Genomic DNA, 57671 nt, shown 5'->3' on the forward strand with positions numbered 1-57671 from the left:
CAATATTTAAAAATTAAAAAGGAAGAAACGGCTCAATTTTATTGACCGTTTTAGATCAATGTGGCTCAACTTTATTGACTATTTTTGGCTCAATTTAACTTGACGGCGACATGAGCATGAAAGATTAAAAAATTTGAGCTGTATGCTATTTTAATTCATTCGCTAAATACGCTTCAATAAATTCTTCTATTTTTTGTGGGCAATCTTCCCTTTTCTTGACGCAACTACGCTCTTTTGTTGCCTCATTTTCTTCAAGAATTGCGATAACTTCAAAAGAGGTTAAACTTTTATTATCCTTTACAGATAAATTGAGTAATGATAATGGAATATATTTGTCATTCGCATCTTTTTTTATTGCAATACCTAGTATTCGTTCTTTTGTTTTAAGTAAACTATCGTAATGAATACTTGCCATATTATTTCCAATAGAAATTTGAGTCTGTAAGCTATCTAGTCTATCTATTTGATCAATAATTTGTAATTTCTGAAATGTAGTTCCATCTGATTTTACTGAAAGTAAATTGAGATTAAGTCTTTTTTTATTTAAATCGTTAATAAATCCTTTTGCACCATTACTATATTTAACGCCGCAAAGATGCATAAAATGCCGATTACTAAAAGATAGTTCTTGTAATTTAATTTCCTTATTTCCAACCACATACAGATATAATTTCTTTTTACCTATAAAAGATTTTTTCATTGTATTCAATGCGATATGTATTGCTGGAAGTCGTGCATTAAAAGCTTTAATTTCTGCCGGGGTTATTTTATGATATTCTGCTGTAATATGCTTTCCCAAAATATTTCTCCTAAAATAAAAACCGATAGCTAAAAGCTACCGGTTTATTTGCAAGTTTTTCTGTTGCCAGCCAACTATCCGAGACCTGCTCGACTTCATATATCAAGTTTTTCTGTTGCTTGCCAACTATCCGAGACTTGCCCGACTTTATATATCTGGTTTTAACGTTGCTTGCTCAACGAGAAAGTTACACCCTCTATCTATATCTAAAATGATATCATGGATTCACTCTAATGACTACATATTTTGTCTATTTAATTACCATTAAAAGCCAATTTGTGAATACTATGTTCACAGAGCAAGTCATTCCTTATATCTCACACTCTCCTCACATCCCCCATCCCGTTAAACTTAATCCGTTGTTCTTCCGCCTTGGGTAACAACCGACTAATCAACTTCGGGTTATACATCATTTCGAGTTGTTTCTGAGTGTTATTGGTTGTAATAATTGTTGTACGCTTCGCACAGTTACGTTCCGCATCAATTCGTTCATCGGCTACCCTAAATAGTAGTTCCTGCATATCCTTGCGAACGGGTTGGATGTTCTCACTACTCCCGTTAATGATTTTCATCCCCCCTTCGGTTCCAAAATCATCCAGGATTAATACATCAACCGTCTTCATTGCTTCTTCAATCTTACGAATTCGTTCTTTGGCATCTGCATATGAATACTGATTGTTCAGCATGCCTGCTAGTTCAGTTGTACTGACAAACATCACTGAGAATTGTTCTGCCAATTTGTACAACATCGCTAGTGCTAGTGATGTCTTCCCGACCCCACCTTTACCAAGTAATAGTACATTCATTGGTTGTTTAAATATTTGCTGCGTTAACTTGTATGCCTGATTACCAATTTCAGCTGCCAACTGACTGTCTCCTTGGACAGTGACATCCCAATCAGCAAATGTAAAGCGTTTGGCCGCATGCCCACTCCAGACCGACATTCGCCAGGCATCTCGATTACTTCGTCGTAAATAACTTTGGTAGGCCTCTTTAGCGAGCCGTTTACCACGTTCTTCAATGGTTTCCGTCACGTTATCTAGATCAATGCCATGCTGGGCCGCTAGGCGCTGAACGCTTACTTGTAAATTATCAAATCTAATTGCTTTAAGATCACTCATACCACGCCTCCTGCATTTCATTATTAACTGTTTTTAGGTGCTTCGTTGATATAATTGTCAAACTTCGTGCCAAATAATGTCCCAGGCCGTAAATACATTGCCCATTTCTCGTCGTTTAACCAGTGACTAACTTTGGTATCAATCACTTTCAGAAAGTCCTCAACTTGATATCCTTCTTGAATCCGTGCATTGATTAAGCGACGGGTGGTAATTGTCTTTGGATTGTATCGGCGCCCTGTTTTGGCATTCAAGTATCTGATGATTTCTGTGCAAGCATCTTCGACCGTCTCTTTGGGACCATCCCCTTCTCCTTGGTTTGATGATTGTTTAGATTGTTGTTTATTATAATTAGTGTTTGTTTTATTAGTACTTATTAGTTGCGGGTTTTCCGCCGTAGGATTTCCCTGTACAGGTTTTTCCAGTACAGGGTTATCCATGACTGGGAAATCCGGTTGTGGTGAGAATCCACTTATAGCAACGTTTTCAGCTAAATCAAGTTGGATTTGTGGGTCATTTTTGAACATAGGGGTCGTCGCTAATTCCCACAAACTTTCGAGTATTTCACCACTATCTGCTTGTAATTTTGAGCAGCGCAAATAACCCGCCGCCTCCAGTTCCGCAATTCCTTGCATGAACGTATCGTGCCGGGCAATATTTTCCGCAATCACCTCTTGTTCGAGGAACTCCCACTCATCCCCATGCGCATATAGATACAAGAATATCCCGCGAGCATGCCAACTCAATTGTTGATCACACGCGAGCTGGTTATCGATAACTGTGTAATTGTGTTGTTTAATCCGATTAATTTTGACCATAGTATTCACCTCACTTTAATAAATAGTTTTCAACTATACAGTCAAATAAGGTGGAGCAATGTGGGCGTGAGTTTGTGGAGAAAATAAAAAACCTGCCCGATTGCTCAGGCAGGTTAGATTTTAGATATGCGAATTTTTTAATTTAATTATCTGACCTAATTTTACTTTTAAGATATAATTCTTCATCTTCTGTAATTCCAAATAACTTGTTAAGTTCATTATTAACGTCTTTTGAAAAATCTATAAATTTATTTGAATCTGTATAGTCTAAGATATCTGGAACTTTTTTGGCAAGAGATGTTAAGGATTCATCTGTCATTAAAAATGCATATTTTATCAATGGTGCACTCACATACTTTAAAAAGTTTTGTGCTTCTCCTAAAGTTTTAAACGATTTTAAAGCTACCCGAGATCTACCAAATGCAGAATGATTATCAATAATTTCGACTTGATTATCACGTTTCTGTCCACCAGCATTTGCACTAGATACTACAACCTGGTATTCATCTATTAACTCATGATTAACAGGTATTAACGTTTTTTTAGTTAAAAACCAAGTTGCTCTACCAGCCTTTCCTGCTTTATCATTTGTTAATAACTTTACATATTTGTCATTATCAAATTCCTGACCTGTGTATAATCGTATATTTTCTGGATTTTTTTCAGCAAAATCACTTTCCACATGAAATAATTTTTGAGAATATATACTTTCTGAAAGGAATTTTATATTTTCCGAATTAACTATTGCTTCTATCTTTAAAAGAATTGGTTCATCTTTTGGATTTAATACTAATAGTTTTTTACCGGGTGAAGATATATTAACATCAATAGCATTTTCATTTTCAATATATTCGTATTCAAATTCAGTACTATTCTTACTATGATCTTTTAACACTATTGAAAGTCCATCACTAATTCCAACCGAATTAAATAATGACTCTGCGTCTTTGAAAAAAATTAATTTTTTTAAACGAGGATCATTTATTTGATTCAGTCCAAATTGAGCCATCCCTTTTCCAGAACGATGTATCCAACGTCCCCCAGGATAAATAAGACTTGAAAATTCTCCAGTAATTTCATCTGTCAATTCTTGAAAATGTTGGAATATATTTATAACGCGCTTTTGTCCATTTTTAGTTACTTTACCATTTGTTTCTTGCTGATATGGCGGATTTCCAACCACAACATCAAATTTTTTCATATCTAGTGCCTTTCCAATTTCTTCAATAGCGTATTGTTTATCTGACTTTTTAACGAATGTGACGAAATCTTCAATATATGCTACATTTGTAGATATATCGGTATAACCCGCTAATGTACGTTCAGTTATAGTTTTTGCCATGGGTGTCTTTGCAATTATGAATATGTTATCTGCTAGTATTTTTCTCCAGATAGAATTTAATTGTTTAATATCAAATTTACCTGCCGTAACTTCATTCAACTCTGTCGATGCCTGATAATATAAACTTGCTGCAATATACAAAGGATACAGTCCCGTTTTTGAATTGATTTCAAGGAAAGTTTTCTGATCATCCCATACTTCATTGTTAACCCAATTACGTTGACCAATCCCTTCTACCGTTGTAGATTTATACAAGTCATCATAAAATGAAAGGCCACCAATTGTCTTATGCAAATGTAAGTTAACTACTCGCCAAGGTGTTAGTACAGTTTCCTTATCGGGGTTTTTAAATGTTGCAAATATTTCTGCAAGCTCTTGAATTCTATCCAAAGGATCAAGTACATCTAACTCCATTACTCGCCGGCGAATACGTTTACCAGCTTCAATAAACACGTCTGCATCATAGTATTTTGAAAATTCTTTGAATTTCTTTTTAGTAACTCCCTTAGGCATAAATTCATCCCAAGATACATCATCAACAAGATCTATAAACCTTACCATATTAACATCATCTTCAATGTCAACTTTCATTCCATATATCATTAGTGGAATTCGAATACTAATACCTCGAAGTATGCTAATCATAGATTTCTTATTCTTTTTTGCAATTTTCATCTTATTAATTGCTTCTTCTTCTTCCAGTGTTCGATTCTTTTTGGGCTTTTTCTTACCTTCTTCTGCTTTATCATATTCTTCCTCGGTTAAACCTTGGTTATTAACATCGATTACCTTTGGAATTTTTTCTTTATTAGTTGACCCAATAATTGCTTTTAAATCTGCAAATGCCTTTGCGTCTTCTTGAGACAAGTTTAAAAGTAACTCATCGCTATATAAACTATCATCGCTAAATCCAGAATCAATTGCTTTCTGTGCGTAAACTCTCTTTAACTGTCCCAACATACTATCAACAGAAAATGGCTTCATCTTATTTCCACTCATACCAATAATTGGTAAAAAATTCAATAATCGTTTCATGTCTGATTTTTGTTCTGAAGTAACCCGTTTTCCAGGAGCTGTCCGTAATTGACTAGCTTGTGCCATGACTGTTAATGCTCGATCAGGTGCAAAGTCAAAAACATAACAATTTGTTTTTTCACCACTTTGATCACTATATGGAGTTTGTGCCCGAAAAGCGGCTTGTAAATAACTTGTTGGACTTGAAGTATTATTCAAAAATATCACAGCACTCCATTCAGGAATGTTAACCCCTGTAGTTAACTTACGGACAGTCAAGGTTATCGTTTTAGTCTCCCAAGGTTTATCTCCAATAGCGTTCCTAACACGTGCTAAATCAGCCTCATTTTCATCGTTATCATTTTTATCAACTACATTAATAACTTTATATTCTTTACCAAATACAGGATGTTCTTCAAGGACTTTTTTAAATACCCTAGCTGCTTTTATATTCGGCATCAACCACAAGGAATGTCTCAAATTATTTCTAAATTCACCTGTAGAAAATGGATAATTAGTCACTGATTTTTTCGTAATTTCATTTAAAAATGCCGTTACGTCATTTTTGTAGATAAATTCGTCTTTATCATCTACTTTAAAAAATTCTGAAAAATTAAAACTATTGTTATACGCATAGTTACCTTTTTGATTCATTTCAAATGTAAACATATTTACTTTAGGTAGACTACTATATGGATTTTTTTCACCCGAATGCTCAATACTCCAATTCATTTTTGCAGTTTGTTCCATCGGATAATCCCATGTAAATACTTGATCATCTTCATAATCAGCCAATAAATTAAATGGCGTTCCAGTTAATTCTAAGACTTTAGTCGAATCTGAAACAACAGCTTCTTGAACATTTTCAGCAAGTTCAGTTTGAGTTCCTTCATGTGCTTCATCGATAACTACTAAGTCCCAAGTTTGGCCAAAGATTGCATCATTTTTTAGCCCCTGCTTACCACCAACTTGCTCACTACCACGTAAATCTTGCATTGATGCAAAGTATACAAATTTGTCATCTGCTTTAAAATCTGTAATTGCGTGTTGGTCATGTTTTGATCCATATTGATATCCTGATTCTGCCATTTTCATTTTTTGAAAATCTTCAAACCATGAATCAGAAACTATAGGTCTGTGAGTTAAAATTAATACATGCTCATAGCCTTCTTCCTTAATTAATTGTAAGGTTGACAATGTTTTACCAAAACGCATTTTAGCATTCCAAAGCATTTTCTGCTTTTTATTAAATACTTTTTTCGTTTCTTCAATCGCTTGTCTCTGTTCTGGTCTCAATACAATAGTTGATTGATATTCAACTGTAGGTTCCTTTACAGTGGTAATAGCTGCATTACCTTTTCTCACAGCGTCGATTGCCAATTTAATTGTATCTACATCCGTTTGAAACCATTCGTTACCACTTAAATTTTCACTATACTTAATTCCGGATCTTTTCAAAACCGCATGTACATCATAATCATGAAACCATGTTTTTTCGTCATCTTTAATTGCAAGTGTAACCCACTGCGTCTTATGAGGAACTCCAGCGGTATTTGCATACTGTTGAATTCGCTTATTTGCTGCGTCTTGTAAATATTTAGAATTATCTGACCAATCTGCACGTAAAGTTTCAGCTACTGTAGTTTCACCTACTTTTTCCGCTCCTATGTAGGCTGGCCACATATTATCATCATTATTAGCTGTCCAAACGTAGATAATTTTTCTTTCACTTTTCGTTTCGTAGTTTATCAATGAATAATCGCTAGATTTTTGTTTAGGTAATGCAAAAGGTTCAATATTCATTGGTGATTCTGCGTATTTTAAATAAAACCACTTAGCCACATCAAATACTTGTTTTAAAATATTTTCTGCAAGATTTCTATCTACTTCAGATTCAATATCATGCGCTGAAGTATTACCATGTGATTTAATATCATATATATTACTTATTATGGGTTCGGTTACTAATTTTTTAACTTTAGCCATTCTTAATTGCTCATTGAATGTGGTCCTCTCAATTACAGGAATCATCTCCAGATTTAAAATCTCGGAAACTATAGCTTCTGCAATTTGACGTGCTTGTAAAACAACTTGTGTATAATAACCATCTCGAAATAGGTTTTCCATATTCGTTGTGGGTTTAACAAGCATTTCAAATTCAATTTCAGTTTCTAGAAAATTAAAATTACTCTGTATTACATTTTGCATATTATTTCACCATTTCACTAAAATATTCCATTTTTTCAGTGTCCCAATTCATTACTTTAACGCGTTTTCCTGGCTTAACAACCCACTTTACTGGCTCCGGTTCATAGAAGTCCGCAAATAAGTCAATTTCCGCCTCTACTTGCTGTTCTCGTGTTTCGCTCAACGGGATTTCATACTTTAACCCATCCATTTGAAAAACGTTATAACTAATAATCATCGCAATTTTTTCAAACATTTCATAATCTGGCAATGCATCCCATTTATCAATGTAATAGTCTCTGAATGTATACAGGAGATTTTCACGCGCGAGCAATAATGAATCGCCACTCCATTCAAATCCAAAACTTGCCTTATATGCTTGTTCAACAAGTGCGTTCCATGTATCGATGTCATCAACGTCACGATTTATCCGTTGTAGTTTTCGATCTAAGAAGCCAACACGTTCCGCTAATGTAACTAGCTCACCAGTTTCCATATCGTAACGTGTGGCCATATATGGCGCTTCACCACACGTAATTTCCAACCAGGTCCGATTAGTGTAAGTCACTAAGTCATCATCAACGAAACTTTTATCAACCTCATCATTTTGCTTCTTTACGACCCATGTCGGTGTAAATACTTCAGCTTTAGTTTTAGTTCGTTCCTTTTGAATTTCTTGTGACTTCAATGCACGCGGCTTAATCAAATCTCCCATTAAGCCCGTTACCAATTCTGGTTTAATTTCATTAGTCGGTGCATATAAACTCGGACCGTACGTAATATAGTTATCATTTGCCCAAATTATATTATGCTTTTTCTTTTCAGTTGATAGTGTTCTATCAAGTAATAAGATATCTAAAATTTCAGGCATTGTTTCACGAATAGAATCCTCACTTATATCTGAAATTGGATTTTCAATATTCTCTGCATTAGAGTTATCGTTAAACAGTGTCATAGATATATCCTTTCAATAAACTTAAATTAGTTAGCCATTTTTAAACATCAATGACTGCTTACTTAAAATTTTTATACTCTAATAATTATAAATTTTTTACAGCTAGCAAGCAATTAAACCCTGGCAATTCCACAAAAAAACGGCCACCCACTAGTAGCCGTTCATCCCCCGATTCATTTCTTTTTGCGGTTCGTCACAATCAGGGCGCCGAGGACAATGGCAATGACGATGAACATCATTACTTGTAGCTCGAGCGTCTGGCCGACAACCTTGGTAAAGACATAGTTATACGTCACTAGCCCAATCAGGGTCAAGACGGCCAATGCGCCAATTATGTTATTCATCATCCCCACTCCAACTCGTAAATTCATTCTCATAAGTATAGCACTGTCCCCCGCCCTTGCGCTATCACTACCAAAAAAATGATCAGCTACGTCCGGCTGATCATTTTCACGTTGTTCATCTTATTGTTGTCCATTTACACTAAATTCTTCTGGTCGAGCATGGTGTTTATCATCATCAAAGTAATATTGAATTGAAGCTAAGATCCGTTTGGCCGCATCCCCATCCCCATATGGGTTTTGCGCCCCGGCCATTTTATGATATTCAAAATCATTTGATAACAACGTCGTCATCGCGTCTTTAACATGCTCCGGTTCAGTCCCAATTAATTTCAGCGTCCCAGCTTCCACCCCTTCTGGCCGCTCGGTATTATCGCGTAACACCAAGACCGGCTTTTTCAAAAACGGCGCTTCTTCTTGAACGCCACCGGAATCAGTCATAATGAAGTAGCTGGCCTTCATCAATTCATGAAATGACGCCACATCTTGGGGCTCAATTAAATGCACGCGCGGATTATCCCCGAGCAAGGCTTGCATCACGGAGCGCACCTTGGGATTTGGATGGACCGGCACGGTGACTTCCAAGTCTTCAAAGTCTTGCATCACCGCTAAGATGGTTTTTAAGACATTGACCATCGCCGTGCCTTGATTTTCCCGTCGGTGCATCGTCAGTAAGATCATCCGCTTATCGCTGGTATTCGGTGCTATATCGGCCCCCACCGTTTGTTTTAACGCATCGATGGCGGTATTCCCGGTGATAAAAATCTTCGTATCGTCAATATTTTCGAGCAGTAAATTGTGTTTACTTTCACTCGTTGGCGCAAAGTAGATATCAGTCAAGCGATCAGTTAATTGGCGATTCATTTCTTCGGGAAACGGACTATATTTATCCCATGTCCGCAAGCCCGCTTCGACATGCCCAATCGCAATTTGTTGATAAAATGACGCTAAACTGGCCGCAAAGGTCGTCGTCGTATCGCCATGGACAAGCACAATATCTGGTTTTTCCACTGTTAAAACTTTGCCCAGTTCCACTAAAATCTTATTAGTCACCGAAGCTAATGTTTGCTGCGGCTCCATAATGTCCAGGTCATAGTCGGGTTGAATATTAAACAACGCCAAAACTTGATCAAGCATTTCACGGTGTTGACCCGTAACGACAGTCACCGCTTCAAAATCGTCGCGGTTATCATGTAATAATTTAACAATTGGTGCCATTTTAATGGCTTCTGGCCGCGTCCCAAACACGGTCATCACTTTAATTTTTTTCATCTGTTATTTCCCCCAATTTTCCCCTATTTATTCTTCCCGTTGCGTCTTCAACCATTCTTTTTGATTACTTATTTGGCGCCAAAATGCCGTCACGATGCTAAAGAACAAGACCACATATAAATATGAGATTAAAAATGGCAAGCGCAATAGCAGCGTCCATTTGGGCACGGGTTCATCAAAGTGTCGCAAATCAATGACGTAGAGACTCGTAAAAATGAGCCCCCAGACTAAGGAAACGGCAAATAAGATCAGCAGAATGCCGGCCGTCGTTATAAATTTACTGCTGCCAAGCACGCCTACTAAAACGATACCTAAATGGACGCCCAAAACTAAAATCACGATATCAACTAGGATGTTAATCCACGGTTGCAGTAGGAAGTACATAATGCCCAATTTTTGCTTAAACAGTAAATTTTTAGCCGTTACCACCGCTTTGACATATTTTAAACAATCCAAATTCCCTTGCACCCAGCGGCTGCGTTGGCGAATGTAGCGTTTGTATGACGCTAATGATTGTTGATAGACGTAGATATCGGCTAAATATTCAATTTTAATTTGTTTAAGCATGCATTTGATGGTTAATTCATAATCATCTAACAAGGCATTCCCCCAGGGGGCATACCCGATTTGCTCAGCAACGACCGACAATCTAAAGAATTGGCCATTCCCACTTAACCCGACTGTTGAGGTAAACATGCGCATGATTTGTGAGTAATTATTAATCGTAAAAAACTCGGCATCTTGTGAAACTTGTAAAGCATTTTTAAATGTTGGATACATTTTCACGCGCAGTTGGGCAATCGCGGTGCTTGGATCAGAAAAATAATCATTCAAGCGCGTCATCGCATGCTTAGATAAGGCGGCATCGGCATCAATCACGCCGACAATCGTGTTGTCCTCAGCAATGTGCTGGGCTTTAATTTCCGTTTGCAAAAACGTCAGGGCAAAATTCAATGAATCACCCTTGCCTTTTTGGGCATTTGGTAATTTACGTTCCAGCACTTGGATACGCGGATCGGCAACTTTGTGCGCACACTGGATGGTGTGATCTTTGGAAGCATCATCGACCACATAGATCACGCCGTTAAACTTAAATTTGACTAAGTTTTTCAACGTATGCTCAATGACGGCTTCCTCTTCAAAACACGGAATAATAAAGCAGTAAAACAAATCTTTTGAGGCCGTGGTTTTACTAGCAATCATGTGATTGTATTTATCGCGACTTGAAAAAATCCCAAACAGCATACTCAAAAAGATATAGACCAAGAAGATAAAGAAACTGATCTCATAGATTATGCTTAAAATACTAAGCATTAAGCTTTCCCCTTAGTTAACACCATCCAAACAATGACGGCTACCACCGCGGCTAATAAGATAATCCCCCAATATTGTGGGGCAAATAAAGCTCCACTAGCGACAAACCCCGTTTTTGGTAATTGTGATGCGCTCATAATATTCTCCCCCTTTTATATAATATAAATATTCATGAAGCTTATATTTAATATAGCGAACATACAGTAAAAAAATGCTTTCAATTTTTTTAGATTTCAAAAAAATCAAACGCATTTTAAAATAATAATTATGCTTAGATAAAATATATTTTACACATGATACGAAAAATGACCAGCTACGTCAAGCTGATCATTTTTTGATGAATGGAATGAAAAAAGTTATTTTTACTGTTTTGGGAGAGTTTTCAAGCACTGTTACTCGCTTAGGTTTAGCTAATTACCCAGCTTGATCATGACGTTACTCTATACATTTTGAAATGTTTTTTGAATCCAAAATACATACCTCCAATTTACAAACTAATTATTTCTAAATGACAATTGCTATCACTTAACACCACTTATAATACTTTAGTCTCCGCAAAAAAATGTTTTCATTTTTTGCGAATTTTACAAAAATCGCGTACATTTTTCAATTCGCACAAAAAAAGACCTGCATCGTTGCCGATCCAAGTCTTGCTTTTATTTAGTTGGTACTCAAAACCGCCAAAAAACCGAAAGACCCGCAATGATCTTTCGATTTCAAAGTAAGTGGCATATACATGTGCGCCTACTTAATGGCTGAATCTCCCCCCCTAATTAGCAGATTCATTTATAACATAACAATTCGCTACTTCCCCGGTTTAACTAACAACTTTACCGTTAAGTTCCAGAATAAATTCCCCAGTATAACAGCACTTACGCGTCTGTTTACAAGTTCAATTATAAGGGGTCGCGCCAATATTAGCAAGCGTTTTCATTTAATATTTTCTTAATAATTTTAATAAACAGTTTAAATATCCATTAATTTTTGGTGTGTTTCAATTATATTTCATAATAAAAAGCCGCTAGAACAAGGTTCTACGGCTTATCATTATATGATATATGTTATTTATTCTTAACTAATATAATTAATGGGGCCGATGTTTGATCACAAATTCTGGGAACCGTGATGCATACCAGCCGACCGTAATAATCGCAGCCGTCGCTAAAATCAAACTTAAGTTCTGACTCCAGTTAAGGTGACACCAGATTAAGTACACATAGCCAACAAAGAACGGATACGTTAACAAAATCCGCAAAACGGTTGCGACCGCTCCCTTGCCAAATTCAGTGCCATGCTTACTAACCCACCATTCTTGAAGGTACACCGCCAGCCAACCGACTAAAATTGAACCGGCAAAACCTTGAATCAAGTCCATTTCCGTCACCATCGTTAAGTGCAGATAATTAAAGAGCATGACTTTTTCAAAAGTAAAAATCGCCCAAATTGGTAAGACGATAAAAATTCCTAACACGAGTAAGGTAATAAAACTAATGGCCAGATAGCCGGTTTTTTTCGCTTTTTTATTCATGGTAGTCTACTCATCTCCTCTTGTTTGCATGCCGCGCTTAGATTGTCGCGGCAATGTCGCCTTTTTCACTGTACGCTTGAATGCGCAAGTACTCACCCCAGACGCGGGCGCGGCCCACTTCACTCAGGTGCCAGTTATCACGACTAACGGTCACACCATTGTATTCGGCGACAAAACTGTACGGGATTAACTCGACCGTCGCGGGTAAATACTGCTTTAACGTCCGCCAATGGCGACCAACAACGTGCGCTTTGGTGACAAATAACAGCCGTTTAATCGTCGCAAAATCAAAAACTTCGGTCGCAAACACGACATTTTCTAACGAATTTGATGAGCGATTTTCACCCACAAGCGCCGCGGCAGGAATCCCCCCCGCCACTAGCTTTTCGGTAATAATCGCATTTTCGGTCCGCGTACCGACTAATTGGTGGTATTGGGCATCCGCCGTTTTACTTTGGCCACCGGTCACAAAAACTTGTGGGGCTAACCCAGCTTGCCACGCCGCTAAAGTCGTTTCCCAAATGCCAACTTGCGGGGCGCTAAAGACAAAGATTAAGTCACCGGGTTGAATTGCCACGTCCGGGCCAAAGACCATCGCGGTGACCTCGGCCAGTTGGGTGGCATTCAAAGCCGGCATTTCGGGTTCACGGGGAATTAAACTTTTCATAGGCCCTCCTTAGAATTTTAATACACTAATCTTATTCTATTATTTTTTTCAGGATAACGCTATGCCTTTAAGAAAATATCAATTTTCATTCACGGGGGCAAAATCAGTAATATTAAACATCCCCGTGCGTTGCCGTTTAAGTAAACTGGTTAACGCTTGGGCCCCGCGCCGACATGCTTGCGCTCGGGCATTGGGATCATAATGCGGCTTTGTGAGCTGATACGTCGCCACCACTTCAACGGCTAACTTATCTGCCGTTCGGGCCGTGGGTTGCCAACTGGGCCCATCCCCCGCCGCAAAAGTAATTGTGGGGGCACAATCGGCGGGGCGTAATTTAGCGGGGATAATCCGGCGGTGGACCGCCTTGCGCGGCATGGCGATTGGCTGATGGGTCAGGCTACTCGCATCAATCGTCACTGGTTGCTTGGCCGTCGGCAGTGGTGAGTGCCCGTACCATTCCCAGTGCCGCACGGGTGTGGCCGCACATGGTTCATAGAACTGTCGTTTAGTTGTTGGCCGTCGCTTTTGGTAAACATCAGTCCCTTCCAAGTTGCTTTGATGGCGTAAGATGGCGGGCCGATAATTTTCCGGACTTATAATGCCAAAACGCTTAAAGCGCGTCAGCCATAAATGCTGCTGGGTGGGCTGCAATAGTTGGGTTTGCCGCTTAGCATGCCAACGTGCAGCCACCAGCTCATTGGCTAGTTTCATGTTATTTAGACCTCCTGTTAGTAACTGGTCGCGGGCTTGGCAGCTGGTTTTAATGCAAAACTTGTTGCCAAGCGGTTACCAGTTGTTCAGCTTGATATTGTTGGGCCGTCTGTTTGGCTTGCACTTTCAAGTTCATGACGGTCAATGGATTTTCAAAGGTGGTGATAATTTTTTGCGCCAACGCTTGTGGGTTGCATTCATCACTGCAAATCCCGTTAGCACCATCAATTATCAGATTATCTTGGGTATACGCGATGCCATAACACGCCACCGGCACCCCATGAGCGAGACTTGTGAGCATATTAATGCCCAAGCCTTCCGCTAAGGATGTTGAGAGAAAGACGCTCGCATCGGCATAGATGCCATTATCGTCCACACTATATGGCACCAACGTCACGTTATCATCGAGCTGGAGGGCTTGGATTTCCGCTAAAATCTGTGCTTCATACTCACTAGATGCAAAGTACCCCTTTAATACTAATTGAATTGTTGGGTAATGAGTTTTTAACGCCGCCGCGACTTTTAGCAAGCCCAAAATATTTTTATCCGGTGCTAAGCGGCCAACATACAAGATTTTTTGTAGCTCCGTGACGGTATTATCATCGACAACTTGCGTATAAATTGTCGGTACTTGCCGAACGACACACGCTGGGAATTGGGCTTTAATTTGCGCGGCTTGTTGAGCGGTAGCCACTGCCACGAGATTAAATTCGCGGCCCCGTGGTTGCAAGACCGGTTGGTAGCTGCCTTTAACAAAATACGCATTGCCTGTTGCCGCTTGTTGCAGATGACTATCGTGAATGTAAGCAATCGTGCGCTTTGGCGTATCAATCCCGAGCACGCTAGTGGCTAAATGGGGCCGATCGACAATAAACGTACTAGCCAATGCATCATTGAGTTCATTTAAAAAGAAGGTAAATAGTTGGTTTTCACTATCAAACGTATAATTTTGCCCATGATAATTTAATAACTGCCAACTGGTTGCTTGACTCTCACCATTCTCGGGCATCCACGTCACCGCTAGTACTTGGGCACCAGCAGGGTCATAGTACGTTTGACTAGCCACTAAGCCATCGGGGTGATACGTTTCGACCATTGAGCGAAAGCCGCGCCAATCATAGTACGCCGTCATCATCGTGTCGCCTAAATTATTAAAGTATTCAATATCGCCGACACAATCCGCCTTATCAGGCAGCAAATGCACTGTCGCTAAGACCTGCCCATTTTCGGTGATGTGGGCTTCGTTGTTGTCAGTATAACGAACATGGTAAGTGCCCCGCGGAATTGCCGCGAGGGTCCGGACATTTTGCGCAAACGGTTCAAAGTCGGTCACTTTTTGAAAGTAATCATACATATTCAAGTACTCGTCCGGCTGTAACCCCATCCACGCCGCATTGCGCGCCAAATAACGATTGTACTGACGCGTAATAATTTTAGCGGGCATGTTCGCCGCATTAAACGCTTTAGTACGTTGGACTTGCGCAAATTCAATGCCGGAATTAAAGGCATACATATTTTCACCGACTGAATAAATCATGCTTGATGCACCTCCTTTGCATGTGCCAATAAGTTCGCCCAGGCATGCCAAACATTGGCTTCATCAAACGCGGCTGGCGTGGCATAGGCATTATTGCTAAATTGTTGTAAAATCCGTTGGTGCTTGAGTAAATACACGATTTGGTTTGCCATCGCATCAATCGCTCCTGGTTCAATTAAGCAGCCATTTTGGTCATCGGTAATCAACGCCTTGGGACCATAATCAACCGCATAAGCGACCGGCACGACCCCATTAGTCAAGCCTTCGAGCAAGCCAAGGTCAAAGCAGGCTTGGTGGGCGGTAATGCCTAAAATCTGGGCATTTTCCAGTGCTGGTTGTAAATCTTCGACATACCCTTTTAACTGGACGACCTGTTCTAACGCCAAATCAATAATGGCTTGGCGAATTTTGATTTCTTCCGCGTAATTATTAGTGTAATCGGCATAACTATAAATATCGAGCGTCACACTTTGAATTTGATTGTGGACTTGCTTGATGACGTGTAATAAATCACTGAGATTACTGTTTGGACTAATGTTAGCAATCGCGACAATTTTCCCAAATTCACGCTTATTCATTTTAACCGGTGGCTGTTGTTGCCGTTCGGGCGTCACATAGCCGGCTGGAATCGTCGTGGCCGCTTGCACATCCGGAAAGCGCGCGACAATATCCGCCGTTTGCTTGGACGTGGTGGTGACGACATTGGAGAAATGGGCGACATTGAGGAGCGCATATTCGTAATGCTCATTCAACAAAGCCGTCGCTGGTTGACCGGTATCCGTGACGTGCATACTATGAATATCGAGCACGGTGTAGGCTGGTTTACGTAGCCGGGTAAAAGCTTCATCGGCACTCGTGACACTATCGAGAATTAACGTATTAAATTCGGGATATAGTTCATTAATCGCGTTAATAAAATGTTCAAACAGCGCCGTGAGGGTCGCAAATTGATAGATATGACCATCGGGATCCGTCAATAACCACCCAAGCGCTTCAACTTCGGTCGGCCCACTTTGGCGATAAGTCGCATGCAAAACATCGCGGCCTTCCGGGGTATACCAGACTTCGGAGCGTAGTTGGTGATCAATTGTGTACCACTGTGTCATTGATTTGAAGCCCCGTTGATTATAAAAATCAATCGCATATAAGTTACCAGCACTATCAAAGCGTTCCACTGACGTCACGTGTTGGTCGTCTTTTTGGTAGTTAACCCGGGCCACAAGCCGCTCATCATTGCGTTGGACAATGAAGCGGGCTTCGTTTTGCTCATCAACGAAGCGTAAATTTTTAATGCCAAAATCCAGATCGGCCAGAAAAGTTTTGTTCGGTTGGACATCCACCATTTGTTGGTAGTAGTCAAACATATTTAGCAAATGGCGATCACTAACGCCCAGTCCATTCAACTGTTGGTGTAAATTTTGTGACCAATCGCGGGTGACGTATGTGTACGCAATGTTTTGGCGTTCAAACAGTTGCATCCGTTTAATCACCGCTTAATCGATGCCTGATTTTTTGTTCAATAAACTATCATTAATAAAGAAAATCATTTTAATCCCCCCTTTTAACTAGGAATTTTGGTAAAGTATGTGAAATTTTTATCTAATATTTAATCCGTCTAATTACTAATGTGATCCCCCCAGGTTAGCTAGCAATTTGATTGCTTAATACCTTAACCTAATTTAACCGTATGATAAACAAAATTGGATTTCAAGTGATTAGTTGCAAAACCGATTGTATTTTTTAAAATAAATTTTAGCGCTTTCATTTTATTTAATTTAGTTGAATTTTATTACCCTTAACGACGGCAAATTACGCTAAATAGCTAAGAAAAGTGTTTAGTTATTATGTATTACTAATTAATAACTGCATTTTTACCGACTGATTTTTGCTAAGTGGGATCATTGCGTTTTTGTTTAGTAAATCCGCTACTAAACAACGGTAGCTTTAGTTTATGTTTACTAAACACAACCGTCAACCGTTATTTTTTAACGTAGCTAAATTAATTTATAGTTTTTGATAAACTTTTTTAAAAAAATCCGCGTAAACATGCCTATTTATCAATAAATGTAACCTTATTTATCCGGCACTTATTTGCACATCTTTTTGATCTTTTTACGCCCAATTATTATGCGTTATTGTATTTTTTTATTTGCAGCTGTTTGTCATACAGTAAACAAATATTTTGTTTACTATTCAGCTTAATTTGTTTATTAATGACATTTATTGGCTATCGTGTTCAATAAATGTCCGCGCGTATTTTACCTCCTTTGCGCCGATATTGTGAATATTTCACTAATTCAAGCACAAAAAAAGTAGCCCTACGTGGACTACTTTTTTATGCTTATTAATGGTGCGTTGGAGCGGTTTTAGCTGCTCGTTTAACGACGCTTTGATGCGTGGTCCTAGCAACCAGCACCAGAAAAATGGCCGTATATCCGACTAGTGCGGCCGTGCGCCAATGGACATGGTTTAAAACTAGCCGTAAAATAATTAATCCCAATAGAAAACCGGGATACTTGAACTTGTTAAAAGTGGTGCGGGAAAGTTGCAAAGACACGATTTTCTCCCTTTTAGGTAATAGTATGATAACCAATAATTTATTATACGAGCATTACCTCTAAATGCAACAAAAAAACGACCACCAGGTTATCCCGGGGTCGTGGCTAGTTAATATTAACTAATGACTGCTATCATATTGTGACTTATGCGTGGTCGTGACCAGCGTGGTCCGCTTCATCTTCGTCTTCCATTGGTTCAAGTAATTGAATCCCAGCAAGTAAGAATACGTTGACGAGGTAAGTTGCTAAGAGTTCCAAGCTATCTGATAATTGATCAGCTTCTTCATCAAGGTCACCTAAGGCATCCACCACGGCGTTCAATTTACCTAATTGGACTTGCAATTCGGCTTGGAAATCGTGCAAGATATCCATGATAACTTGTGATTCAGCCGCCATATCGTCAGTGCCTTCATCGCTAATCAAAGCCGCCGCCAAGTCACCAGCGCGCTTAGCTAAGCCAGTTACTTGGAAGGTAATTGGTTGAATTGCCAAGATGGCATCTTCTAAATCAGCTTCGAGATCAGATGCTTTATCAACTCCTAATTCTTCAACATATTCTTCAATGTACGCTTGGGCTTGTGTCAAAAGGTTAACACTTTCGTAGGCCATCATTGTTTGATTAACGAAATCAAACTTTTGAGCATCATCCAAGTTGTCGTTGTCATTAATGTTCCCAAATAAAGCTAGATTATCAATGTAGTTATCCATGTTATCGGTCCATTCCTTTGAATTAAGAGTATGTATTTGCATTCAAATACTACCTTAATTCTACCAGTCCTAGGCGGTAATAGCTATTAAAAGTCCTTAAACCCGCATAGATTGACAGCGCTTTCAGATAACGGTATATTGGAGATAAGCACGACTATCTAGCAAGCTTATAATCAGAAATATGAGGAACTTAACATGACAAAAATTATTGCGTTTGGCTCTGATCACGCCGGTTTTGAACTCAAAGAAACTTTGAAGACCTACGTGGCCAGTTTAGGTTACGAAATTAAAGACTACGGCACGCACAATGATGATAGCACCGACTATCCCATTTATGGTAAACGCGTTGGTGAAGCGATTCGCGACCATGAAGCTGACTTAGGTATCGCAATTTGTGGTACGGGGATTGGGATTTCCTTAGCAGCCAATAAAGTCGAAGGCGTGCGTGCCGCCCCTGTTAGTGATGCTTTTTCTGCTGAATATGCCCGCCGCCATAATGACGCTAATATTTTGGCCATGGGCTCACGTGTTGTTGGCCCGGGCCTGGCCGAAGTTCTGGTTAAGACCTTCTTGGATGCGGAATTTGAAGGCGGCCGCCACCAACGCCGCGTTGATGAAATCAAAGCTGAGGATGCCCGGGATGATGCGGAATTTGAGGCCTTGGTACAAAGTGGAAAGAGTGCGAAGAGTGCGAAAAGCCGCGCCTAAGCACCGTAGCATACTAGCAATAACTAATGGCTCGGACTTTGAGTCGTTAAGTTATTGTGTATATGCTTAGGTGCTTGCGGCTTTGAGCACGTTTTAGACCCCACTGCCCAAAAGATACGGTCTTGGTATCTTGGCTATGCGACGGTAGGCGGAACTACTTGGTTGGCTGAGCACGTTTTAGCCCCCACTGCCCACGTAAATGCAGTTTTAGCATATAGTGGTTAGTTGCTTAGGTGCTTGCGGCTTTGAGCACGTTTAGGCTAGAGCGAGAGTTCAGGTGGGAGGCAATGATGACTAACGCTACAAGCCAGTAAATGCGTCCTTAGCATGTCTGGATTGTAAGTTAGACGGAATTGACTGCCTGAACGAACGCGTTTAGACCCCTGCTGCCACCACCAACATAATAACAACCTAAACCCAACGAGTGTGCTCGTTGGGTTTTTTACACTATCATTTGTATACATTTAGCTTTAAATAAATTATAATTCAATTAATAAATCATTTAGGAGGTCCCGTATGTCAGCAGAACAAATCTACACCCAAAGTAATTACCATATCATTGCCATAGTATTATTGTCCATTCTCCTTTGGATTGCGCTAAGTAAGCGATATCAAGACGCCATTCTCCAAACATTTGGTGCGAAACTATACGTCATTTGGGCGGTCTTATATGTCGCTATTATCGCCGTCTTTTTCTTTAGTCCATTTCGGGTTGTCACACCAATGTTTACTTTAGCTTATGGAGTTGCCTACTACTTTAACGTCAAAATATTACGAGCATACTTAAAAGAAGTTAAATAACCATCCAAAACCGCCTTGAAGAAAATTCTTCAAAGTGGTTTTTTAGTGTATTTCTCGATATCGCCCGCCTTCTGTCACACGCTCTTTTTTATTACAAATTTCCGCAAAATAATTAAGCAACTATTAATAGTTCTCAGCCGACAAACATGCTTTAATTAAATTATTAATATCGTTTATTGGGAGAATATATGAACACCACCAACAGCTTCATTTTACGCACCCATATTTTGGGCTCAATCATCCTAGCCATCCCCCCACTTGTCATCGCTAGTGGCTTTTTTGCCCACGCTGATAACATGACCAAGCTGATCACGACGCTTGTTAACATCATCTCCCTTATCTTGCTGGGGTGGATTTGGGGGAGCTATGCCAAAGACCAAGCCAAACTCAAGCACGCCCAAGAGCTTGCGGCCTTAGAAACGCAACTCAATACAGTTACGACCGCCTATACCCATCTCCAAGCACACGTTAACCAGCAAGAACAATAATTAATGTTTACATTATTTTTTATATGCTATACTCAAGTTAAAATTAATGAAAGTTGGTCGTTTTATGTTTGGAAAAGATTTTTATCTATATGGAATTATAGCCATCAGCTTAATCAACGGTTTTTTTAACCGCAATCCCAAATACCAAGCCTTTATGTATGAGAAGCTTGGTAAGCTACGTTACTTAGTTTTAGCTCTTTTCAGTTTGGCAGCTCTTGGCATTTTCGTTTACGTCCAATTATTAGTGGACATCCCCTTGCTGATTGTTGTCCTTGCCCTAATCTGGTATTTTGACATCAAGAAATATCGTGCCTTCACCGCAATGCAGGTTAAATAATACAAAAAAGCGTAGGTTAACCTACGCTTTTTGTCTGCTTATTTAGTAAATTATGAACCTGTACTTACATATTTTGTAAGCATAAAATTCCAAATTTTAGTCGTTATCCAAAAGAATATTACTGAAATCCCACATGCCACGATTAACATAAACGCAAAACTTCTAATGTTATGATTAATCAATAATTTTACTGGTATCGCAGCCACCCAACCAATCGGAATTACAAACGTAAATACAAATTTCATACCACCACCGAAAATGTTAATTGGATATTTTGCGAATTGAAAAAAATTATACACGATTTGTGAAAAATCAGCTATACCTTGGGTAATAAAGGAAAGCGATGATCCAACAATTGAAATGCCTGCAAATATAAGTGATGTAAAAATTGACAGTATAATTAACAATATTACCCATACAATGTTTATCGATTGAGTTACAGCAGTATAACCAATCACTAATAAAGCAAATACTAAATCACCCCAAGCGTCATCATCAAAACCATCCATCATAACTTGATACAATACATTTATCGGTCGTAAAAGAAATGTATCCAATCGACCATAGCGTACCATACTCCCAACGTTCAACGTATTTATAAACAAACACCGCCAGATAGCAAAGCTTAGCGATGCCACACCGTAAAGAAGTAGCATTTCATTAAATGTAAATCCATCTAAACTCGGAATTAAGGTATAAATAAAAAACAGCATTAGTAAATTAAGGATATTTTCAATTATTAACCCTACAATGCCTAAATAAAAATCTTTATCGTAAATTTGCAGCCTTTTAAAATTATACTTAAAGAACGGAATAATTAATTTAAGCTCTTTCATATTACCCTCCTTGTGTTACAAATTGTTTAAATCCTACTCGGGAAATCATCACGTAAAACCAATATAAAATAATTGTCCAAATTATTTGCGGAATTACTAGCAATGAAACATTCGCAACTGTTGGTGTAATAATAACTTCTGCGTACTGACCATATGCGTAAGAAAAAGGTAGTACAGAAACGAACTTTTTCATGGCACTAGGTAGTAAACTAACCGGAAAATATGCCCCTGACAATACCATCAGAACGGCAGATTTAATCGTATTAATTCCCCAGACACTATACGTAAATAGCGTCACACTCGAAAATAGTAGTTCAATGGTAAACCCTAAAACAAATGTCATCGGAAATAATAGTAATAGTAATAATCCACTCATAATACTTAAACTACCGGGAAAGAAAATGAACACTATGCCCATATCTAACGGAAAGATTATAAGTAATTTTGCCAACGAATACCCAAGAGTGTCTAACAATAACCAAAATTCAAATTTAACGGGCAACAATAACTTATATGCTATGTCTCCGCTTTGAATCAGCTGACTATACCGATAGATTATTTCTGGTGTTATTGCTAGAATCATCTGGGCCAAAATTAAATACACAATTTGGCTATTACTTTGGTTAGCACTACTATATTTTAAAATCTGCTGCCACAGAAATACGACTAATAGAATTGAAAACAAATTATTTATCCAATAAATCATAAAATTGTTTTTTTGGCACATAAATGTACGAAAGCCATTCCGGACACTATAAAAAATAAATTTCATCAGAATGCACCTACTGTTCTTGAAGTGACTTAATAAGTCGTTCTAGTTTTTCCGTTTTTATTTCAAGGTTCAAAATCGTATTTTGCCTTGTAACTTCCTGTAAAAACTGTGAAATTTCCGTAACTTGGTTAATTTCAACTTCAAAAATACCATAGTTGATGTGCCGTACAACATAACTTTCACTACTAAGGAATAATTCATCATTATCTATCGTAACAATAACCTTGGCTGGTGTACTACTTCGATCAATTTCACGCATTGATCCATCAAATACCTTTTTACCCTTATTAATAATAATTACGCGATCACAAACATCATAAATATCTTCTAAAATGTGTGATGTAAAAATGATTGTTTTACTAATATCCAAATTTTTAATTGAATCAATCATCTTCTTTTTTATCTCTAAATCAAGACCAATCGTTGGTTCATCTAAAATAATTAACTCGGGATCATGAATCATTATTCCGACAAACTCTGCAATCATTTTTTGTCCTAAACTCAAAGATCGCACGGGCTTATTTAATATTTTTTCTAAATAAAAATATTTTTCAAAGTAATTAATTCGTTCATCAATATTAGCTGTTCCATAAATCGAGCCTAACAATTCATATGAATCAATCACCGGAATGTCCCATTGTAATTGCGTTCTCTGTCCAAATACAACCCCTAACTTTCCTGCGATCTGCTTACGGTTGTGCATTGGATTTTTACCAAATGTTTTCACTGTACCTTCACTTGGATTCAAAATTCCCATAATTATTTTTAATAAAGTTGATTTACCGGCACCATTTAGCCCAACAATCCCGACACGTTCACCCTTCTCAATAACAAATGAAACTTTATCTAGTGAGTTGTACTCAACTTTAGGGTATTTTTTAACAATATCTTCCACCTGTATAATGTGGTTCATGTAAGTTCTCCTGTAATGCTTTAATTATTTTTTTGATTTGGTTGTTTTCTTTAATTGTGGTTTTCATAATATGTTTTCCTTTCTTGTATATTTAACCTCAGTTTATATTATAAATTGAAGTTAAAATTATTATAACAATCTAATAATACTCATTTATTATACAATTATTATATTTAAAATGTAAACGTTTTTAATAAACAATATGATTGTTCCACAAAAATGTGACACAATTAATTTTCAGTTATACAATATATTGAACACACCAAAATCCCCTGAAGAATTTTTCTCCAGGGGATTTTTTAGTGAATTGTTCGCTTACTGCTTAACCATCCTAAATCAACCCCAATTGCTTTAAGAGCTCATCCTTAGTTGCGTCATCGACCAAGTTACTTGCTTTAACGTTAGTATTACGAAAACCTTGAATTATCTTGGCACGTTGCGTTGGTGCGTAATACTGCCCTTCTTCAAATTCAATATCACGTAAATACTTCTTCCGTAAGTTGTTAGTATCACGAATTTTTTCAAAATGGGTATAGCGGTTAAATTCATCCGTCGTTGAAAAGACAATCTTCTCTTGCGGTAACATTTCTAACACCCGCAAATTGTGTGACGTGAAAATTAGTTGCCCAAATGCACCTTGTTCAAAAATAGCAACGAGTTCACCCAACAGATACTCATAAATACCAGAGTCAAGTTCATCAATTAAAACCACCGATTCAGTATTCGTATACGCTTCAATTAAAAATGGTAGAATCGACACAATTTTTATGATCCCTACCGATTCATATCTAAAAGGAATTTTTTTAATTTCTTTAGTATTTGTTTTAGTATCAATGCTTTCCCGAACAGAAATTAATTGGATAATATAATCCATATGTTCACCATCGGCAGCTAACTGCTGATTGACAATTGTATCCAAGGTCAATCCTGGGACAATATTGGGCAAGACTTGATTTACTTGTTGGATACTTTTTTCGATCCGCATGTAAACATCCTTCGAAATTGGAGCATCGTTATTTGGGACTAAGATAACCCCAGCACTATCCATTTCTTCAGTATGGTAAATAAATGATAATGGCAAGCCAAGTGACGTTACCCCGGCGTGAGCATCTGTATAAATGTTAATATCAAACGCAATTCGCCGTAAATTGTCAATGGTCCTATTGAGTTCATCATACTTTACTTGTCCTTGACGGCGGGCTAATAAATTACGCATGTATTCTGAACTAACAATCGCCGCAGCGTTCATACTACTAGCAACCGCATAATCCATGACATCTTCATTTGCATCTTTACCCAAAATTTTCAACGTTAAATCATCCGTTTTGTGCCACGTTAAAAGCGAGCGATAACGCTTGTTATTACCATACGCTTTTACGCGCAACTCTTCGCCCACTAAATTAACTTGCCCGTTTACCAATAATAAGCTAAACGCATAACTCAAGTATTGTTGCCCTTTGGTATCATCAAATTCTAGTGAAATTGTCGCAACTTCATTCGGGCTAAGATATTCAACCCCGTTTAATTTTTGATTACTGATAATTAATTTAAATAATTGGACAGCATTAATTAAGGTTGTTTTCCCGGAGCCATTTTGGCCATAAATGCCAATAACATTTAAGTACTCACCCTTATTAACTAGTGATACTTCACCATGCTTAACATTTTTCAAGTTTTCAATTACTACATTCAATAACTTAGCCATCGCGACACCTCCTTTAAATCCCCCTTAATTATAGCATCTTATGAATTTAAGTCACTTATTTTGTATAAAAAATACAAAAACAACTATCTTATTATCAAAGATAGCTGTTTTAAGTTAGTTTAATGATTTACTGGTCCATCACCAACTAGTTAATTTTAAAATCCGTAATATTACCCATTAGTTCGCCATAATATTCAGGATCTTGTTGGTAAACTAATTGCAAGTATGCCTCTGTGTCCGGGCGTAGTTCCGCTAATTCTGCTTGATCTAATTGATGATTATATTTGAACAAGCGCCGCGTCACGTGGTCAACGGTTACAGGTTTCCCTTTTTCCAGGGCTTTGAAGAGATGCATCATTAAGCGGCCATGTTCGCGCAACGAAACATTAGCGAGTAACGCCCATTCCGTTAACGTCTGGGGGTGATCGCCAATTTGATGGCGGACAATGACTTGCAACGTCATAACATCTTGCCGTAAACTTTCAACTTCTTTTTGCAAACGGTGGACTTTCTTCCCCATGGTATATCTCCTGTTAATTCGCGCCTTGAAGCAACGTTTTGAATTCAGGCAACGGTATCGTTTGAATTGCTGGTTGACCAATGACTGGTAAGACCACCAAATCAATCGTGCTACCCGCGACTTTTTTATCATTTAACAAATTATCATAAAAGGCGACCGTGCCCAAGTATTGTGATGATAACGGTAACCCCAAGGCCGCTAAGCGTTCACGAATGGCGGCTTGAATCTCAATTGGCATCAAGAGTTGGGCTAATTGGAACATCCCAATCCCAACTGCTTCCCCATGCATTAAATCTGGATCCGCTAATTCAATTGCATGGCCAAGCGTATGCCCAAAGTTCAAGAATTTACGTTGGCCAAAGTCCTTGAAATCGCCGGCCACAATATGGGTTTTGTAGTCAATTGATGCTTTAATCAAGGCATCGCGATGGGTCAAAATTTCAGTGGGCGTGCTAATATTAGCCGTCAAGGCGGCAAAATCACCACCCGCTAACAAGCTCATCTTAATGGTTTCGACATAACCTTCCAGCAAATTACGCGTACTTAACGTATCCAAAAATTGACTGTCAATAATCGTCGTCACGGCATGATAGAAGGTGCCGATGACGTTTTTTTGCGTCCCCAGGTTTAACGCCGTTTTACCACCGACACTGGAATCAACTTGAGCTGTAAATGAAGTTGGCACTTGAATAAACGCAATTCCGCGCTTGTATGTGCTAGCAACATAGCCGCCTAAATCACCAATCACCCCACCGCCGAGACTAATCAAGGCATCGTGGCGATCAAAATGTTCATTAGCTAATTTTTGACTAATGGCTTCATAGGTCGTTAACGATTTACTCGTTTCGCCCACGGGCACAGTCATCGTATGCACTGCTTTGCCTGTTGCGGCCAGGGCAACGACCGTTTGTTCAAGGTATAACGCGCCAACTTGCGCATCGGTTAACACTAAGACACGTTGGGCAGGCAATTCCGCTAGCACCGTGGCTAACGTTTGCCGGTAATCAGTTGTGTACATGACAGCTTCCATTTATTCACCTCGCACAATTGCATGAATTTGGCGCGCCTTAGTCACAATTTCCCCCATATGAGCAGGCGTGATTGCTTGTTGCGCATCAACAAAGGCAGCATCCGGATTATCATGAATTTCCAACATGAAACCATCCGCACCGGCCGCCACTCCCGCTAAGGTCAACGGCGTTACTAAGGCGCGTTCACCGGCCGCATGACTGGCATCGAGTAAGACTGGGTAGTGCGTCATTTGCTTCAAGACCGCAATCGCACCGACATCGAGGGTGTTGCGCGTGTATTTATTATCAAACGAGCGAATCCCGCGTTCCATCAAAATAATTTGTGTATTGCCACCAGCAGCAATGTATTCGGCCGCTTGTAAAAATTCATCAAGCGTGGCTGACATCCCCCGCTTTAAAACAACCGGTTTACGTTTGGCCCCGACAGCTTTTAACAACGCAAAGTTTTGCATGTTCCGTGTCCCAATTTGGAAAATATCCGTGTATTGATCCACAATATCGACATCCCGCGGATCAAGGACTTCCGTAACCATGTCCAAGCCGGCCGCATCAGCTGCTTGGCGGTGGGCAATTAAGCCTGCTTCACCGACCCCTTGGAAGCTGTAAGGACTTGTCCGCGGCTTAAACGAACCCCCGCGTAAAACGGTCGCGCCAACCGCATGAACTTCAGTCGCCATTTGTGCGACGTGATCAGCACTTTCAATTGAATCTGGACCGGCCATAATCACTAAGCCACCATCCCCAATCACACTGTGCGGGGTCGTAATCACCGTGTTTTCCGGGTGAAATGCACGCGTTGATTGAACAGCGGCATGGTGGTTAAGGATTACTTGTGCACCTGCGGGTAAGGCAATTGGTAAGCTGTCCACCGTTTTAACCGTTGGTAAAGCTAAATTCTGGGCGTGTTGGAATACTAATAAATCTGGGTTTTGGGCCACTAATTGGTCTTTTAAGGCGGTGGCCGTCGCACTATCTTGGTTGGTAATAATCATAGGTAATTCTCGCTTTCATTAAAAACGCGGGTGTCCTTTATGGAGCACCGTAATTAGAGTTGGTAAATCAATTTGTCCCGGAGCCATTGGAGCCGTGCTTGGTAAGGTCGTATACGTGATGCGCGACCCATAAGCAAAGCCAGCGGTCCGACTACGTGCACCAGCGGCCCCCATCGCAATCCCAATCATCGGAATTGTTTGGCACGCGGCAATCGTATCTAGTAAATAATCAGTATCTTTGGCGCCATGACTCATGACCGCAATTTTAATCATTGCCGGATTGGCTTGGCCCATGAGATTAATGCGTTCCGCTAAGTTACGTGGGGTTTCTTTAAAGTTGTGGTATGACATAATAATCGCGGGCTTTTCAGGTGCTAGAGCTAAACGAACCTTCGTCCAAAGGCGATATTCAACATCTAAAAAGGCCGCCCCGGCTTGCCACCCATCCAGATACAATTGGGTATAACGGGCGACTTCAAACGGATAATCACCGCCTTCATCGGCCGTCCGGTACGTTAAAATCATCGGGAAAGCACTAGCGGCAATAATTAAGCGCATTTCAGCAGCATCTGGTTGATACCCCAAGGCTAAACACGTATCCAATCGCCATTCAATCAGATCGATTTGATAGGCCCGACACGCCTCAATTTGGGCCAAAAGTTCCGCTTGATTGGCCCCACTGATACTCACAGCAATCGCCATCCGCTTTGTTGGTAAATTCATCATGTCCTCCTAATTGCCATTTAGGTTCGTTTTTTACTACTCATTAGTATTTATTTCGTCTTCTTCAAAAAAAATATACAATTTAATACGAATTATAATGCTAAATATTTTTGTTATCGAGCGAACTTTGCTACAATAACTTAGGAGCTTATTAATCCACTAATCCCCCCTGGATTTAGTTGATGTAAGCATCCGCCCCCTTTAAAAGCCAGTGTACGATTGTAACTGGCTTTTTATATTGCCCAATTTTTTGATTGAACTGTCGCCAAACGATATTCAACTAATTGACCAGCGACTATCCCGACTGGCAGCCTTTCATACATGGCGGTGATATCTGGTAACGCCGTTAGATTTTGCCAAAATCGGCGCCATAAGTAATCGCGATCGGGGTTAACTTGCGCCATAATCACAATCCGTTGCGCAGCTTGGACATTGGCGGCAATCATGGTTAACATCAGCTCTTCAACACTGAAATAATTTTGGGCAAGCGCCATCATGGTGGCTTTATCCGCTTGATCTTCATCAGCTTCTAAAATTGGCATCTGCAATAACCGAACCAGTAAGGCATCAAAGACTGGTAACTGGGCATCGACAGCTTCAAAATCAACATCTGTAATTGGGAGCATTTGACTCAACGGCATTTGCTGTAAAAATTGACTCAAACTCGCAAATAATTCTAATACTACATCGGCTTGGTGGGCACGATAAAACGTCGTGGCGGCATTGCCAAACATAAACGGCACATCGATATTATCAACCCCATGTATGTACATATTTTTAATATCCGGCGCAATTGGTAAAAATAATTCCCGCAAGCGGACTTGAACGTGTGGTGGAATCAATAATGCCTTTTGGTCCCCTTGTGCCACTAAATACTCCGTATACGTCGTCAGCCATCCTTGTAGGTGCGCTAATGGGGGCACATGTGGATCAAGGGCGGCAACCATCGTCAAACTATCGGCGAGAATTTTTTGACTAATTTCGGCTTCGAAATCATATTCCATATATAAAGCAATTAAATTTTGAAATAAATACCCATACGGCGTGGCATTAACGACCGAATCAAGCACCGCCATGATGGCACGACTTTGCGCCCGCCCATTGGGTAACTGGGCAATTTCAGCAATCGTTGGGGTTGGTGCCCCGTCGCTGTTAGCTTGCCGCCAAGCAGTTGTCCGCTGAATTCCTAATACGAGTAGGTTAACTTCCATCACCCGGCGGGCCGTTTGCGGCGATGTACTACCAAAATATGGCTGATTTAACATGCTGGTAAGCGTATGTGTGTCCATGTTCCATGACCTCATTTGTCTATGATGGGGGGGCAATTTTTTAAGGCAATTGTACTAATTAAATGATACATTTTTTTAGCATTAATTACCTTATATTTACGCTAAATCCTGCTGAAATATTAATCTTTATATTACAAGTGTGTAATATAAAAAAATCCAAAGGAAAATTAGCTTTTCCTTTGGATTTTTTAATTCGCTGATCACTTAATGGATTTGAACGATAAACCATATCTGGGAGGATATCTTTTTTAGGGGGGCGTGATCAGCAATTTGTGGCAGCAGAGCCTAGACGTGCTCAGCCAACCAAGTAGTTCCGCCTAGTCAGCAGGGCCTAGACGTGCTCCAAGCCCCCAGACAGTTCCGCCTAACTAGCTACCACTAAATGCCAAAACCGCATTTTGCGTTTAGCTGCGTTAGTGCTCAGGATTTACCGGTGCTGTTCGCACTCTTCTTCTTAATATTCAGCTTTCCAAATGCTTGCATCAACGGCAGCTTCAACATCAGCAATGTCAACACGGTTAACCTTGTCATCAATCGCTGCCTTAACAACAGCCATTGCAACATACTTAGAAGCTTGTGGCGCAGTTTCAACAGGTGGTAACAATGAAGCACCCTTTTCTGACAAGTCTTGGATATCAGCGATACCGTGGGCCGCAGCAGAAAGCATTGCATCAGTCACCGTGCTTGCCTTAGAAACCACGATCCCAGCACCCAAACCAGGGTAAAGTAATGAGTTGTTGGCTTGACCGATGTAGTAAGTTGTACCTTCAAATTCAACCGGATCTGAAGGTGAACCAGTAACTACCAAGGCATTACCCTTAGACCATTTGATAATGTCATCAGCTTTACCTTCTTGTAATTCAGTTGGGTTTGAAATTGGCATGATGGCTGGACGTTCAGTGTTGGCGCTCATGATTTCAACAATTTCTTGTGTAAAGGTGTTAGCTTGACCTGAAGTACCAATCAAAACAGATGGCTTAACGGCTTTAACAACATCTGTCAAAGTAGCCATTGGAGTTGAGAATTCGTCAGCTGGACGCGCGTAACGTGTTTGACCTTCCGTCAAGTTTTCTTGACCCTCAATAACTAAACCATAACGGTCAACGATGAAGAAACGTTTCATCGCTTCTGCTTCAGTCATACCTTGACGCATCATTTCGTTACGAATTTGGTCTGAAACCCCGATACCGGCTGTTCCACCACCAAAGACGACATAAGTTTGTTCCGTAACTGGCTTGTTTGAAGCGTTAGCAACGGCGTTCATTGAAGCAGCCATCATCACACCAGTACCTTGGATGTCATCGTTGAAAGTCGTGATTTCATTCTTGTATTTTTCCAAGATCACGCTAGCATTGGCACGACCGAAGTCTTCCCAGTGGAATAATACGTCTGGGAATAAGCCCTTGGCAGTTTCCACGAATTGATCGATGTAATCCCAGTATTCTTGACCAGTCTTACGGTTTTGACGGTTACCCACGTAGTTAGGGTTGTCGAGTAATTCTTGACGGTCAGTACCATTGTCAATTACGATTGGTAACACGTGATCAGGGTGGATACCAGCAGCAACCGTGTAAACGGCTAACTTACCAACTGAAATCATTACCCCTTGGATACCCCAGTCACCGATTCCAAGCACACCTTCACCATCAGTGATAACTAACATATCAACTTGTGGCATGTCCTTGCTGGCTTCTTTTAAGACATCAGCAATCGTTTCAGGGTGGTTAACGTCAAGGAAAACGGCGTCATTTGGACGAACAAAGTCATCTGAGAAACCACGTACGGCATCAGCAATTGTTGGTGTGTAAATTACTGGTAACAATTCTTTGATGTGTGAACCAACGATGGCGTAGTAAAGCACGCGGTTAGTGTTGTAAACAGACATCAAGAACTTGTTTTGTTCGTAACGGGTTGTGTAAGTTTCTAATTGGGCATATGTGGCTGCAACTTGTTCGTCGAGCGTTTGGATAGCTGTTGGCAACAAACCGTTGAGTTTGTAGTCCGCGCGTTCTTGGGCTGAAAAGGCGGTTCCTTTGTTCAATAATGGGTTGTTGAGTAAATCTTTTCCTGTAAGCATATCATTTAGCTCCTTTTGATTTCTATACCCATACTTTAACTGACTTAATGTGGTATAGTCAAAAATTTGCTATCTTATAAATTATTTTTATAGGTCGATTATCCCTAGCCGTATTTTTAACTAATTCCACCGGCAAAACACTTTTATATCAACGTTTTTAACTTTCGTGAACTAAAACGTAAACTTTTTGCTTAACGGCGATAAATTTTAGCGAAGAAATTCATTGAAAAAAAGTTTTATTTTTTTAGCCGTGCTGATTAATTTTGCAAAATAAGACTGCATCGCGGTAACAATCAGCCGTAATTAAGTAATCACTCAAATACGCTTCCTTTTTCCAACTCAACCGTCGGGCCACGCGTTGACTCGCTTCATTGGCAACATCAGTGATTAATTCTAAGCGGTGTAAGTGCATTTCATTAAAGGCGTAATCCATTACTTGACGCAACGCTATTTAAGTTCGTTAACCATGGGAACCACGGTGCTAAATATTGATAGTTTTTTTCAATTAAAGCATACACTTCACGCGCATCTTTGACCTTAACGGACTCCAAACAAACTACTTCTTGCACATTTTGTACTAACATCGGTCATGCCCCACAATCGTATTTGTTAAATTAGTTACATTATACCGGCTATTCTTAAATTTCTATCTATATTATGGTAACAGATATGTAAAGAAGTTTAAAAAAAATACACTAAACGCGGGCATATTTTTTTACAATTAGCGTTTTTTTCACTAATATTAAGGAATACATTATAACTTGAAAGGTGGAATTATTATGCATCGTATCAACAATATTGCTCCACAAAAAAATCAAACTGGAAGCGCATTTTTTATTATCACCCCGTTGATTTTATTAGCCTTGAATTGGCTTTGGGCCCAAATTTTTGCATTTGCCAATCATCAATTTCCCAATACCGCTAATATCCCGAGTACTTCACTTCAAGCCCTTATCGGCTTTGTTTTAAGTCATCTAGCTCAATTTGGTGGAGCCCTAATCATTTATTTGATTACATTTTGGTTCTTTAGTCTCATAGTCCAAATCATCCTTAAGCGACTTAGTAATTCATCAGCTGCCATTACTTTACGCTTACATTTCTTTAGCCCCACAATTTTAGGCTTAGTTTTATTAAATGCGATTGCCTTAGTCCCTATGACGATGCTTAGCTATCGCATCCCCCTAGCCAGTTTAATCAAGTTACCCGATTTTATTTCGCAAGTTTTATTAGAAAAATCAGCAATTGGCCTCGCTGTTACCGGTGGCCTTGTTGTTTATAGCTTAATTTTGATCAAATGTGGCCAAGTTATTCCGAATATCATGGCTGGGCAAAGTTTCCGCCAAGCTTTCAAAAATAGTTGGCAAAATGTCACTTGGTATCAAGTTTTACGTTTTATTGGCGCCGTTATTGCTAATTTAGTGGCGCTAGCTATTTTTGCCGCTATTTTATACGGTGTGCAAAAGCTGGTTGAAATCATCGCTCTACCACTAGCACGCCATAGTGCCAATGTTTTAATGGTTATCTTTACAGCTGGTATTTATGCTTTAACAACTTGGTTTATCTGGCAAATTAATCGCCATATCTTAAATCCTAATCGGCTGGCATTTAACTTGCGTCAGCATTTAGGCTTGGGCAGTCGCTTACTTACTGGGTTAATTCTCTTAGGTTGTGGGATTTTTGTCGTGACATCTGAAAACAGCTGGTTGCCAACTGTTAATCGCCAACCAATTGTCATTTCACACCGTGGAGTTAACGGCGACAATGGCTTACCTAATAGTTTAGAAAGTCTTAAAAACACCATTAAAAGCGCTCATCCAGCTTATATTGAAACTGATGTGCAACTAACCAAAGATAATCAGTTTATTATCTTACATGATACTAATCTCAAGGTCTTAACTGGAGTTAATAATACCCCAGCTGAGTTGACGCTTAACCAAATCACTAAATTAACTATGCATATTGATGGTGAAAAAGCCAAAGTCCCTTCATTACATGAATACCTAGATTACGCCACGACACACCATCAACCATTATTAATTGAGTTAAAAACTTCAATGGTGGCAAATAAGAAGACCCTAACCGCCTTTCTAAAAGAATTTGGCCCTGAATTAGCTAAAAACCACGCCATCTTACACTCACTTAATAAAAACTTAGTTCAAAATGTTAAGGAAAATGATAATAAAATCAAAATCGGTTTTATCTTACCTTATAATACTGATACCTTACCAAAAGGGAAGAATGCTTTTTACACCGTTGAATATAGTACGTTAACGCCGCAATTAGTTCGTGATATTCATGCGCAAAAGAAGCAAGTGTATGCTTGGACAGCCAATGATCGTCCATCAATGTATTGGTTATCCGTCATGAACGTTGATGCGATTATTACCGACTACCCTAGTCGCTTGCAAAGCATTTTAAAAGAGCAACAAAATCATCCGCACTATGGCGTCGCTTTATTACGCTATTTCTTTACCATTCAACATACCTTGTAAGCACATTATTTGAAATTTATTAAATTCATGCTTATAATTTAATAAAGATGTGTTAGCTAAAAGCTCATTTATTTAACGCATCAAATTCAATATTTATAAGGGGGTACTATTATGCATTGGTTATGGGTATTAATTATTGGAGCTATTATCGGGGCCATCGCCGGCGCAATCACTAGCAAAGGCCAATCAATGGGTTGGATTGCTAATATTGTGGCAGGTTTGGTGGGATCAGCAGTTGGTCAAGCCGTGCTTGGTAACTGGGGACCACACTTAGCTGGGATGGCTTTAATCCCATCAATTATTGGGGCGGTAGTTGTCGTCGCGGTGGTTTCATTCTTTGTTGGCCGAAACGCTGACTAACTTATACATTCTTAATGTGGGGGAAGTAAGATGGATTTTTTAAAATCAATTTTTAAGTTTATGATTGCAGCCACACTCCTCGTTGGTGGTCTTTTAGTTGGTGGCACTGTTTTTGCCGCTAAGAAGATTGATAAGGCTGGCGATAAGTTAGAAGAAACAATTCATGGGTAGCATACAGAGTGCGAGCACAGGCGGTAACCAATGAGGACTAACGCTACAAGCCAGTAAATGCGTACTTAGCATGTCTGGATTGTAAGTTAGCCGGAATTGGTTGCCTGTGCGAGCACGTTTTGATAGAGTGTGAAGCCAATCAGGGAGTAGCGAGCACTACTGACACATAGCAAAAGATACGATCTTGGTATTTTAGCTATGTGACGGTAGGCGGAACTACTTGGTTGGCTGAGCACGTCTTGGCTACATGTGCAACGTAAAAGGGAAGTGAACTTCATGGTTCACTTCCCTTTTTTGCTTATTAGTTCAAAATATTGCGCCCTTTTTTAGCACATACCCTACACCAAATTAATGTGATGCAAATCATCAACATCCCGCCAGTGCGCATCAAAACCATGACCTTTTTTAAAGAAAATTGAATTAGCGGTATTATCTAAATCACTTTCCGGATCATACGCCGCGGCTTCAATTAATGCCGCTTGATCTTGACATGGTTGATACCCTTGAAGTGCAGTTGTTAACCGCCCTTCATTTTTAGAAAATGAGGCAAACGTCGTCGGATACTCAAAGAAATTCGCCACTGGCACTGCCCCAATGACCGTGGCGTTGTCATTACTACCACTTATTAAGTTATCGACATGCCCGTGCATTTTCTCTAAATCGGCGCTCACACGGCCAACCAAATGTGCTGGCACAATCGCGGTGACCGTATACCATGGTTCCAGAAGCTGACTACTAGTCTTCATCAAGGCTTGCCGGATGGCCCGATTGGTCGCTTCCCGGAAGTCACCCCCCTTAGTTTCTGGCACATAGGCCTTCCCACTAAGTAAGGTGATCGTCAAATCCGTAATCGGTGCACCAGTTAAGACCCCTAAATGAGCTTTTTCAAAGACGTGCTGCTCAATTCGTTTTTGATAATTAATTGGTAATTGTTCACGTGAACATTCATTTTCAAAAATAATCCCTTGCCCCGGCTGCCCCGGCGTTAAACGGAGGGCCACTTCGGCATAATGCCGTAATGGTTCATAGTGGCCATAGCCAATACTTGCTTGGGTGATTGTTTCTTTGTATAAAATTGTCGGTGCTGAAAAATCAATTTCAAAACCAAAGCGATCAGCAAAGATCACTTTTAAATATTCCATTTGCAGTGTCCCTGTAACGTTAATGTATAACTCTTGCATCGCCGCCTTAAATTGGACATGCAACGTTGGATCTTCTTGGGCTAAGGTTTGCATATTTTTAATCATCACATCATTTTGGGTCGCATCATTTGTCAAGACCCGTACTGCTAGAATTGCTTCTCGTTTTAAATTAACTGGTTGGGGTAATGTATCTGCAGTAATCCCAAGCGTCCCAAAGAAACTCCCTGGCTGGACATCAATGCCCGTTACCGCGATAATATCGCCTGGCTGGGCCTGATTCACAGCTTGGTAAGTTCCACCTTGAAAATTAAATAACTGATTGATTTTTTGCTCATCGCTACCATCCGTCGTAATTTTATCCTTAGGTTCAAATACCCCTTGGATGACTTTGGCATGGACATAGCGATTATTTTTTTGATCATGGGTTATTTTATAGACTTGTGCCAGTGCATATTCAGCTGGTTCAGTCGTTAAAGTAATCACATCTAAGAGGGCTAACAAAGTAGCGACCCCGGTTTGTTGACGAGCTGAACCAAAAATAACTGGCATAATGGTCCGAGCTAGCAAAGCCGTATTTAATTTATCGGTGATGATTTGCGCATCGATAGTGGCCCCGTCAGCCGCCATTAAATAGCTAAACCAAGCTTCATCCAAGACCGCCCAATCTTCTAAAAAGGCCGTTTCATTTGACCAATCAACCAGCCCATCAACAGTTACTGGGCCTGGTACTACTGGCGCGGCTAACTTCTCTACATCCTCACGTAATTGAGCCGGCGTGGTCGTAATCATATCCATCTTATTATAGAAGAAAATCACCGGGACATCATATGCTTGACACAAATTAAAAATGGTCTCCGTATAACCCGTAATCCCATCGGTGGCACTAATTAGTAAGATAGCCACGTCAACAACTTGGAGACTTTTTTCCATTTCAAAGGTCAAATCCATGTGCCCCGGTGTATCAATAATCGTGTACCCTTGACCGTGATGTTCAAAATGGACAGGCTTACTCGAAAAAGTAATCCCCCGTTGACGTTCAATCGGTTCATTATCCATGAAAGTTGTACCTTTATTAACATTCCCGACGGCGGAAATTACTTGCGCTTGATATAGCAAGGCCTCAATTAAGGTTGTTTTCCCCGCATCAACATGGGAAAAAACACCAATCACTTTATTTCGTTGTTGCATTGCCACCTCCGACTTACTGCATTTACTTTGTTTGTAACAAAGTATAAACCTTAAAGTAGGTTTCAAGTCAAGCAACTACTTAAGTTCTAGCCAAACTTCAAAATAATCGCGATATTGGCCATCTTCATTAATCGACATTAAATATTGAAAGATAACCGTCCCAATTTGACTTAAAGTTAACCCACTTTGCGCTAAAAGATCATCAATCTGCGGTGCCTGGGTTTTATTGTGCCAAGTCACCCCGTGTAAGTATTGTTTAGGAACCACATCCCCCGCGCGTAACTCGGTTGTTGTGACAATCGGTGTGAAAATGCCACATGTATAACTATTATCGCCATGCACGGCCAGAATATCCGCCGATTTTGTCGGATCCGCAAGGTATTGTTGGACTGAGGCTTTATTGGTGAAATTAAACGTTTGAATTGGTAATAGTTGTTGGGTAATCACCGTTGGCTTTTGGGCTTTTAGGCTTACCAATTTTTGTAAGGTTTGTTGGCGGGTATTAATGCGGGTGATTACCTGTTGTAGTTCTTGCATTGTCGCTTCAAGATGATCTTTAGTTTGCTTAAACATCGTATCTAGGTCCGCTAATGTCATTGCTTGACGTTGCTTAAGGACGGCCAGTGGGACTTCTAAATCACGTAATAACATGACATTACAAATATCTAACATCGTTTCAAATGAGAATTCACGATAATTATTAGCCCCCCGTTCAAAGCGTAATAACCCCTGCTTGTCCCAATAGCGTAATGTTGATGCTGGGATTCCTAACGCTTTTGATACATCACTAATGGTTGTTATTTTATCCATCTTATCCTCCAAGACATGTACCTTGACATTAAACTAACTTTAATGTTTATACTGCATTTTAACATACTATTACTGCGCTTGAATTGAGCGGATCTATGGAATCAATACCAGATGTGCAACGGCCACTAATTTTCCCCAATACAAAAAGGGAAGTGAACTTCATCGTTCACTTCCCTTTTTAATTACTTATTTCACTTACCAGGTTTAGCTGGCTTGTCTTTAGCTTCTTTCAAGCCTTGGTTCATAACTTGCGCATAGAGGACATCCCCGGCGTGCCGGCCCGCAAAGTGGACCCCATCCGTACCTTGGAAAATCGCTGGATTCGCAGCCGCTGCTTTATCCCAATCAGCAATCGTAATAAAGTTGTATTTTTTAGCCAATTGCCGTTCCAAGACTGCTGATTTGGTTGAATTCCAACTTGCCGTGGCGTGTTGGTTATATGGCGTCATAAAGATCAATTTATGACCAGGTGCCAAATCATTAACGAGCTTGGTTGTTTGGACCGCGTAATCATCAAGCGCATTCGTCCCGATACAAATCACGACGTATTCACGTAAAATATGACTGCGTTGTTGGTTCATCATGACTTGGTAGGCCAAATTCATCGTCCGGTCACCTTCCGCGTCAATGCTACTATTAGCAACATGGGCCCCTAAGTACGTCCGCGTTCCCAACGTCACACTATCCCCAATAATTGAAACACCGGCGGGAATTCCTTTGACCGCCCCATCTTTACCTTTCGGTGCCACAGCCGCTAAAACAGCGTCATGGGTCGTCGTGATTTTATCGACATCTTGATAAATCCCCCCAACCCATAATGATTGTTCTAAACTAGACACTTGTGGCGCGCTCTTAACGACAGCCCCAAGATTAACTGTCAACACAGCGGCCACAATTAAGACCGGCCATTGAAGTTGTTGCCAAGTAAATGTTTGTCCAAAGGCATGGGCTTCTTTACCAGCAATTACGGGTTCTAAAATGTAGTATGAAATTGCTGATAAAATAATTGAAACAATCGTGGTCACAATTGCGGCCATCGTGTTCGGCATCATGTGTGAGAAAATCACATAAAGCGGCCAGTGATACAAGTAAACACTGTAACTAACATCGGCTAAGAAGGTCGCCCACCGTGGTTCATTAATGTTTGGCGTATGGTCATGCAATAACCGGGCCCCATAGATCATCGTTCCGGCAAGAACGGCCGCTAAAACCATCCCCCCTTGGTACGTCACAATACTGTCAAAGTTCATGACGTACCCTAAACTAATTAAGGGCATGAAACTCACCGCCATAATGCCCGCTGCAATTGGGGCATTTACTCGAGCGGTAACTCGTTTGTAAGCCGGAATATGATTTTTAATTCCCGTCATCACCCCGAGCACACACCCGATAAAGAATGGGAAACTGTGCGTCACACTTGAGAAGTAAACTGGTGAAAAGTCTTTTAAGCCGATTGCTCCAAGCGCCATTGTCATAAAACTTCCAATGGCTAAAATGGTGGCCACTGCGGCTAATAGACTCCGAAAGACGGCAACACTAGAGATATCCTGACTATACCGCCGACTAATTTTGGCAATAATGAAAGCGATAATCCCCCAGATAATATAGAAGTGCATTTCAACGGCCAATGACCATGTGTGAACGAATAAATGGGGAATAAATTTGTTTTCGTAACTCCCACTCGTCGCAATTTCAAAGTAATTGGTCGTAAAACTCAATGCCGCGGCAATTTGTTTACCAATTCCAGTCACAAAATCGTGATCGATTAGGTAAGTTAATGGCAACACGACTAAGACCGAAATAAATAGTGGGGGCACAATCCGATAAAATCGGCGTTTGTAAAAGGCCATTAATTTGAAATCATTAGCTTTAACAAATTCATCGACCATTAACGCCGTAATTAGGAAACCTGAAAATGTGAAGAACACATCCACCCCAATGAAGCCCCCGGTGAATTTGGTTTGGAAAAAGTGGTACGTTAATACTAAGATCAGTCCAGTTATGCGGACTAGGCTAAACCATTTAATGCGCATTTTTCAAAGTCCCATCTGCTAATATTTTTTGATCATATGTCTTATTGCCGACATGGAGTTTGACTTGGTCAACCAATTGGCCATTTTGGAAATCACTTTGCATTTGCCAACCTTTTGTGGCCGTAAAAGTCCCTAAGCCTTGAAAACGGCCGTCCGTAAAATTACCGACATATTGACCTTGACTTTGTACCGTTAACTTGCCCTGACCCGCAAATTTATGATTGATAACGGCCCCCGTATACACTAAATTGCCGTGATCGAGTTTCATCGTCGTATTCTGTGATTTAGCCGGTGTTAGACTAATAAAGCCTAGGACGACAATCCCGATGACAGTGCCAATTTCCGTCAGTAAACGTCCCTTTGATTTTTGCATTTACTACCCCTTTCATTCGTGCATTTTGTGTCGTTTCAGCGTGCTAACTTAGCAATATTATTAAAATAATTTCAATTTCGTGATTTAGTAAAATTCACTAAACTAGCATTGTAAACTACATTTTCAAAATAACCTTATCTTATCATAATTTAAGCTCGGCAACAATTTCAATTCCGCTAATATCAGCTTTAAAACACAAAAAACGGGCTGTCAAAATGACAACTCGTCCAATAATTGATTATTTTTGTTTCCGACTACGACCGGCTTGCCGGAAGTTAAAGGCTGCTAAGATGACATCCTTTAAATCACCTGGTGTATCTAATTCCCCATTTTCCAAGGCTTTAGCAACTGCCAAGCCCATCGAATTAGTAAAGGCATACGCGACCGTCCCATTAATGGCACCCCCAGTCACCGTTCCAATTCCGGGAATGAATTTAAATAAATTACCAACCACTGTCCGGGCAACCGTTGTCGTGGCTAAAGAACTCAAGATACCTTTAATCGCCCCTTCCGCAATTGAGCGATCATATAACCGATAGAGTTCAATAATCATCGCTGTTTGCCCAGGAATCAATAACGTGGCATCCGTAAAGGGAATTGGTGACACCGCGATGCCAGCTGCTGCCACGGCCGCGCCACGAATCGTTAACAATGCTTGTTGATTTTTAATGCCGTGTTTATTGTTAACCGGTGCGATTACATTTTTAATTTCTTGCATAATGTTCCCCCTTAATCCTTACTGTTAATTTTAACAAATATCCGAGTGCGACACCAACTGGGAGGCCTCGCGGATTAAGGTTTAATTGATGTACTCATTGATCGTGCGTACCAATTCTTCTGGCTGCTCCACACCCAAAACTAGCCGTGTAAATTCAGCATTCTTTAATTGAATTACCACTGGTTGGCTACTACTTTTAACATTAAAGAACGTTTTTTCACCATCTTTGTGAAATGTACCGGCCCAATAACCTGGTAAAGCGGTTCCCGGTGCCCTTAATCCTTTACTTTCGTGTAAAATACCAGCATCAATTGAGGCCCCGGCTACTTGTGCTAGCGGAAATTCAAGTTTATCTTTTAAAGCAGCTAGTTTGTTAACCCCTTGTGGCATAACAATTAAGGTTTGATTTTCAATTTTAACAACATTTTCCATGATTTATTCTCCTTTAGTAATAATACCGCTGTGTCTCAACAATGCATGGCCAATTTGGGCTTCAATATCAGGTGTTTGATTAGTGGCATACCACGTTTGAATCATTTGGGCCACTTTAGTGCTTTGTGGAGCTACTTCAAGCATAGCAATCAGTAACAAGCCCCACTTCAATTGGGTATCCTCCTCATGTAAACTTAACTCAAACGCGGCGATAAACATCCCTAATTTGCTGCCAAAAGTACTGTATAGACTACCACGTAAGAGCCCGGTTGCCTTAACAATATCATCAAGCGATGTCCCATTATAACCATTCTTAATAAACAACCAGCCAATATCATGTAACACGACTGTTGGATCAAATTTTCTATTTCTTCCCATGCCCATATTGTGATTATTTTTGACCGAATAGTCAAGAATAATTTCTTGAAAATTTTCAAGCTTTGAGAATGTCTTTTTTGGGTAACAATGTTTATTATAGTTCTTAAAAGTAATTCAATTATTAGGTCCTTATATATTGCTCATAACATGCTCACTAGCGGCAAAGGAGGCGCCACAATGAACCAAGTTACGTTTATCATTATTGCAATTATCTTAATCTTACTCGAAGAATTTGTCCTCGCTAATAATCGCTATTTCTGGCTTGGGGCGATTTTGCCTGTTCTCACAATCCTAGGCTTGGTTCTAATTTGGCACAACACCGCCATTCACACATGGTATGATTACGTCATGTTGCCCCTGTGCCTACTTTTCATCATCTATGCGTGGGGCTATGGGCGCAGCTTTTATCATAAACGTAAGAACCGTAAACTTCGGGCCCTGCAAATCCACAACCAATACCAACAAAAAACCGGTCTACGCTAATGCGCAGATCGGTTTTTAATCACTTATTTTTACGGTGCCACCAGAGTCGCACCAAATTGCCGATAATCAAGATCAGCAACAATCCGACCAAGAGGAACCCCCCAGGAACGTGCCGATTTTGATTAGCTAAATACAGCTGTTCAACGGCGGGAATCCGTAACACGAGCCCCGCAATCCCACATAGCATACTAATAAGATAAGTTGAGAAGAATGGCTTTTTTCCTCGAATACTCAAAAACCAAAGTGTCATTATCGTCATCAACACCACAATCACACTGGCACCCGTCACCCCGGCCATCGCAAATTGCCACGGAGTGTGCACCCACATAATAGCCACGGCGGGAACCATAAATACGAGTAACACCACCCCAGGCCATAACCAACGCCCTAATTTGGGGGCCTTAGCATTTGTTTGATAAATCGTGTGGGCAATGTATTTGAACGTTCCTAAAATAACAATTAAAACGTAACCAACAAGGATGAGCAATTGGCCCAAATCAAAGGTGGCCGTTGGGGCAACTAATAATGGTAAGAAAGTAACAAATAACAATACCGTTACGACAATCCCGGCAACTTTTAAAATTTCGCGCGTTGAAATTGGTGTCGCCGCTAATAACTCATCGGCGACTTGCTTAGGTTTTTTACCAAAATATTGGGCCGCATTCGTCCCCTCATCTTGAGCATCGAGGATATCATTAAGAATTTCTAGTAACATCGTTTCAATCTTAAATTCTGAACGTAGTAAACTCGCCAAGCGCATATAAACTAAAAAATCACTATAAAACTGCTCATTTTCAGGATTTAATAACTGCCGTAGTTCATTATTTTTTTCAATTAATTCACTGGTTCTCATCGGTTTGTTCTCCTTTAATTAAAATAAACCTTCCGTTAACATTTACAAGCGCATTAAAATACCAAAAATACCAAAACCAAGGCCCGTTAAATAAATTGGCCAGCTTTCTGATTTATCAATTTTAAAGTACCACATCGTGAGTGTTAGTAAAACCAAACCAATGATGGTAATACTTGGCCAGCCATTAAATATAAACCGCCATGGCGTCTTTAAGTAAAATAATCCCCAAACCGGTAGTCCGACCACCACGAAGGCACTTAATTGTAATAACAATTGCAAAAATTTATTCGTAATTTTTTGTTTAGCTTGATAAAACATTGTCGCTAAGTACTTAATACCTATGATAATTAGGCCAATTATGTAGACCGCTATCAATAAAAATTGGCCAACATCGAGAGTTGCTCTCGGATTAAGCAACGATGGTAAGAAAGCCAATGCTAGTAAATTCCCCACCACTAGGGCAATTAATTTAATAATTTCTCGCCATGACATTGGTTCAACCTTTAATAACTCATCAGCCACTTGCATCGGATTTTTACCAAAATATTGCGCTGCACTGATTCCTTCATCTTGGGCATCGAGGATATCATTAAGAATTTCGAGTAACAGCGTTTCACTTTTAAACTCGTTTTGTTTAAATGATTTTAATCGCATATAAACTAAAAAATCACTGTAAAACTGTTCATTTTCAGGATTTAATAACTGACGTAATTCATTATTTTTTTCAATTAATTCACTAGTTCTCATGGTATTATTCTCCCTTCACAACGCCATCGACAATCCCAACTAATTCGTGCCATTCACTAATAAATTTCGTTTTCTCGGCTAACCCAGCCGCAGTAATATAGTAATATTTGCGATCACGACCACTTGCAGCCGTGTGCATTTCGGTTGATAGCAACCCTTTATTGGTCATACTAGTTAATAATGGATAAATCGTACCTTTGGGAATTGCTAGCAAACCATAGTCATTCATCGCTTTGGTAATCCCATAGCCATAGTTGGGTTCTTTAGCTAAAATGACGAGCATAATTCCTTGGAGCACCCCTTTTAACAATTGACTTGAAACATTTTCTGCCATGTCATCCTCCTGCTATGGTATGTAATACATACTACTACACAAACCAATAGTATGCAATACATACCATTAAGAAAACATTAAGAAAAATTTGACAGCCGCTAGGATTATTGAAATAATTTAATTATTAACTTAAAGGAGATTATATGATGCTTCCAAAAGAATATTGGATTGAAAAACTCGGCTTAATCCCCCATCCTGAAGGTGGTTACTACAAAGAATTACCGGCCGCAAACGTTTGGTTAGCTGAGCAAGACCGCCCATTATACACAAATATTTACTTTTTACTCACCGCTGATAGCCCTTCGCATTTACATGCTTTAACGGCTGATGAAGTTTGGTACTTCCACTATGGCTCATCACTGCAAGTCCATGAAATTTTACCAGATGGTGCCTACCAAAAAACCACGGTGGGCTTAGATTTAGCCGCTGGTGATGTCTTACAGTACACGGTTAATCATGGGCACATTTTTGGCTCATCGGTTGCCGCTGGTGATGATTATGCGCTAGTTAGTTGCATGGTCGCTCCTGGCTTCACGTTTGCTGATTTCAAACTATTTAGCCAAGCTGAATTACACGCGCGCTTCCCACAACATCACGAACTCATTAATGAACTCGCGGTTGAAAAGGTTGACTAACTTATTTGCACACTAAAAAAACCGTCGAGCATGTTGCTCGACGGTTTTAATTTAGCAATATTTGTGTTGGTGAAGCCTAGGCAGTAGAGCCAAGACGTGCTCAAATGACCAGACAATTCCGCCTAAGTCAGCAGAGCCAAGACGTGCTCAAAGCCGCAAGCTGTTCTAGGCAGCTGAGCCAAGACGTGCTCGAATGACCAGACAATTCCGCCTAAGTCAGCTGAGCCTAAACGTGCTCAAAGCCGCAAGCACGGCTTTTCGCACTCTATTTTACCGCTGCCAATACTTCCGCCACCGTCCGGCTCTTACCCAAACGAGGGAAGATCACTTCCGTCACGAATTCGTGGGCGCGTAAGCTTAAGTCCGTCATGGCTTCAGGTACAAAGACCACGTTGTAACCAGCTTGAGCGGCTTCACGGGCTGTGGTATCAACCCCAATTGATGAGGCAATCCCCGTCAAGACAACTGTATCGATACCGCGACGACGCAATTGTGTATCTAAATCAGTGCCGTGGAAAGCTCCCCAGTTGTGCTTGTCAACAATCACAACATCAGCATCTTGGTTATCCTTAACATCAAGGGCCAATTCAGCAAAGCTTTCATCAGTTGGCTTAGCAGCCGCATGTGGTGCATCCGTCAATGGGTTGAAGCCTTCACGACCAGTGTTACGCACCCGAACTAACACAACGGTTGCCCCAGCTGCAGCAAAAGCGTCCGCCAATTCGTTGTTCCGAGCTACTAAAGTTTGACCATCGATTGGTGCGATATTATCATAACCCACGATTCCTTTTTGAACGTCAACAACAACCAACGCTGTTTTTGCTAAATCTAAGTTTAATGCTTGTGTCATAATTAAGTCTCCTTTGAAATTCTGACTTAATTATAACCATGAAACAAAATTCTGCGGTATTATCTAGCTCAAATGTAAGAAATTCATAATAAATAACATTACTTTTTTGAGTAGCCAATTTTAACCATTCGCAACCGTCAACCGCCCCCGCGTTGTCGTTGGTTGTTCAAGTTCTGCTAAAATTGCCACCGCCATCGTACCTGAAGTTGTAACTGATTCACCATTGGCATTAAAAAGCACGTCCTCAGTTCCATAGAGTGGTTTATCACTCGCTGGCCCTGCGGTGAACAATTGGGCGGGAGAGAACCCTACCCAGTTAACGTTATCAACTGATCGTAATAAGTCTAACTCGACCAATTGGGCTTGTGGTACGGCCCGCCATGGTAAAGTACTTTCATCAGCTAAAATTTCGTCAACCACCAAATGATCACCGTGCTTTAAACTACCGGCCCCCAAGATAAAGGCTACTCGTGGCATGTCCTCCCCCCGAAGTTCATGCACTAAGTGTGCCGCTAAATCAATGTGTAAATATGCGGTTGTTGGCGCTGTCGCAAACGCATCAATCACGACATCATACGCCACCAACTGGTCCTTCGTTAACGTAAACGCATCTTGGGCTAGCACTTCAATGCCAGCATTATCATGTGCTAATTGTGCTAACTTGTCTTGATTGCGTCCGTTAGCAACCACAGTATGCCCATGTTCGTGAGCTAATTTAGTAAGTGCGCTTCCGGCCATGCCAGTTGCGCCAATAATCAAAATTTTCATAAGTGTGCCCCCTAATTTAATTAAAATCCCCTTTAGTACACTACAAATATAACGATTCGCTTACTAAATGTCAACGTTCGTGGTAAACGTTTAACAAGTCCTATTATAACCTAAAAAATTTAATAAAGCACAAATAAAGACTCAGTATTTTTAATAATTTAATTTTAAAATTAAAAAGGCTTGGATTAAATAAAAATCCAAGCCTTTTGCCTAAAATTTAAAAAATTAGGCACTCTCTTATGCGTCAAGTTGGTTTTTAAAACCTTCTAATCAATGCGCTCTCTCACAATCGCAGTGACGCTTACCTTTACTTTAGCAGAATTCTTGATGGTTACGGTAATTATTAAGAAAATGCCGCAGAACTTAATAAAAGTAACCGTTTGCAAAAAATAAGTTGCCTACAACGGCGGTTTTAACTAATTATTTTCGTAAACTCACTAAATGACTGCGCATACAGAATAACACCACTAGATTAATTAATAGTAGCACTGCTGTCACCGCAAAAATTTCCTGATAACTAAAAATCCCCGAAATCAGCGCCCCAAGCATTGGTCCCACGACCCCACCGATTGCTTGGGCAGATTGATTAAAACTAAAAATCCGGCCAAAAACCTCACGCGGCACACTAACGGTTAAAGCAGTTTGCACGGCTGGTAACATTGCTGCACTGGCCATCCCCAGTAATAACCGCCATAGCGCTAATGTCCATGGATTAGTCACAAAATACATCGGAATGAAGAACAAGGTTGCCAAGATCAATCCACCAAATAAGATCTTACCGGCCCCAATTGTATCCATTTTATGGCCAATTTTACGGGCCACTAAAATCGCTCCAAACCCTGGCATCGCGGCCACAATCCCACTAACTAATGAGATATCGCCATGCCCGTGCATTAATTCGGCAACAAATAACGAAATAATTGGTCCCACGGACATGAGGGCGGTTTCCACCACCAACGTTGTCAACAAAAGGACCCAAATCAACTTGGTGTCACCCAAACTATGCCAAAAATCAGCCCCGTGCTTAATATTTTTAGCGGGAATTGGCGTAAAGTGTTCATCGGCTTTAAACCACGTCGCGATAAACACAATTGCCATGATCACCCCGGTGACAATAAATGGAATGCGGTAGCCAAAATAATTGGCCAAAACACCGCCAAAGAGTGGTCCTAGCAACGAGCCACTCACACTGGCGGTCATCATGTTAGTCATAACAACCCCGGATTCGCTTTTCTTCGTTTCACCAGCCATCAGCGCCGTGGCGTTATTAATGTAGCCCGAAAATAACCCTTGCACGAGCCGCAGTAAAATCACGAGCCAAACGTTACTAACTAAGCCGGTTAGTAAAATCGTTACCGTCATGACCCCTGAGGCCCGCAGACACATCAACTTCCGCCCTTTACGGTCGGCTAAGCTCCCCCAATACGGCGAAATCACCGCTTGGGCCAAATACGTAATCGCAAAGGCAATCCCCGAATACAAGTTCAATTCAAAGCGATTAAAGTTACCTAAACTGCCAGTGAATAATGATAAAAATGGCATCGTCATTGAAAACCCAAAGCCAGTCATAAAACATCCAAACCACATCGTATAAAATGTTGCACGCCATTGTTTGGAATTATAATCAGGTTCAGCGGCCATATTAATTAAACCTCTTACTTTCTTAATCGATGTAGCTTAAATTAGCATGTCAGCATTAAATAAATTACGGTTAACAATTCTTCTTTATATTATCTTAATATTTTTGTAATAATGCAAGTTTGGGCTTTGGAAATAAAAAAAGATGCCCATATTGGACATCCGCATAATTCACTGACTTACTTTTACTGGTTTACGCCATAACATTTGGGGCATCCCTAAGACGCGGTAAAGATATGGCCAGATGAAATTCGTAACGGCTTCAGCAATAAGCGTTAAGGCTAAACTAAGGCCAAACACCACGATCCCAATCACTAAGGCATACGGAATGGTCGCTTTACCACTCCCCAAAAGATGAATGAAAAATGGGTAGATATACATATCAACAACAAACGACATTAAGTAAATTGGTAACGTATATTTACTCAACCAACTAACCCATTTAGTTGGGCGGTTGGCTAGCGCATTAATTAACATAAATAACGCAAGTGATTGGACCATTACTAGTAATGATGGATAATTACCTTCTGCCCCACCAACAAATGGCGCACGGCGCAGCATATTGATGCCAATGCCAGCCACCGTCGTTAAAATTTCAACACTCAACAACCACTGCCAATTAATTTTAATGGGGAACTTCCGTAAGTAGGCCCCAATTAAATAGTAAACATATGGATATAGTTGGTAAATTACATGATAATTAATCGGGAAATTAATGCCAAACCCCGTTGATAGTGGTGTTGGTAACCCAACGGCCAACATCAAGACGCCAATCAACGCTAATAACCAATATTTATTCGCTTCATTAAAGCGCGCAATGAGCAAATTAATGAACGGAATCAACAAGTATAGCGTAGCATAAATTTTGACATACCAGGCATAGCCAATTAATTGGTACGTCCGAATACCATCCCAAATTTGGTGGACCGCTAAGGTTTGGTGCTTGATGGCGACTAAAATAACATAAGTCAACAAGCTACACATTAAGTATAGTAATAAAACTTTCCCGAGCTTAATGTAGTAATCATAGCTGAACTTCTTATTCAACATCAAATATCCGGTACACATAAAAAATAAGGGCACACTCGTAATAAATAATTCATAATCCGTCGCCATAAATAAAGCGACGAACCGACCAAACGTATTGGCAGGAATGGTATATTGGACATTCAAGCGAAAATGAACAAGTAAAACTGAAAAACACGCGACGACCTTGATGTAATCAATGCCGGCAAAATGCGGCGGTTGGAGCTTATGTAAATTAGGCATATTTCCATTTTCTTTCATTTAATTAATAATTAATTAATTTATTTTACTAGCCATTAATTATAAGTCAATTAGTTATCCTAAAAAAGAACCCGCTCGTAAGCAAGTTCTTTCATTTAATATCGTATTTAATTTTTAAATGCAGATTTACGACTTTAACGCCATTTTGCCAACGGCTTGACTGGCCTTTTGATTGGCTTGGTTACTACTAATCAAAGCTTGGCGTTGGATAAAAATAATTCCTAAATTTACCGCCAATAACAAGGCCGTAGCGACAAAGACAAATGCATAGCCAAGGGCCCCAGAAATCCCGGCGCCTAGTAATGGTCCCACAACGCCACCGATTGATTGAAAACCTTGGTTGTAACTAAAGATGCGCCCAAATGATTCGCGTGGCACATCAAGAGTCAAGATTGTTTGCACCGCGGGCAATAACCCGGCATTGGCCATCCCCAAAACAAAGCGCCAACTAGCTAAGCTCCACGGTGAACTGACAAAAATCATCGGTACAAATGACAGGATTGCTAAAATCAATCCCCCAACCAGAATTTTTTCGGGGCCAATTTTATCCATTTTACGCCCAAGATAGCCAGCAACTAACAACGTCCCGAAACCTGGCATCGCTGCCACAACCCCACTAACTAGCGAAACGTTACCATGGCCGTGCATTAATTGATTAACAAACAACGCAATAATGGGACTAATTGACATTAAAGCTGATTGAACGATCATCGTGGTCGCAAACATCGTAAAGATTAAGTTTGGTTGCTTAATTTCGTGCATTAATTCCTTAAAGGGCTTCATCGCTTGCTTTTCAATGGGCGTAAAGTGTTCTTTAACGTTGACAATCGTCAAAACAAACGCGACGGCCATCAAAATCCCCGTCACAAAAAATGGCACGCGATACCCGAATAAATCGGCTAAGGCACCGCCAAATAAGGGGCCGAGTAAATTACCAGACACATTGGCCGTCATCATTTTGGCCATGACTGATCCCGAATGATGGCGCCCCGTTTCCCCCGCCATCAAAGCTGTGGCATTGTTGATATACCCGGAAAATAACCCTTGCAGCGTCCGTAAAATAATTACCATCCAGACACTGGTGGCTAAGCCGGTCGCAAAAATAGTAAACGCCATCACACCTGATGCCCGTAAACACATCAACTTACGACCTTTTAAATCGGCTAAATTACCCCACAACGGTGAAATAATTGCTTGGGCTAAGAATGTAATTGAGAATGCGATACCCGCATACAAATTCAATTCAAAGCGACTGAATTGGCCTAAAGTACCAATAAATAATGGTAAAAATGGCATCGTCATTGAAAAACCCATCCCGGTGATAAAACACCCGAGCCAACAGGTTATAAAGGTGCGATGCCAACCCTTGGAGTTCTCTGGATCTCCTTGCATGTGAAATTCCTCCTAAATTTTATTAACGGATAACACTATACCCCATTTATGCAATTATAATCATCAATTTATTGATTTTCATTACACTTTCCAACGCGCACTTTTTATGTTATGCTTCCCTTAATATATTTATCGGTTGAAGTGATCTTCAAGAATTAACTAGTCGGGGAGCTAGTTGGTACTTGGCGATCACTTTTTTATTTGGAGGAATTTATGTTCGCAATTTTTTGTTTAGTTATCGCCGCCTTAATTGGTGGTTGGTTAGTCACTAAGGTTAACTTACCGGCCGTAATTGGCCAGATGTTAGCTGGTTTATTATTAGGCCCCAGCCTATTGAATCTTAGCTTGCCCATGGATTGGCTCCATTTAGCCAGTGAATTAGGCGTCTGGTTGCTAATGTATGAAGCGGGCCTCGCAGTTGATGCCGCAGCTTTAAAAGCCAATTTTAGCATTGCTAATCGGGTGGCGTGGCTCGGCGCATTTGTTCCCTTTGGGGTCTTTTGGGCGATTGAATTGTGGTTGCATCAAACATTATTAATCGCTAGCTTTAGTGGCTTAGTCTTTGCGGCCACATCAATTTCAATCACACTCGCGGTGTTAGGCACCCATCACCAACTCGGTTCACGCATCGGAAGTATTATTTTAGGAGCTGCGATTATTGATGATATGATCGCCATTCTTGGTTTAACCGCTGTCACCTTCGTAACCAGTGGCGCTGGGGTCAATTTAACCAACTTCTTACCATTAATTTGGTTTATCCTAGGCTTTATTAGTCGCCGCGTTACCCGTTTAGCCACGATTAATCACCACCTTATTACCGCGGCTACTTGGACAGTCATTCCGCTCTTTTTTGCCGGTATTGGGGCCCAAATTAACGTGGCAACTTTAATACCAATGTTTGGCCCGCTAATAATTTGGACCCTTATTGCGGTGGCCACCAAGATGTTAGGCGCTTATATCGCCAGCAAATGGAGTGGCTTATCAAATTTAACGGCCGCGGCAATTGGTAGTGGAATGGTGGCGCGCGGTGAAATGGCGCTAGTCATCTTAACGGCCGGCTTGGCCAGTCAGTTAATCACCACCAGCCAGTTTACATTTTATACCGCTGTTGTAACCTTAACGACGGTCTTGGCCCCCTTGATTATGGAACCACTATTTAAACGCTTACGTTAAAATAAAAAGGCCGGAAGAAAATTCTTCCAGCCTTTTTACTTTAAGCACTAATTTAAGCTATATTAAATAGTAATAAGATCCCGAGTCCGATAAAAATTACGGGAACTAATTTATCCGTATATTGTGCCAGTACCCATTTAATCGGTGGTATGCGGGCAATTAAAATTGACAGTCCAATCCAGCCAAGTGTTAGCGGGATAAATAAGAGTATCATTACCGCCGCGCGGATTGGCGTTGTATGTTGTAACACCGGAATATAGACGGCTAAGTTATCGCCGCCACCCGCTAACGTTAACCCTAGGATTGCCAGGACATTTTGCCACGACTTGGTTTGAACCGGGATCGTTTGCTCATCCCCAGGTGTGTTACGTAGATTAGTAATGAGCATTTTTAAACCAATTAAGATTGGTAAAATCCCTAACCACCGGGTCAGACTAGGTGCAAATTGGCTTAAACCAATACTAACGAGCCAACTAACTGCCCCAATCACTAGTATACCGGCCACTTGGCCATACATTACCTCGCGTACCCGCAAGCGCCGATTAATAATTTCTTCATTTAATAGTAGTAAAACTACCATGTCATCTAAATTGGTGCTAATAAAAAGCCCTACCGTTACGGCTAGCAACTGGAACATGGCCACCTCTCCATTTATTTAATAATATGTAACCATCGCTGATTAATATACCATAAAAGGTTTGTCCAGAGATATGCTAATGTTGCGCCGCCAAGGACATCGCTTGGATAGTGGTTACGCAAGTACACGCGTGAGGCGGCCACGGTAATGACCCAAACTAAACCAAGAATTTGAAAGACGCGGTATTTAGAGCTATGGGTTTTAAATAATGCTAAAAACATCAAAACACAAATGGCCGCTGTCATTGTATGAATACTAGGAAATGAATACCCCGTATCCAAAACTAATTGATGTAGTGGCCGGTGGCGCCCGACCAAGATTTTAATTACGGTGGCAATAATCACCGCCCCATCAAGCCATAACCCCATATATAAGGCATAGGCCTGTTTTTTAGCGCTAAAAAACAGATAGAGCATTATTAAGTTTAACATCACCAGCCAAATTGCCGGTTCTGACATGTAAGTAATTTCGAGCATCCATGGCGTATTGGGACTTAGTAAAGCCCCATGATCAAGGCTAAAGCCCCAGTTATCAATCCCCGTCGCATGGTGCGTTACTACCAAGAGCATTAACACGATAAAGATGAATGCACTAATGCCAATTTTTATTTTTGTTTTTTGCATAACAACCTCAAATCTAAAAAAGTTCAATAAAAGAACTTTACCAAACATTTACTTGATATTCCATTAAATGAACTTTAAAACCCCGAATTTAGTCAATCTTGAACCTTTTATTAGGCTTTTTGCATTATTTAATAATTTCATAAACTCACCGCGTTAATCCGTCTTTCGCTAGTACTTCGCGTAGCCCTCCCGTATACTTAACAACGTTTGTGAATTCAGTATCAAAGGAGATTGCTTATGTTATTACAAGCTTTGCTCATGCTAATTGTCGGGGTGGTCGCTGGTTTTGCGGGCGCCATTTTGGGCCTTGGGGGCGGAATTATCGTGACCCCGGTGCTAACGTTAGTAATGGGGATGGATATTAAATACGCGATTGGGGCCAGTATTATCGCCGTCATTGCCACGAGTTCTGGGGCCACCATCGCCTTTTTAAAGGATGACGTTTTAAACATCCGTGTCGCTATGTTATTAGAAATTTTTACGACGATTGGCGCTTTAACCGGGGCCATTTTGGCCGGGATATTCAATGCAACGGTCTTATTTCTATTATTTGGTTGTCTCCTAGTCTTCCAATCTTGGAATATGTACCGTAAATTACGCGGCACCGCAAGTGAAGTTCCTTCAACCGCCCATGATCCGCTGGCGGCTAAGTTACGGTTGAATAGTTCTTACTATGATAAGCAGCTCAAACAACAAGTTGATTACCAAGTCGAAAAAATTCCCGGCGGGGCTTTAATTATGTTTGGGGCTGGGTTAGCGTCTGGCTTACTTGGGATTGGTTCGGGATCATTTAAAGTCATGGCCATGGATGGCATGATGAAAATGCCCCTCAAACCATCCAGTTCAACGAGTAATTTGATGATGGGCGTGACCGCTACGGCCAGTGCCACCGTTTATTTCTTTAACGGCTCGATCAATCCCGTAATTGCCGTGCCGATTGCCTTAGGGATTTTAGGTGGTTCAACCGTGGGTTCACGCGTGATGCAACTCCTCCCTGCCCGCGTGTTGCGGATGATTTTCATCCCCGTCTTGTTAATTATTGGTGTGCAATTAATCTTGAAAGGTTTGGGGGTTAACATCTAATGCCACATGAAAACGATACTTTAAAAGCCGAATTAAACCAAATTGAGCGCACTATTGGAAAAGTTTTACGGGTCGGCGTTGGGCTTGCTGGTTTAGTGATGCTAATTGGCCTCGTACTCTTAATTATTACTGGCAAATCAGGCTACCCAGCCGACACTTGGCCAACTAGCTTTAGTAGCATTCTCACGGGGATGACCCAATTGAAACCAGTCGCGATTATGATGTTTGGCCTGTTTTTATTAATTTTGACGCCTGCTTTACGCGTGATCGTGTCAATTTTTGCCTTCATTAAAGAAGCCGATTATATTTATGTCGCCATTACGGTACTCGTATTATTAATCCTAATTTTCGCTATTTTTGTGGGTCATAGTTAATTAATTTTGATTATCAAGCAGATTATTAGGTATATATAGAATAAGTGCTATTATATGTTGTAGGGAAGGTAGTAGTCATCCCAAGCTATGACTTCCTAACTAGTTTTTACCCCAATTTACACTAGTTCATCATACGTCTGTCGAGCATGTAGGCTTTTGCTACATGCTCTTTTTTTTTGAGAGTGCAAACCAAGCCGGTAAGCAGCGAGCACTACTGCCGCATAGCAAAAGATACGGGCTTAGTATCTTAGCTATGTGACGGTAGGCACAGGTGCTTGGTTTGGTTTGCACGTTTTAGCTAGCTAACTAGCAATAACTTGGGTTTTGAGTTAGTAATTTGTTTCGTATATGCTTAGGGCTTGCAACTGGGTGCACGTTTAGCCTCACTTGCCTACTAGCGCAACTAATTAACCGTTTTCATAAATTTAAGTAATTTTGATACAAAACTAATAAATTTCATTAAAAAAATATTAAGGGCAGTTATTTAATCGCTTTTATTGGACTATTACCTCTTAATTATCGAACTATGTAATATAGCTGTAACTTTAATAGCATTTAACAGTAACAATAACGCGGTAAAATATACCTATATTAAAAAGACATTAAACAAAGTCGCAGGTTTTTAATCGATGCGCAAACTAAATTTAAAAAAATTAATATGTCTATCTGGGGAGATCATAATATGCATAATTCCATCAAGAAAACTGTTTTAACTACCATCGCTACTGCCGCTACTTTAGGGGTAACTGTTGTTGCAGCTAACGCCGACACAGTTACTGTTAAGTCAGGCGATTCACTTTCAGCAATTGCTTACCGTAACCACACTACTGTAGCTGACTTAATCAAGTTAAACCACATCACTAACCCTAACTTGATCTTCGTTGGTCAACGTTTGAACACAACTGCAACTAACACACCAGCACCAACGCCTGCTAAGACTAACGTGCCACCAGTTGCCCCAGCGCGTTCATCACAATCAAACAACAACGCTGCTACTACAGTTACTGTTCAATCAGGTGACTACCTTTCATTAATTGCTATGCGTAACCACACAACAGTTACTTCATTAATGCAATTAAACCACCTTTCAAACCCTAACTACATTTATGTAGGCCAAAAGTTGATCGTGCGCGCTGGTTCAAGCAATGTACCTGGTTATGCTGGTGCTTCTTCAAACCAAAACAACACCCCAGCAGGTGCGCCAGCTCCACAACAAACTTCAGCACCAGCTCCACAACAAAGCAACAACCAATCAGTTAGCCAACGTGCAGCCGCTGCTGCTCAATACGCGCTTAACTTCATTGGTACTCCATATGTTTGGGGTGCTGCATCACCATCAGCCTTTGACTGTTCTGGTTTAGTTACTTACGTAATGGCCCACTTTGGTATCAACTTGCCACACCAATCAGGTATGCAAGCTGCTGCTACTGACCGCATCCCAACTTCACAAGCCCAAGCCGGTGACTTGTTGTTCTGGACTTTACCAAATGGTACAGTTTACCACGTTGCTATCTCACTTGGTAACGGTCGCTTCATTAGCGCCCTTGAACCAGGTGTTGGTACACAAATCGGTGGTATGGCTCGTCAAGCAAACTTTGCTGGTCGTATCCGTTAATCAAACAAATAAAAAACCAAGTAATGAAAATTCATTACTTGGTTTTTTTGTGCCCTATTTAGAACTAGCTGCTAATTGACAATCCGCACATTTACCGATCAATTCAAAATGCTCCTGTTCAATGGCAAAGCCTGGTAAGCGTGTCAAAATCGCCGTAATATCAGGTTGTTCAATTTCAATAATCCGACCACATACCTCACAAATGAAGTGGGCATGTTTAGTATTATTGAAGTCACATTGGAATTTTGCCCGGACACCATTATCAAATAAGCGGGTTTCCACAATTTGGAGTTGTTCTAACTCTTTGATATTGCGATAGACCGTTTCATTGCTCATTTTGGCGAATTGTTCCCGCATTTGTTTGGTTAATTCCGCTAATGTTTGATAAAAATCTTTTTTTTCAAATAAAAGTTGTAACAAGGCTAAGCGTTGTTTAGTTGCCTTTAAACCGCCTTTTTTCATGATTTGAACGGCCTGATCCAAATCGATTTCAGTATTTAAATTCATTAAAAATCTCCTAAACGGTAATTTTTACTATTTACAAATAAACATTCTATGGTAAAGTTAAATAGTACTAATTACCATTTACTATATCACATCTTTGGTAATTTTAAAAATGCATATTTTGTTATAAAGAGGAGAAATCAATGTTTCATTCAAAAAAATCATCATGGCAATTATTAGCGGTCGGCGCCCTTGCCGTCACAGCCGCCTTTACCTTAGCAGCATGTAGCTCAAATAAGAGCGCAACTTCAAGCAATAATGCACATGCCATCAAAGTTGTTTCTACCGTTGACTTTTACGGTGAAGTTGCCAAAGCAGTCCTTGGTAACCAAGGTTCCGTTACTTCAATTATTGATAACCCCGATGTTGATCCCCACGATTATGAACCAACAACTAAAGTGGCGCAACAAGTGGCTGGGGCCAATGTGTTATTATCAAACGGGATTGGTTACGACACTTGGATGGATAAATTAGCCCAAAATAACAGTAAAGCAACGAACATTCACGTTGGTGAAGA

The 57671-nt window shown here is 40.3% G+C and carries 60 protein-coding genes (1 of these 60 running past the window's edge); 14 read left to right on the forward strand and 46 right to left on the reverse strand.

Annotated elements, in window-relative coordinates:
• Window positions 1-145 precede the first annotated feature (145 nt).
• From LQZ76_RS00005 to LQZ76_RS00080, 16 genes are all read right to left on the reverse strand, one after another.
• Complete coding sequence (locus tag LQZ76_RS00005) at window positions 146-799, reverse strand: PBECR4 domain-containing protein (protein ID WP_230097721.1); 654 nt, start codon at window positions 797-799, stop codon at window positions 146-148.
• 317 nt (window positions 800-1116) lie between these two features.
• Window positions 1117-1920, reverse strand: a complete 804-nt coding sequence (locus LQZ76_RS00010) for an ATP-binding protein (RefSeq protein WP_230097722.1) — start codon at window positions 1918-1920, stop codon at window positions 1117-1119.
• 23 nt (window positions 1921-1943) lie between these two features.
• Complete coding sequence (locus tag LQZ76_RS00015; protein WP_230097723.1) at window positions 1944-2735, reverse strand: conserved phage C-terminal domain-containing protein; 792 nt, start codon at window positions 2733-2735, stop codon at window positions 1944-1946.
• 142 nt (window positions 2736-2877) lie between these two features.
• A complete protein-coding gene (locus LQZ76_RS00020) occupies window positions 2878-7299 on the reverse strand; it encodes an Eco57I restriction-modification methylase domain-containing protein (protein ID WP_230097724.1) in 4422 nt (1473 codons plus the stop codon).
• A gap of 1 nt (window position 7300) precedes the next feature.
• On the reverse strand, window positions 7301-8233 hold the full coding sequence (locus LQZ76_RS00025; RefSeq protein ID WP_230097725.1) for a restriction endonuclease: 933 nt from the start codon (window positions 8231-8233) through the stop codon (window positions 7301-7303).
• A 173-nt stretch (window positions 8234-8406) separates the two neighbouring features.
• Window positions 8407-8604 carry a hypothetical protein gene (locus LQZ76_RS00030; RefSeq protein ID WP_230097726.1) on the reverse strand — a complete coding sequence of 66 codons (198 nt, stop codon included), beginning with the start codon at window positions 8602-8604 and terminating at the stop codon, window positions 8407-8409.
• Window positions 8605-8697: 93 nt separating this feature from the next.
• Window positions 8698-9846: a non-hydrolyzing UDP-N-acetylglucosamine 2-epimerase gene (wecB, locus tag LQZ76_RS00035; protein WP_230097727.1), complete on the reverse strand. Its 1149-nt coding sequence runs from the start codon at window positions 9844-9846 to the stop codon at window positions 8698-8700.
• Between the two features lie 27 nt (window positions 9847-9873).
• Window positions 9874-11160, reverse strand: coding sequence for a glycosyltransferase family 2 protein (locus LQZ76_RS00040; protein WP_230097728.1), 1287 nt, complete (start codon window positions 11158-11160; stop codon window positions 9874-9876).
• The gene (locus tag LQZ76_RS00045; protein WP_230097729.1) at window positions 11160-11297 is read right to left on the reverse strand and encodes a hypothetical protein; all 138 of its coding nucleotides are present in this window, start codon (window positions 11295-11297) and stop codon (window positions 11160-11162) included. Before LQZ76_RS00045 ends, LQZ76_RS00040 begins: the two co-directional genes overlap by 1 nt.
• Window positions 11298-12244: 947 nt before the next feature.
• Window positions 12245-12688: a hypothetical protein gene (locus tag LQZ76_RS00050; RefSeq protein ID WP_230097730.1), complete on the reverse strand. Its 444-nt coding sequence runs from the start codon at window positions 12686-12688 to the stop codon at window positions 12245-12247.
• Window positions 12689-12725: 37 nt separating this feature from the next.
• Window positions 12726-13355: a YdcF family protein gene (locus tag LQZ76_RS00055; RefSeq protein ID WP_230097731.1), complete on the reverse strand. Its 630-nt coding sequence runs from the start codon at window positions 13353-13355 to the stop codon at window positions 12726-12728.
• A 78-nt stretch (window positions 13356-13433) separates the two neighbouring features.
• A complete protein-coding gene (locus LQZ76_RS00060) occupies window positions 13434-14066 on the reverse strand; it encodes a hypothetical protein (protein WP_230097732.1) in 633 nt (210 codons plus the stop codon).
• A 49-nt stretch (window positions 14067-14115) separates the two neighbouring features.
• Window positions 14116-15603: a glycosyltransferase gene (locus LQZ76_RS00065; protein ID WP_230097733.1), complete on the reverse strand. Its 1488-nt coding sequence runs from the start codon at window positions 15601-15603 to the stop codon at window positions 14116-14118.
• Entirely contained in the window at window positions 15600-17081 is a 1482-nt protein-coding gene (locus LQZ76_RS00070; protein WP_230097734.1) for a glycosyltransferase, read from the reverse strand. Before LQZ76_RS00070 ends, LQZ76_RS00065 begins: the two co-directional genes overlap by 4 nt.
• 866 nt (window positions 17082-17947) lie before the next feature.
• A complete protein-coding gene (locus LQZ76_RS00075) occupies window positions 17948-18160 on the reverse strand; it encodes a hypothetical protein (RefSeq protein WP_230097735.1) in 213 nt (70 codons plus the stop codon).
• Between the two features lie 145 nt (window positions 18161-18305).
• Window positions 18306-18911, reverse strand: coding sequence for a hypothetical protein (locus tag LQZ76_RS00080; protein ID WP_230097736.1), 606 nt, complete (start codon window positions 18909-18911; stop codon window positions 18306-18308).
• 153 nt (window positions 18912-19064) lie between these two features.
• Here LQZ76_RS00080 and rpiB point away from each other — a divergent pair, with 153 nt between their 5' ends.
• From rpiB to LQZ76_RS00100, 4 genes are all read left to right on the forward strand, one after another.
• Window positions 19065-19577 (forward strand): ribose 5-phosphate isomerase B, encoded by a 513-nt coding sequence (gene rpiB / locus LQZ76_RS00085; protein WP_230097737.1) that lies wholly within the window; start codon window positions 19065-19067, stop codon window positions 19575-19577.
• A gap of 516 nt (window positions 19578-20093) precedes the next feature.
• Entirely contained in the window at window positions 20094-20378 is a 285-nt protein-coding gene (locus LQZ76_RS00090; RefSeq protein ID WP_230097738.1) for a hypothetical protein, read from the forward strand.
• Window positions 20379-20566: 188 nt separating this feature from the next.
• Window positions 20567-20866: a hypothetical protein gene (locus LQZ76_RS00095; protein ID WP_230097739.1), complete on the forward strand. Its 300-nt coding sequence runs from the start codon at window positions 20567-20569 to the stop codon at window positions 20864-20866.
• A 46-nt stretch (window positions 20867-20912) separates the two neighbouring features.
• Window positions 20913-21203 (forward strand): hypothetical protein, encoded by a 291-nt coding sequence (locus LQZ76_RS00100; protein ID WP_230097740.1) that lies wholly within the window; start codon window positions 20913-20915, stop codon window positions 21201-21203.
• Window positions 21204-21253: 50 nt separating this feature from the next.
• Here LQZ76_RS00100 and LQZ76_RS00105 read toward each other — a convergent pair whose 3' ends face one another.
• The 12 genes from LQZ76_RS00105 to LQZ76_RS00160 all read right to left on the reverse strand — a co-directional run bounded on the left by LQZ76_RS00105 (window position 21254) and on the right by LQZ76_RS00160 (window position 32645).
• Complete coding sequence (locus tag LQZ76_RS00105; protein WP_230097741.1) at window positions 21254-22039, reverse strand: ABC transporter permease; 786 nt, start codon at window positions 22037-22039, stop codon at window positions 21254-21256.
• A gap of 1 nt (window position 22040) precedes the next feature.
• Entirely contained in the window at window positions 22041-22745 is a 705-nt protein-coding gene (locus LQZ76_RS00110; RefSeq protein WP_230097742.1) for an ABC-2 family transporter protein, read from the reverse strand.
• Window positions 22746-22821: 76 nt separating this feature from the next.
• Window positions 22822-23724 carry an ATP-binding cassette domain-containing protein gene (locus LQZ76_RS00115; RefSeq protein ID WP_230097743.1) on the reverse strand — a complete coding sequence of 301 codons (903 nt, stop codon included), beginning with the start codon at window positions 23722-23724 and terminating at the stop codon, window positions 22822-22824.
• Window positions 23725-24055: 331 nt separating this feature from the next.
• On the reverse strand, window positions 24056-25429 hold the full coding sequence (locus LQZ76_RS00120; protein ID WP_230097744.1) for an AAA family ATPase: 1374 nt from the start codon (window positions 25427-25429) through the stop codon (window positions 24056-24058).
• 145 nt (window positions 25430-25574) lie between these two features.
• Window positions 25575-25949: a hypothetical protein gene (locus LQZ76_RS00125; protein ID WP_230097745.1), complete on the reverse strand. Its 375-nt coding sequence runs from the start codon at window positions 25947-25949 to the stop codon at window positions 25575-25577.
• A 13-nt stretch (window positions 25950-25962) separates the two neighbouring features.
• On the reverse strand, window positions 25963-26979 hold the full coding sequence (locus tag LQZ76_RS00130) for a 3-dehydroquinate synthase (protein ID WP_230097746.1): 1017 nt from the start codon (window positions 26977-26979) through the stop codon (window positions 25963-25965).
• Window positions 26980-27972, reverse strand: a complete 993-nt coding sequence (gene aroF / locus LQZ76_RS00135) for a 3-deoxy-7-phosphoheptulonate synthase (RefSeq protein ID WP_230097747.1) — start codon at window positions 27970-27972, stop codon at window positions 26980-26982.
• A gap of 18 nt (window positions 27973-27990) precedes the next feature.
• Complete coding sequence (locus LQZ76_RS00140; protein ID WP_230097748.1) at window positions 27991-28695, reverse strand: type I 3-dehydroquinate dehydratase; 705 nt, start codon at window positions 28693-28695, stop codon at window positions 27991-27993.
• A gap of 233 nt (window positions 28696-28928) precedes the next feature.
• Window positions 28929-29984 carry a hypothetical protein gene (locus LQZ76_RS00145; RefSeq protein ID WP_230097749.1) on the reverse strand — a complete coding sequence of 352 codons (1056 nt, stop codon included), beginning with the start codon at window positions 29982-29984 and terminating at the stop codon, window positions 28929-28931.
• A 454-nt stretch (window positions 29985-30438) separates the two neighbouring features.
• Window positions 30439-32127, reverse strand: coding sequence for an NAD-dependent malic enzyme (locus LQZ76_RS00150; protein WP_290368157.1), 1689 nt, complete (start codon window positions 32125-32127; stop codon window positions 30439-30441).
• Between the two features lie 178 nt (window positions 32128-32305).
• Window positions 32306-32494 (reverse strand): GNAT family N-acetyltransferase, encoded by a 189-nt coding sequence (locus LQZ76_RS00155; RefSeq protein WP_230097751.1) that lies wholly within the window; start codon window positions 32492-32494, stop codon window positions 32306-32308.
• The gene (locus tag LQZ76_RS00160) at window positions 32478-32645 is read right to left on the reverse strand and encodes a hypothetical protein (protein WP_230097752.1); all 168 of its coding nucleotides are present in this window, start codon (window positions 32643-32645) and stop codon (window positions 32478-32480) included. The genes LQZ76_RS00155 and LQZ76_RS00160 overlap by 17 nt, the downstream gene beginning before the upstream one ends.
• 195 nt (window positions 32646-32840) lie before the next feature.
• Between LQZ76_RS00160 and LQZ76_RS00165 the strand changes: the two genes are divergently transcribed.
• The 3 genes from LQZ76_RS00165 to LQZ76_RS00175 all read left to right on the forward strand — a co-directional run bounded on the left by LQZ76_RS00165 (window position 32841) and on the right by LQZ76_RS00175 (window position 35084).
• Entirely contained in the window at window positions 32841-34553 is a 1713-nt protein-coding gene (locus tag LQZ76_RS00165; protein WP_230097753.1) for a glycerophosphodiester phosphodiesterase, read from the forward strand.
• A gap of 111 nt (window positions 34554-34664) precedes the next feature.
• Window positions 34665-34913, forward strand: coding sequence for a GlsB/YeaQ/YmgE family stress response membrane protein (locus LQZ76_RS00170; RefSeq protein WP_168721164.1), 249 nt, complete (start codon window positions 34665-34667; stop codon window positions 34911-34913).
• 30 nt (window positions 34914-34943) lie between these two features.
• Window positions 34944-35084 (forward strand): hypothetical protein, encoded by a 141-nt coding sequence (locus LQZ76_RS00175; protein WP_230097754.1) that lies wholly within the window; start codon window positions 34944-34946, stop codon window positions 35082-35084.
• Between the two features lie 338 nt (window positions 35085-35422).
• Here the strand turns inward: LQZ76_RS00175 and LQZ76_RS00180 are convergent, their stop codons facing one another.
• From LQZ76_RS00180 to LQZ76_RS00210, 7 genes are all read right to left on the reverse strand, one after another.
• Window positions 35423-37414 (reverse strand): elongation factor G, encoded by a 1992-nt coding sequence (locus LQZ76_RS00180; protein WP_230097755.1) that lies wholly within the window; start codon window positions 37412-37414, stop codon window positions 35423-35425.
• A 75-nt stretch (window positions 37415-37489) separates the two neighbouring features.
• Window positions 37490-38224 carry a MerR family transcriptional regulator gene (locus LQZ76_RS00185; RefSeq protein ID WP_230097756.1) on the reverse strand — a complete coding sequence of 245 codons (735 nt, stop codon included), beginning with the start codon at window positions 38222-38224 and terminating at the stop codon, window positions 37490-37492.
• Window positions 38225-38415: 191 nt separating this feature from the next.
• Entirely contained in the window at window positions 38416-40257 is a 1842-nt protein-coding gene (locus tag LQZ76_RS00190; RefSeq protein WP_230097757.1) for an acyltransferase family protein, read from the reverse strand.
• Window positions 40247-40630, reverse strand: a complete 384-nt coding sequence (locus tag LQZ76_RS00195; RefSeq protein ID WP_230097758.1) for an MORN repeat-containing protein — start codon at window positions 40628-40630, stop codon at window positions 40247-40249. Before LQZ76_RS00195 ends, LQZ76_RS00190 begins: the two co-directional genes overlap by 11 nt.
• A 238-nt stretch (window positions 40631-40868) precedes the next feature.
• Window positions 40869-41348 (reverse strand): YcjF family protein, encoded by a 480-nt coding sequence (locus LQZ76_RS00200; RefSeq protein WP_230097759.1) that lies wholly within the window; start codon window positions 41346-41348, stop codon window positions 40869-40871.
• Window positions 41349-41429: 81 nt separating this feature from the next.
• Window positions 41430-41780 (reverse strand): PH domain-containing protein, encoded by a 351-nt coding sequence (locus LQZ76_RS00205; protein WP_168721158.1) that lies wholly within the window; start codon window positions 41778-41780, stop codon window positions 41430-41432.
• Window positions 41781-41783: 3 nt separating this feature from the next.
• A complete protein-coding gene (locus tag LQZ76_RS00210; RefSeq protein ID WP_230097760.1) occupies window positions 41784-42158 on the reverse strand; it encodes a TetR/AcrR family transcriptional regulator in 375 nt (124 codons plus the stop codon).
• Window positions 42159-42335: 177 nt separating this feature from the next.
• Here LQZ76_RS00210 and LQZ76_RS00215 point away from each other — a divergent pair, with 177 nt between their 5' ends.
• A complete protein-coding gene (locus LQZ76_RS00215; protein ID WP_230097761.1) occupies window positions 42336-42641 on the forward strand; it encodes a hypothetical protein in 306 nt (101 codons plus the stop codon).
• A gap of 19 nt (window positions 42642-42660) precedes the next feature.
• On the opposite strand, the gene LQZ76_RS00220 is transcribed toward LQZ76_RS00215, so the two are convergent.
• The 3 genes from LQZ76_RS00220 to LQZ76_RS00230 are packed head-to-tail and all read right to left on the reverse strand — an operon-like array spanning window position 42661 to window position 44575.
• Window positions 42661-43494 (reverse strand): DUF1129 domain-containing protein, encoded by an 834-nt coding sequence (locus LQZ76_RS00220; protein ID WP_230097762.1) that lies wholly within the window; start codon window positions 43492-43494, stop codon window positions 42661-42663.
• Between the two features lie 42 nt (window positions 43495-43536).
• Window positions 43537-44241, reverse strand: coding sequence for a DUF1129 domain-containing protein (locus tag LQZ76_RS00225; RefSeq protein WP_230097763.1), 705 nt, complete (start codon window positions 44239-44241; stop codon window positions 43537-43539).
• A 4-nt stretch (window positions 44242-44245) separates the two neighbouring features.
• Window positions 44246-44575, reverse strand: coding sequence for a PadR family transcriptional regulator (locus LQZ76_RS00230; protein WP_230097764.1), 330 nt, complete (start codon window positions 44573-44575; stop codon window positions 44246-44248).
• A gap of 143 nt (window positions 44576-44718) precedes the next feature.
• Between LQZ76_RS00230 and LQZ76_RS00235 the strand changes: the two genes are divergently transcribed.
• Window positions 44719-45210 carry a cupin domain-containing protein gene (locus LQZ76_RS00235; RefSeq protein WP_230097765.1) on the forward strand — a complete coding sequence of 164 codons (492 nt, stop codon included), beginning with the start codon at window positions 44719-44721 and terminating at the stop codon, window positions 45208-45210.
• A gap of 265 nt (window positions 45211-45475) precedes the next feature.
• Here the strand turns inward: LQZ76_RS00235 and LQZ76_RS00240 are convergent, their stop codons facing one another.
• From LQZ76_RS00240 to LQZ76_RS00260, 5 genes are all read right to left on the reverse strand, one after another.
• Window positions 45476-46060: an isochorismatase family protein gene (locus LQZ76_RS00240; RefSeq protein ID WP_230097766.1), complete on the reverse strand. Its 585-nt coding sequence runs from the start codon at window positions 46058-46060 to the stop codon at window positions 45476-45478.
• Between the two features lie 120 nt (window positions 46061-46180).
• The gene (locus LQZ76_RS00245; RefSeq protein WP_230097767.1) at window positions 46181-46828 is read right to left on the reverse strand and encodes an NAD(P)-dependent oxidoreductase; all 648 of its coding nucleotides are present in this window, start codon (window positions 46826-46828) and stop codon (window positions 46181-46183) included.
• Between the two features lie 420 nt (window positions 46829-47248).
• Entirely contained in the window at window positions 47249-48469 is a 1221-nt protein-coding gene (locus tag LQZ76_RS00250; protein WP_230097768.1) for an MFS transporter, read from the reverse strand.
• A gap of 168 nt (window positions 48470-48637) precedes the next feature.
• Window positions 48638-49753 (reverse strand): acyltransferase, encoded by a 1116-nt coding sequence (locus LQZ76_RS00255; RefSeq protein ID WP_230097769.1) that lies wholly within the window; start codon window positions 49751-49753, stop codon window positions 48638-48640.
• A gap of 126 nt (window positions 49754-49879) precedes the next feature.
• Window positions 49880-51145 carry an MFS transporter gene (locus LQZ76_RS00260; RefSeq protein ID WP_230097770.1) on the reverse strand — a complete coding sequence of 422 codons (1266 nt, stop codon included), beginning with the start codon at window positions 51143-51145 and terminating at the stop codon, window positions 49880-49882.
• A gap of 213 nt (window positions 51146-51358) precedes the next feature.
• On the opposite strand from LQZ76_RS00260, the gene LQZ76_RS00265 reads away from it, so the two are divergent.
• Entirely contained in the window at window positions 51359-52318 is a 960-nt protein-coding gene (locus LQZ76_RS00265) for a cation:proton antiporter (RefSeq protein ID WP_230097771.1), read from the forward strand.
• 52 nt (window positions 52319-52370) lie between these two features.
• On the opposite strand, the gene LQZ76_RS00270 is transcribed toward LQZ76_RS00265, so the two are convergent.
• A complete protein-coding gene (locus LQZ76_RS00270) occupies window positions 52371-52955 on the reverse strand; it encodes a cadmium resistance transporter (protein WP_230097772.1) in 585 nt (194 codons plus the stop codon).
• A 14-nt stretch (window positions 52956-52969) separates the two neighbouring features.
• A complete protein-coding gene (locus LQZ76_RS00275; protein ID WP_230097773.1) occupies window positions 52970-53578 on the reverse strand; it encodes a phosphatase PAP2 family protein in 609 nt (202 codons plus the stop codon).
• Window positions 53579-53815: 237 nt separating this feature from the next.
• Here LQZ76_RS00275 and LQZ76_RS00280 point away from each other — a divergent pair, with 237 nt between their 5' ends.
• The 3 genes from LQZ76_RS00280 to LQZ76_RS00290 all read left to right on the forward strand — a co-directional run bounded on the left by LQZ76_RS00280 (window position 53816) and on the right by LQZ76_RS00290 (window position 56650).
• Window positions 53816-54661, forward strand: a complete 846-nt coding sequence (locus LQZ76_RS00280) for a sulfite exporter TauE/SafE family protein (protein ID WP_230097774.1) — start codon at window positions 53816-53818, stop codon at window positions 54659-54661.
• Window positions 54661-55035 (forward strand): DUF1634 domain-containing protein, encoded by a 375-nt coding sequence (locus LQZ76_RS00285; protein ID WP_230097775.1) that lies wholly within the window; start codon window positions 54661-54663, stop codon window positions 55033-55035. The genes LQZ76_RS00280 and LQZ76_RS00285 overlap by 1 nt, the downstream gene beginning before the upstream one ends.
• 682 nt (window positions 55036-55717) lie before the next feature.
• Window positions 55718-56650: a LysM peptidoglycan-binding domain-containing protein gene (locus LQZ76_RS00290; protein ID WP_230097776.1), complete on the forward strand. Its 933-nt coding sequence runs from the start codon at window positions 55718-55720 to the stop codon at window positions 56648-56650.
• Between the two features lie 54 nt (window positions 56651-56704).
• Here the strand turns inward: LQZ76_RS00290 and LQZ76_RS00295 are convergent, their stop codons facing one another.
• The gene (locus tag LQZ76_RS00295; RefSeq protein WP_230097777.1) at window positions 56705-57157 is read right to left on the reverse strand and encodes a Fur family transcriptional regulator; all 453 of its coding nucleotides are present in this window, start codon (window positions 57155-57157) and stop codon (window positions 56705-56707) included.
• Between the two features lie 140 nt (window positions 57158-57297).
• Here LQZ76_RS00295 and LQZ76_RS00300 point away from each other — a divergent pair, with 140 nt between their 5' ends.
• A protein-coding gene (locus LQZ76_RS00300) for a metal ABC transporter solute-binding protein, Zn/Mn family (protein WP_230097778.1) crosses the window boundary here: on the forward strand, window positions 57298-57671 show its 5' end (the start). The gene runs 550 nt beyond the window's last position; 374 of the gene's 924 nt are visible here — the first part of the coding sequence; the start codon lies at window positions 57298-57300; its stop codon lies off the right edge, out of view.

It is taken from the genome of Periweissella ghanensis, assembly GCF_918814755.1.
Taxonomy (GTDB): domain Bacteria; phylum Bacillota; class Bacilli; order Lactobacillales; family Lactobacillaceae; genus Periweissella; species Periweissella ghanensis.

Excerpts from the sequence above, each read along its gene's own strand:
- LQZ76_RS00010 (WP_230097722.1), bottom strand. The coding sequence starts at position 1,920 with ATGAGTGATCTTAAAGCAATTAGATTTGATAATTTACAAGTAAGCGTT.
- LQZ76_RS00015 (WP_230097723.1), bottom strand. The coding sequence starts at position 2,735 with ATGGTCAAAATTAATCGGATTAAACAACACAATTACACAGTTATCGAT.
- LQZ76_RS00020 (WP_230097724.1), bottom strand. The coding sequence starts at position 7,299 with ATGCAAAATGTAATACAGAGTAATTTTAATTTTCTAGAAACTGAAATT.
- LQZ76_RS00025 (WP_230097725.1), bottom strand. The coding sequence starts at position 8,233 with ATGACACTGTTTAACGATAACTCTAATGCAGAGAATATTGAAAATCCA.
- LQZ76_RS00030 (WP_230097726.1), bottom strand. The coding sequence starts at position 8,604 with ATGAATTTACGAGTTGGAGTGGGGATGATGAATAACATAATTGGCGCA.
- wecB (WP_230097727.1), bottom strand. The coding sequence starts at position 9,846 with ATGAAAAAAATTAAAGTGATGACCGTGTTTGGGACGCGGCCAGAAGCC.
- LQZ76_RS00040 (WP_230097728.1), bottom strand. The coding sequence starts at position 11,160 with ATGCTTAGTATTTTAAGCATAATCTATGAGATCAGTTTCTTTATCTTC.
- LQZ76_RS00045 (WP_230097729.1), bottom strand. The coding sequence starts at position 11,297 with ATGAGCGCATCACAATTACCAAAAACGGGGTTTGTCGCTAGTGGAGCT.
- LQZ76_RS00050 (WP_230097730.1), bottom strand. The coding sequence starts at position 12,688 with ATGAATAAAAAAGCGAAAAAAACCGGCTATCTGGCCATTAGTTTTATT.
- LQZ76_RS00055 (WP_230097731.1), bottom strand. The coding sequence starts at position 13,355 with ATGAAAAGTTTAATTCCCCGTGAACCCGAAATGCCGGCTTTGAATGCC.
- LQZ76_RS00060 (WP_230097732.1), bottom strand. The coding sequence starts at position 14,066 with ATGAAACTAGCCAATGAGCTGGTGGCTGCACGTTGGCATGCTAAGCGG.
- LQZ76_RS00065 (WP_230097733.1), bottom strand. The coding sequence starts at position 15,603 with ATGATTTATTCAGTCGGTGAAAATATGTATGCCTTTAATTCCGGCATT.
- LQZ76_RS00070 (WP_230097734.1), bottom strand. The coding sequence starts at position 17,081 with ATGCAACTGTTTGAACGCCAAAACATTGCGTACACATACGTCACCCGC.
- LQZ76_RS00080 (WP_230097736.1), bottom strand. The coding sequence starts at position 18,911 with ATGCAAATACATACTCTTAATTCAAAGGAATGGACCGATAACATGGAT.
- rpiB (WP_230097737.1), top strand. The coding sequence starts at position 19,065 with ATGACAAAAATTATTGCGTTTGGCTCTGATCACGCCGGTTTTGAACTC.
- LQZ76_RS00090 (WP_230097738.1), top strand. The coding sequence starts at position 20,094 with ATGTCAGCAGAACAAATCTACACCCAAAGTAATTACCATATCATTGCC.
- LQZ76_RS00095 (WP_230097739.1), top strand. The coding sequence starts at position 20,567 with ATGAACACCACCAACAGCTTCATTTTACGCACCCATATTTTGGGCTCA.
- LQZ76_RS00100 (WP_230097740.1), top strand. The coding sequence starts at position 20,913 with ATGAAAGTTGGTCGTTTTATGTTTGGAAAAGATTTTTATCTATATGGA.
- LQZ76_RS00105 (WP_230097741.1), bottom strand. The coding sequence starts at position 22,039 with ATGAAAGAGCTTAAATTAATTATTCCGTTCTTTAAGTATAATTTTAAA.
- LQZ76_RS00110 (WP_230097742.1), bottom strand. The coding sequence starts at position 22,745 with ATGATTTATTGGATAAATAATTTGTTTTCAATTCTATTAGTCGTATTT.
- LQZ76_RS00115 (WP_230097743.1), bottom strand. The coding sequence starts at position 23,724 with ATGAACCACATTATACAGGTGGAAGATATTGTTAAAAAATACCCTAAA.
- LQZ76_RS00120 (WP_230097744.1), bottom strand. The coding sequence starts at position 25,429 with ATGGCTAAGTTATTGAATGTAGTAATTGAAAACTTGAAAAATGTTAAG.
- LQZ76_RS00125 (WP_230097745.1), bottom strand. The coding sequence starts at position 25,949 with ATGGGGAAGAAAGTCCACCGTTTGCAAAAAGAAGTTGAAAGTTTACGG.
- LQZ76_RS00130 (WP_230097746.1), bottom strand. The coding sequence starts at position 26,979 with ATGGAAGCTGTCATGTACACAACTGATTACCGGCAAACGTTAGCCACG.
- aroF (WP_230097747.1), bottom strand. The coding sequence starts at position 27,972 with ATGATTATTACCAACCAAGATAGTGCGACGGCCACCGCCTTAAAAGAC.
- LQZ76_RS00140 (WP_230097748.1), bottom strand. The coding sequence starts at position 28,695 with ATGAATTTACCAACAAAGCGGATGGCGATTGCTGTGAGTATCAGTGGG.
- LQZ76_RS00145 (WP_230097749.1), bottom strand. The coding sequence starts at position 29,984 with ATGGACACACATACGCTTACCAGCATGTTAAATCAGCCATATTTTGGT.
- LQZ76_RS00155 (WP_230097751.1), bottom strand. The coding sequence starts at position 32,494 with ATGGATTACGCCTTTAATGAAATGCACTTACACCGCTTAGAATTAATC.
- LQZ76_RS00160 (WP_230097752.1), bottom strand. The coding sequence starts at position 32,645 with ATGTTAGTACAAAATGTGCAAGAAGTAGTTTGTTTGGAGTCCGTTAAG.
- LQZ76_RS00165 (WP_230097753.1), top strand. The coding sequence starts at position 32,841 with ATGCATCGTATCAACAATATTGCTCCACAAAAAAATCAAACTGGAAGC.
- LQZ76_RS00170 (WP_168721164.1), top strand. The coding sequence starts at position 34,665 with ATGCATTGGTTATGGGTATTAATTATTGGAGCTATTATCGGGGCCATC.
- LQZ76_RS00175 (WP_230097754.1), top strand. The coding sequence starts at position 34,944 with ATGGATTTTTTAAAATCAATTTTTAAGTTTATGATTGCAGCCACACTC.
- LQZ76_RS00180 (WP_230097755.1), bottom strand. The coding sequence starts at position 37,414 with ATGCAACAACGAAATAAAGTGATTGGTGTTTTTTCCCATGTTGATGCG.
- LQZ76_RS00185 (WP_230097756.1), bottom strand. The coding sequence starts at position 38,224 with ATGGATAAAATAACAACCATTAGTGATGTATCAAAAGCGTTAGGAATC.
- LQZ76_RS00190 (WP_230097757.1), bottom strand. The coding sequence starts at position 40,257 with ATGCGCATTAAATGGTTTAGCCTAGTCCGCATAACTGGACTGATCTTA.
- LQZ76_RS00195 (WP_230097758.1), bottom strand. The coding sequence starts at position 40,630 with ATGCAAAAATCAAAGGGACGTTTACTGACGGAAATTGGCACTGTCATC.
- LQZ76_RS00200 (WP_230097759.1), bottom strand. The coding sequence starts at position 41,348 with ATGCAAGAAATTAAAAATGTAATCGCACCGGTTAACAATAAACACGGC.
- LQZ76_RS00205 (WP_168721158.1), bottom strand. The coding sequence starts at position 41,780 with ATGGAAAATGTTGTTAAAATTGAAAATCAAACCTTAATTGTTATGCCA.
- LQZ76_RS00210 (WP_230097760.1), bottom strand. The coding sequence starts at position 42,158 with ATGGGAAGAAATAGAAAATTTGATCCAACAGTCGTGTTACATGATATT.
- LQZ76_RS00215 (WP_230097761.1), top strand. The coding sequence starts at position 42,336 with ATGAACCAAGTTACGTTTATCATTATTGCAATTATCTTAATCTTACTC.
- LQZ76_RS00220 (WP_230097762.1), bottom strand. The coding sequence starts at position 43,494 with ATGAGAACCAGTGAATTAATTGAAAAAAATAATGAACTACGGCAGTTA.
- LQZ76_RS00225 (WP_230097763.1), bottom strand. The coding sequence starts at position 44,241 with ATGAGAACTAGTGAATTAATTGAAAAAAATAATGAATTACGTCAGTTA.
- LQZ76_RS00230 (WP_230097764.1), bottom strand. The coding sequence starts at position 44,575 with ATGGCAGAAAATGTTTCAAGTCAATTGTTAAAAGGGGTGCTCCAAGGA.
- LQZ76_RS00235 (WP_230097765.1), top strand. The coding sequence starts at position 44,719 with ATGATGCTTCCAAAAGAATATTGGATTGAAAAACTCGGCTTAATCCCC.
- LQZ76_RS00240 (WP_230097766.1), bottom strand. The coding sequence starts at position 46,060 with ATGACACAAGCATTAAACTTAGATTTAGCAAAAACAGCGTTGGTTGTT.
- LQZ76_RS00245 (WP_230097767.1), bottom strand. The coding sequence starts at position 46,828 with ATGAAAATTTTGATTATTGGCGCAACTGGCATGGCCGGAAGCGCACTT.
- LQZ76_RS00250 (WP_230097768.1), bottom strand. The coding sequence starts at position 48,469 with ATGGCCGCTGAACCTGATTATAATTCCAAACAATGGCGTGCAACATTT.
- LQZ76_RS00255 (WP_230097769.1), bottom strand. The coding sequence starts at position 49,753 with ATGAAAGAAAATGGAAATATGCCTAATTTACATAAGCTCCAACCGCCG.
- LQZ76_RS00260 (WP_230097770.1), bottom strand. The coding sequence starts at position 51,145 with ATGCAAGGAGATCCAGAGAACTCCAAGGGTTGGCATCGCACCTTTATA.
- LQZ76_RS00265 (WP_230097771.1), top strand. The coding sequence starts at position 51,359 with ATGTTCGCAATTTTTTGTTTAGTTATCGCCGCCTTAATTGGTGGTTGG.
- LQZ76_RS00270 (WP_230097772.1), bottom strand. The coding sequence starts at position 52,955 with ATGTTCCAGTTGCTAGCCGTAACGGTAGGGCTTTTTATTAGCACCAAT.
- LQZ76_RS00275 (WP_230097773.1), bottom strand. The coding sequence starts at position 53,578 with ATGCAAAAAACAAAAATAAAAATTGGCATTAGTGCATTCATCTTTATC.
- LQZ76_RS00280 (WP_230097774.1), top strand. The coding sequence starts at position 53,816 with ATGTTATTACAAGCTTTGCTCATGCTAATTGTCGGGGTGGTCGCTGGT.
- LQZ76_RS00285 (WP_230097775.1), top strand. The coding sequence starts at position 54,661 with ATGCCACATGAAAACGATACTTTAAAAGCCGAATTAAACCAAATTGAG.
- LQZ76_RS00290 (WP_230097776.1), top strand. The coding sequence starts at position 55,718 with ATGCATAATTCCATCAAGAAAACTGTTTTAACTACCATCGCTACTGCC.
- LQZ76_RS00295 (WP_230097777.1), bottom strand. The coding sequence starts at position 57,157 with ATGAATTTAAATACTGAAATCGATTTGGATCAGGCCGTTCAAATCATG.